A 52660-nucleotide genomic window follows, 5' to 3' on the forward strand; every position below is an offset into this window, starting at 1 on the left:
TCGTCACGGACTGCCTGACCGGTGTGCGCCGACATCGGTGCGGCCGGGGCCGCACCGTCGAGCAGCGCACCGACCGCCACCGCGCGGCGGGTCGATCGCGCCGACTAGGCGAAGCTGAACAGCGGCGGGAACACGAGGACCACGGTCCAGGCCCACGCGGCGTACACCGGCAGGTAGCCGGTCTGCCACCGCTCCAGCGCCGCGAACGGCGTGCGCCGACGGATGAAGGACAGCAGCAGCCACGCCGACCAGGCGAGGTTGACCAGCAGGATCACGTTCTCGCCGAGCGCCGCCGCCCGGTTCGGCGTACCGCCGTACTCGTCGGTGATGCGCCCGGTGATCTCCAGCAGCACCAGCACGTCGATGGCCAACGCACTGACCACGAGCGCGAGTTGGAGTTTGTCGAACGGGCCGGGCGGGGCCAGCGGGTCACGGGCCGAGAGTGAGTAGAGCAGCAGCCCCAGCACCACGACCAGCAGGAGGTCGAAGAGGAGCAGCGCCTCCCGCTCGACGTCGATGCCGTGGCTGGTCCAGACGACAGCGACCAGGAAGGCGAGCAGGGCGGCAGTGAAGAGCGGGGTGAACAGCCTGGTGAGGACCGGCGCGATGTTCTCGACGACACTCTGCTTGGCCTCGACGAGCCACCCGGCCACCACTACCGCGGCCGCGGCGCCACCGGGCAGCAGCCACTGTGAGATGAACGCCTCCGGGACGATCCCGATGGCAGCGAAGGTGTTGAACAGGAACGCGGCGAGCACACCGCCGCCGAGGGCCATCAGCACCAGGTAGATGAACCACTCGCCGGTGAACCGGATGAAGTCCATGCGTCGACGGGAGGAGCGCCAGTCGTCGGCGACATAGGCCAGGCCGACCACCAGCCATAGGGCGATGGGCAGGTGGATGCTGGTGACGACCACTGACTGCGAGTCGTCCGCCAGGGGGTAGGCGTTGGCGGCCACGGCGCCGAGGACGAAGAGCGCCGCCAGTGCCGCGATGACCGTCCGTCGGGCTCCCCGACGCCAGGCCAGGTACGCCGCCAGCCAGGGCAGCGCGAACAGTGTGAAGTTGCGCGCGTAGAACGAGCCGTTGTCGGCGAAGCTCAGCCCGAACAACGCCGGCACCTTCACGGACACCACGGCACCCGCCGCACAGCCGAGCATGACCCACAGGTCCCGGCGGGAGCGAGCGCTGCCGACCGGGTTGCCGGAGTCGCCGGTCAGCACCAACTGCTTCCACAGCCGTTCGGAATGTTCCCGGGCGAACTCGCGGGAGAGGTCGTCGAGGCTGCCCATCCGTTTCACGGCGACCAGGAACGCCTCGTCCGGGCTCAGGCCGGCGGCGACGAGTTCGTCGACGGAACCACGAAGGTGGTCTTCCAACTCGTCGGCGTCCACAGGTTGCATCTCCCGGCGACGCAGCACGTACTGACGCCACTGCTCGAACTGCGCTTCCAATCCCTGCGGCCCCTCGTGCGCCGTCATGCGAGGCCCTCCAACGGGCGCACCGTCTGCGGCGCGCGGTCGTGCCAGATCTCCTTGAGCGCGCCCACCACTGTGTCCCACTGCCGGCGCTGCTCGGCCAGCTCGGCCAGGCCCCGGTCGGTGATGCGGTAGTACTTGCGCTTCCGCTCACCGGCGACCGCCTGCCAGCTCGACTCCAGGTGACCGAGGCGCTCGAGCCGGTGCAGCAGCGGGTACAGCAGCCCTTCGGTCCAGTCCAGCTCACCCCCGGACAGCTCGTTGATCCGCCTGAGGATGGCGTAGCCGTAGCTCTCGCCCTCGGCCAGGATGCCGAGCACCATCGGCGTCGCCGAGGCGGCGACCAGATCCTTGGCGACCTTCACGGAACCTCCCGCCCCTAAACCTAGAAGTACGATGCATAGTACTGCTAGGTATGGGTCCCGGCGCAACGGCCGGGAGCGAGACGCCGGCCGAATCGCCGTCACGGGCAACTGTGGTGCCGCGATCGGGCAATTCCGGGTTAGCCTTGGCGCATATGGCTACCTTTCGCAGCGCCTCAGTGCTCCTTTCCTCAGACGGCACCAGGACCCCCGGCACCGCCGCGCTCTTCGCCGAGCCGGCCCGTAGGGGCGGGATTCCGCCCTGGGCAGGCGACTTCCGCCCCGCCAACAGCGCCGGCAACGGCCCCAAGAACGCAGTCGGCAAGACCTTCACCCTGGAGCTGCCCGACGGCAGCACCGGCAAGGTCGTCGTCCAGGGCCTCAAGAGCGGCAAGGGCGGCGTCGTGCTGGCGCTGATGGGCGAGGACGCCCCACCCTTCTGACCAGTCGCCCGCTCTCGTCGCCCGGGTGCCCAGGGTTGACCCTTTCCGGGTCGACCCAGGGCACCTGGCCAACCACGCCAGTCGCGCCCGACAAATCGCTGGGATGTCGATGGTCGTGTCGCGACAATGGCCGTTGTGCCGGAGGTCGAAGTCGTCGTCGCCCACCAGGAACGGGCGACAGTACGCGTCGGCGACGTGTTCCTGAAGATCGACACTGATCCGGGGCGCACCGACGTCGAGGTCGAGGCGATGGCGCTGGCGCCGGTCCCGACCCCCGAGGTTCTCTGGCGCAAGCCGCCAGTGCTCGCGCTCGCCGCCCTGCCCGGAACGGCGCTTGGCCGCCTCGGCGAGCCGTCGACCGCGTCGCCGGCGGCGTGGGCCGCGGCGGGTGCCGCCGCTCGGACGCTGCACGACGCGCCGCTACCGCCATGGCCCGGGCGAACCTGTTACGAGTTGACATCGCAACTCGACGCCGAATGCGAGTGGCTCGTCGCCAACGGCGTCCTCCCCACCGACCTGGTCACGCGCAACCGCCAGGTCGCCGAGGCGGCGCTCCGGCCGTGGACCCCGGTATTCACGCACGGCGACCTACAGATCACCCACGTGTTCGTCGACGGTGACCAGCTCACCGGCGTACTCGACTGGTCCGAGGCGTGCCGGGGCGACGCCCTCTTCGACCTCGCCACCTTGACGCTCGGCCACGAGGAGCACCTCGGCGACCTCCTCGCCGGTTACCGCACCGACGTCGACCTCGACGTGATCCGCGCGTGGTGGTCGCTGCGAAGCCTGCTGGCGATCCGCTGGCTCGTCGAGCATGGCTTCGACCCGTGGGCACCAGGCTGCGAGGTCGACGTGCTGAGATCGTCGACGCGCTGAGTTCCCGACTGTCACCAGCGTCAGTCCAGGGTGACCACCCAGCGGGCGCCCTCGCCCCGGGCCAACCGGTCGAACGCCGCCGGCGCCTCGTCCAACGGAACCGTCCCGCTGACCAGCACACCCAGATCCAGTGCGCCGTCGGCCAACTCGGCGGCCAGCACCGGCACCTCCCGGTCCGGATCGGACGAGCCGTACACCGAGGAGCGCAGCGTGCGCGCGGAGTGGAAGATGTCCAGCGCGCCGAGGCTGACCATGTCGTCCTTCGCGCCCATGCCGACCACCGTCACCGCTCCCCCGCGCCGGGTCAGCCGCCAGGCGGCGCGGATGGTGGCGGCCCGACCGACGCACTCGAAGGCGTGGTCGACGCCCCGGCTCTCGGTGCGCGCCCGCACCTCCTTGGAGAGCCGGTCGTCGGAGAGCAGGAAGTCGGTCGCCCCGGCGGCGAGCGCCAGATCCCGTTTCGCCTCGGCGACGTCGATGGCCAGGATCGTCGTGGCACCGGCCCGGCGGGCCGCGCTGAGCACGGCGAGCCCGACCCCACCGAGCCCGACGACAGCGACCGACTCACCGGGTGTCACCCGGGCGGTGTTCCGGACCGCGCCGACGCCGGTGAGCACCGCACAGCCGAGCAGTGCGGCCTGCTCGGGCGGCAGCCCGGCGGGGATCGGGATGACGGCACGCTCGGGTACCACCACCGCCTCGGCGAGCGCGCCGAGGCCGAGGGTCAGGTGCAGCGGGACCCCGTCGTCGGTCTCGCCGCGCGGCACTGTCGGGGCCGTGGTGTCGGCGCAGAGCCACGGCTCGCCGCGCCGACACCACCAGCAGGCCCGGCAGGCCGGCGCCCAGTTGAGCACCACCGGAGTGCCGACGGTCAGCTGACTGCCCGGCCCGACCTCGGCCACCACGCCGGTCGCCTCGTGCCCGAGCACCAGCGGGAACCTCGCGGCGAGGGTGCCGTTGACCATGGACAGGTCGGAGTGGCAGACACCGGCCGCCCTGATCGTCACCCGCACCTCGCCGGGGCCGGGCGCGGGCAGGCGTACCCGCTCGACCCGCAGTTCGGCGCCGGACCCGCGCGCGACCAGCGCGCGAACAATGACCGGCTCGGTGCTGCCGCCACCCGGCGCGGCCGGGGACAGCTCGGGGCGGCCCGGCGCGGCCGGGGACAGCTCGGGGTCGGTCATCGCTGGATCGCCTTCAGCTCGCAGAACTCGGCCAGCCCGTGTACGCCCAACTCCCGACCCAGGCCGGACTGCTTGTAACCGCCGAACGGGGCGAGCGGGTTGAACGGGGCGCCGTTGATGTCGACGGCGCCGGTACGCAGTCGCCGGGCAACCGCGAGCGCCGCGTCGGTGTCGGCGGACCAGACCGCGCCCGCCAGCCCGTATTTCGAGTTGTTGGCGATGGCGACCGCCTCGTCGGTGTCGGCGAACGGGATGACGGCGAGCACCGGGCCGAAGACCTCCTGCTGGGCGAGCGCGCTGTCGGGGTGCACGTCGGCGAAGACGGTCGGTGCGACGAAGTGCCCCCGGGTCGGCACCGGGGCCTCAGGCCCGCCCGCGACCAGCCGGGCGCCGTCGGCGAGGGCCCTGTCGATGTGGCCACGCACCCGCTCGGCCTGGGCGGCGGAGACCAGCGGGCCGAGCCGGGTCGCCGGGTCGAACGGGTCGCCGAGTCGGTAGCCGGCCACCGCCGTGGCGATCAGGTGCAGGGCTTCGTCGTATCGATCGTTGTGCACAAGCATCCGGGTCCAGGCGGTACAGGTCTGCCCGGAGTTGAGCAGGGCGTTGCCGACGCCCACCTTGACGGCGGTGGCCAGGTCCGCGTCGGGGAGGATCACGTTGGCGGATTTGCCGCCCAACTCCAGCGCGACCCGGGCGATCCGGTCGGCGGCGAGCCGCATGATTCGCGCGCCGGTGGCGGTGGAGCCGGTGAAGGAGACCAGGTCGACGTCGGGGTGCCCGGCGAGCGCCTCGCCGACCACCGGCCCGGTGCCGGGGACCAGGTTGAGCACGCCCGGCGGCAGGCCGGCTTCGGTGACCGCGTCGAAGAGCAGGTACGCGGTCAACGGGGTCAGCTCGCTGGGTTTGAGCACCACCGTGCAGCCGGCGGCCAGGGCGGGTGCCAGCTTCGCCATCACCTGGTGCAGTGGGTAGTTCCACGGGGTGATCGCGCCGACCACGCCGATCGGCTCGCGGACCACGAGGGAGTTGCCGATGCTCTCCTCGACCGGCGCGCGGGCGGCGAGCGCGACGTGGTCGCGCAGCACTGTCAGTGGCAGCCCGACCTGCACCCGGGTGGCGAGTTTGAGCGGCGAGCCCAGCTCCACGGCGATGGTGCGGGCGAGGTCGTCGGCGCGAGCGGTGAGCGCCGCGTGCAGCCGGTCGAGGTGGGCGGAGCGCTCGGCGGGGGTCGCGGCCGACCAGCCGGGAAACGCGGTCCGGGCCGCGGCCACGGCGCGATCCACGTCGGCCGGGGTGCCGGCCGGCACCTGCCCGATCAGCTCCCCGGTGCTCGGGTTCTCCACGTCGATGAGACCGGTGTCGGCGGGCGGCGTCCACTCCCCGCCGACGTGCAGGTGGCGCCGCAGGCGCAGGGGGTCGGGCAACAGCGACGGCGGGGCGGCGAGGTCCATGTCGTCCCTTCGAGGGTGGGCGATGGGCGATGGCGACGGGGGTCGCGACGGGCGATGAAACTAGCGCTGGGAGTTTGGACGCTACCCGTTGGACCCTGCGGACTCCACCGTCTCGACGGTGTGGGTGTACTCGGCGGCCAGACCGTGCAGCAGGGCGTCCAGGCCGAGGGCGAAAGCGCCCTCGTCCACGCTCTGCTGGTGTTCGGCGAGCCGGTGGGCCTGGCGCAGGTGTGGGTAGTGCGCCGCGTACAGCTCCGGGTCCTCGACGAAACCCCTGGCGAACGAGCCGAGCGCCGAGCCGGCCACGAAATACCGCAGCGCCGCGCCGATGTGGGTGGCGCGGGCCGGCGGCCAACCGGCCCGGACCAGACCGCCGTAGACCGCGTCGGCCATGGCCAGGGCGGCCGGTCGACGACCCGGCCCCTGCGCCAGGTACGGCACGATGTTCGGATGCGCGGTGAGCGCCCGACGGTACGACCAGGCCCAGTCCCGCAGCGCGGCGAGCCAGTCCCGGCTGGCGAAGCCGCTGGTGTCGACAGCACCGGTGACCGTGTCGGCGACCGCGTCGAGGATCTCGTCCTTGGTGGCGAAGTGGTTGTAGAGCGAGGGACCCTGCACGCCGAGCGCGGCCGCGAGTCGGCGGGTGGAGAGCGCGCCGAGCCCGTCGGCGTCGATCAGCGCGAGCGCCGTCTCGACGATCCGGTCGCGGGTGAGCAGAGGCCGTCGAGGTCGGGGCACGTCGGAACTCCTCGGTCTGCGGTGTCCCTCCCCGTGGGAACCACCTGTTCACGCACCCTATCCGGGACCGCCTGCGGGCAGGCGTCACCACGTCGGCCGGAGAAGGGGTCTGGACGAATGAAAACTTACACCGCTAGTTTATGAGGGACCGCCGCGGCCCGTGGCGGCGCACCACCACGCCGACCGAGGGGGAACCGTGGACTTCGCACTGTCCGACGAGGAACGCGCCGTCCGGGACACCGTGCGCGCGTTCATCACCCGCGAGGTGATGCCCCTGGAAGCGGAGGTGCTCCGCCGGGAACGGGCGCACCAGCCGGGCCTCGACCACTCCGAGGTGCGCGAACTGCAACTCAAGGCGCGCAAGTTCGGCTTCTGGGGCCTGGCCACCCCGGAGGAGTACGGCGGGATGAACCTGCCAGCCGTACTCCAGTCGTTGATCTGGACCGAGCTGGGCCGCACGTTCGTGCCGTTCCGCTTCGGCGGCGAGGCGGACAACATCCTGTTCCACGCCACCGAGGAGCAGAAGCGGGAGTTCCTCATCCCGACCATCGAGGGCGAGCGACGCTCCTGCTTCGCGATCACCGAGCCGGGCGCCGGATCCGACGCCGCCAACATCAGGCTGTCCGCCCGCCGTGACGGCGACGACTGGATCCTCGACGGTGAGAAGACCTTCATCACCGGCGGTCACGACGCCGACTTCGCCATCGTGGTGGCCGTGACCGACCGGGAGAAGGGCGCCCGCAACGGCGGCGCCACAGCGTTCCTGGTGGACCGGTCGATGGGCTGGCGCTCGGAGTTCATCCAGACGATGGGCGAGGGCGGGCCCGCGTCCCTCATCTTCGACGGCGTACGCGTGCCGCACCGCAACATCCTCGGTGAGATCGGGCAGGGCTTCACGCTCGGCATGGAGTGGATCGGCAAGGGGCGCTACACCATCCCGTCGCACGCCATCGGCATCGCCGAGCGGGTGTTGCAGATGGCCATCGAGTACGCGAACACCCGGGAGACCTTCGGCACGAAGATCGGCACCAACCAGGCCATCCAGTGGATGATCGCCGACTCCGAGACGGAGCTGGAGGCGGCCCGCTGGCTGGTGCTGCGCTCGGCGTGGACCGTCGACGCGGGCCTGGACCCCCGGCACGCCTCGTCCATGGGCAAGCTCTACGGCGCCGGCATGGTCAACAGGGTGGTCGACCGGGTGCTCCAGATCCACGGCGGCATGGGCTACACCCGAGAGCTGCCGATCGAACGCTGGTACCGGCAGGTCCGGCTCTACCGGATCTTCGAGGGCACCGACGAGATGCAACGGCTGATCATCTCGCGGGACCTGCTGCGCGGCTACACGAAGATCGGTGGCCACCTGGCCTGACATCGTGTCCGCCCCTGGTGAACAAAGTGGGCCCGCCGGCCATCTACCCCCATGACAGCTGCCACTCAGCCAAAGGGGGATGTTCCATGCACCTACGAATCAGGGCCGTGGCGACGGCGATCGTCGTCGCCACGGTCGGCGCCGTCGCCATCCCGGCCGCGCCGGCATCGGCCAACGTCAGCCAGGGGTACGTCATGGGCTCGGGCACCTGGACGGACGACTGGGGCGACGAGGGCCCGATCTCGGCGACGACCCGCTCGTACAACAACGTCGTCGCGATGTGGCAGTTGATCCTCTGGGCGGATGGTTACCTCGCCCGCTCGGGCGTCGACTGCCGGTTCGGGCCGGGGACGACCGCCGCCACGAAGAAGTGGCAGACCGCCCGGGGCCTCGTCGGTGACGGCGTCGTCGGCCCCCGGACGCTGGCCAGGGCGGCGACCCGACTCGCCGTGTACGAGGGCGAGGGCTGGTTCTACTACGACGGGGCCGGCACCAACATCCTTCACTTCGGCCGCCTCGCCGACGGCACGTGGGACATGAGCCTCGGGGTCGACCTGGAGTGGCGAACCCTCTCGTACACGGCGGCGACCTTCAGCGTCTGCTCCTGATGCCGCTGAGGACGGCCGGCTGCGCGCCGGCCGTCCTCGGCGACGGGTCAGCCGGTCAACGCCGTCAGCGCGGCGTCCACGTCGGCCTCGGTGGAGTAGATGTGGAACGAGGCCCGGACCCGTCCGGCGCGCACCGCCGCCCGGATGCCGGCCGCCGCGAGGCGCTGCTCCGCGTCCGGCACGTCCACGCTGACGATGGCGCTCTCCCCCGGTGCCCGGCCCAGCCCGGTCAGGAACCGGTTGGCCAACGCCACGTTGTGCGCCCCGATCGCCGGCACGCCGATCTCAGCGACCACCTCCAGGGCGGGTGCCGCACCGACCCAGCTGAACCAGGCCGGTGAGATGTCGAACCGCCGGGCGTCGTCGGCCAACCGCAGCGGCGGTCCGTAGTAGGAGGCGTGCGGGTCGCGGCCCGCGTACCAGCCGGCCGCGTCGGGACGCAGCCGCTCGCGCAGCCCGGGGGCCAGATAGGCGTACGCGGTCCCGCGCGGATTCATCAGCCACTTGTAGCCGCCCACCGCCACCGCGTCGGCCTGGCTGCCGTCGAACGGCAGCCAGCCGCACGCCTGGGTCGCGTCCACCGCCACCAGCGCGTCGTGGGCGCGGGCCGCGGCGACGATCTCGTCGTACGCCGCCACCGCCCCGTCGGCCGACTGCACCAGGCTGAACGCCACCAGGTCGGTGTCGGCGTCGATGGCGTCGACCAGCGACTCCAGCGGCACAGTGCGGACCGTGACGCCACGCTCCTGCTGAACCAGCCACGGGAAGAGATTCGAGGTGAACTCGACCTCGGGGACCACCACAGTGGCACCGGCGGGCAGCGCCGCCGCGACCGGCGCGAAGAGCTGGGACACCGCCGCGCCGACCGCCACGTCACCGACCGGCACCCCGATGAGGCCCGCGAAGGTGACACGAGCCCGGCTCGTCGACTCGCCCCAGCCCTCCCACGACGTACTACCAACCCGCCAGAGGGCGAGAGCCTCCTGCAACGCCGCCCACGCCGGCTCCGGCGGCAACCCGTAACTGGCGGTGTTCAACCAGCCAGGCTCCGGCTGCCAGAGCTTCTGCGCCTGCTCGATCTCCATGCCGTCGACGCTAGGCCGAACGACGCGCGACGGGCACTGCCAATCGGCGATCGGCGGCCTGTCAGATGCGGACGAAGTCCTGACCGAGCAACGCCCGCAGCCTGGTCAGCGCGCGGGCGTTCTGCATCTTGACCACCGACACGGAGACGTCGAGGGTGCTGGCGACCGCCTCGACGCTCTGATCCTCCCAGTGCCGGAGCACCACGATGGCCTGATCGCGGATCGGCAGGGTGGCCAACGCCTGGAGCAGGACGACGTGCAGCTCCGTGGTGTCGTCGGGCCGTTGCGGCGACCCCTCGGGCAGCTCGGCGAGCACGACCTCGGCGGTGCTGCGCCGCTTGTTCTGGTCGAAAACGGCGTTCATGAGGACCCGACGGCTGTACGCCTCGAGGTTCGCGGTGTGCCGGATCCGGCCCCAGTTCGCGTACATCTTCGCGAAGGTCGTCTGGGTCAGGTCCTGGGCGAGGTGCCAGTCGCGACACATCAGGTAGGCGGTACGCCGCAGCCTCGGTGCGGTGGCCTCGACGAAGGCGCTGAACTCCGCCTGCTGGGCGGTCTGCTCACGCCGTCGAACCGCGCCCCAGCGGGAAGCCGCCATCAGTCGACCGCCGACGCGCTCGTGCCGGCCGGGCAGTCGATGCCGATGATCTCGTCGACCCCGTCCAGGCGTTTGACGCGCTCAGCCAGCTCCGCGTACCTCGACCGCACGACGAGCGTGATCCGGAATGATTCCGGCAGTTGGCTGGACACGATGTTGTCGACAAGTTCGGGAGCGTCCGCGTACAGCTTCTTGAACTTCTCCAGCGCCTGTTCGCGGCTCTCATACGCCACTGTCCCGACCGCCGGATCCGCGTCCAGCGCGCGGTTGATCACGCCACGCTGCTGGGCGGTGATCTCGGGAGCAAGGTAGACCGCAGCGTCGGTCGCGGTCTCGTCAGCGGGCGCGTGGCATGCCCTGTTCACGAGCATGCCGAACGCTGCCGACACCGTTGGTGGCGGCGCCGATCGTTGCGGCGGTGTCGCCACGTTCACCGCCCCCACCGCCGCGACGGCGATCACGGCGGCGACACCTGTCGCCACCAGCCGTTGCCGCCGTCGACGCAGGCCGGTGCCGGCGGCCACCGCGTCACCGACCAGGTCGACCAGGGGCAGTGCCGGCTCGTCGGCGACGGCGCGGTCGAAGAGCACCCGTAGGTTCTGATCCATGTTTCCTCCCGTGGCCCCGGTGGGCTTCCACAGGTCATGACTGGTTGGGGCACCGGATCGGTCACATCGACGCCGGCGGCACCGGTGTCACGGCCGCCGTCGGCGCCCGACCGACTCGTCGGCAGCGGGCACTGGGATCCGGGCAAGGCTGTCGGCGAGGCCGGCGAGCCACCTGTCGACCTCCACCAGGTGCCGGACCGACCGATGGTCTGCCTCGCCGAGGAGCGGGCGGATCCGGTCCAACTGGTCGACACAGGTGGTCGGGACCGGCGCCCGCTCCGGTGTCCGGCCGTGGGCGACCTCGTCGGCGAGGGCGTCGTACGCCGACCGCAGGCGCCCGGTGGAGTCCCGCAGCAGCGCCGCCGCGCCGGGCCAACCGGCGAGGCAGCCGGGCGGGTTGCGGCGCAGCAGCGACTCCGCGCCGGGCACGACATGGTGCCCGGCGCTCAGCACGGCGTCCCAGTTCACCTGTTGACGGTGCGGATCGTGCCGCTCCGAGTGGTACTGGCAGTACGACGAGTCGATCAGGACCATCCGGTGCCGTACCCGGCTGAGGGCTCCCGCTGGTGGCGGAGCATCACCGAGCATCGACTGGACAGTCTGTTCGACGGCGTCCGCGCTGGCCGCCAGGTAGCGGGTGGCGTTGTGCCGCAGGTCGTGGCCCGCGCCGCGCGGCCAGATCGCCACCCCGGCGAGCACGCCGATCACCGCGCCGAGCAGCACGTCGACGAGGCGGGCCTCGGCGAGCCGCCACCCTTCCGGGCTGAGTTGGGCGAAGACGACTGTCAGCAGCACTGTGAACAGCGCCTGCTGCCACACCGGACCGAGCACGCGGCCGACGCCGAACGCCAGCAGCAGGGTGACAGGCAGGACGACCGCGTACACGATCGGCTCGTCGACGACGAGCATCACCCCGCCGCTGACGATCGCGCCGACGATGGTGCCCAGCACGGCCGGCCGCAGCGCCGTGCGGGTGTCGGCGGCGGACGTGCGCAGAACCGTGAGGGTGGCCAGCAGCACCCAGAAGCCGTGGGTCAGCTGCAACACCCCGGCGGCCACCCGGGCGATGGCGAGCGCCACGGCCAGCCGCAGCGAGCTGTGCAGGTGGGCCGAGCGCGGCGCCAGGTGGGAGCGGAACTGCCACCAGTACAGCATCCATGGGCTGCGCCGGGCGTAGGCGAACAGCTCCGAGGAGGCGTCGCCGCCGCCGAGGCGCGCCCCGGTCGCCACCCGGGAACCGACGACGAAGACCCGCACCTGGTCCGCGAGGGCCAGCGCTGTCGCGTCCCGGCACAACCGGGGTACGTCCGGCGCGTCGCGGACCTGGCCGGATCCCACCGGGTACGCCGCCTCGGCTCGTCCGACCGCCACGTCCAGGTCGGCCGGGGCAACCGGCGGGGCACCCGGCGACAGGCTCCGGCCGGCCGCGCGGGTGGTGTTCGCGCAGGAGCGCAGCAGACGCGCCGCCGCCAGGTCCGGGATCGGCTCCGGCGGGGCGTCCGCCGCCAGCCGGTCCGCCTCGGCGAGCACCTCCCGTAACGCGGCCGCGCAGATCCGCAACGCCCGATCCTGAGCGCCCGCCGCGGTCGGCGCCCACGCTGGAGGGCTTCGGTTCAGCTCGATCGCCGCCACCACGTCGTACGCCCGCTCGCGCCGCGCGTCCCGATCACCCACAGCCGTGTGCGGGTCGGTCAACCGCTCGGCGGCGACGTCGAGGAAGGCGGCGATGCCGTCCGCCGCCTCGGCCAGGCGCTGCCGGTAGGAGACCGGCACCGGGTCGGGCCAGAGAAACACCTCGGCCGCGGCGAGCAGCACGACGGCGAGGGTCACCCCACCGAGTCGCTGCGGCAGGGTGCCCGGCTGGTACGGCGGGAACGACGCCAGGATGTAGAAGAGCTGGAACGCGCTGGCCAACCCCACCAGGCGCGGGTTGCCGACCCCGGCGAACGCCACCACGAAACCGACGACCAGCATGCCACCGGCCGCCGCCCAGGTGCTCCAGGCCAACAGCGAGCCCACCGCGATCAGCGCCCACACCACCGGCAGCGACAGCACGAGGATCCGCGCACGTTGCGGCGCCGGACCGGGTAGCTGGGCGAACGACCCGGCGGCGATGGTGCCGAACAACGCGTACGTGGCGAGCGTCGAGCTGCCCGCGCCGTACCGGCAGCCGTAGAAGACGACTGACGCGACGAGCGTCAGCCGGGCCGCGCGTCGCAGGATGACGTCACCCGGGTCACGGCGGCGAAGCCGGCCAAGGAGGCTGGTTCCGAGCACGACCGCTCCCCCGGTTCGTCGCAGCACCCCTCCCCGGCCCACCATTCTCCACCGCACCCCGCCATCGGCGGCGGGTTTGCCGACGAATCACCGCCGGGAGCCGCCGAGCAGGCCGAGCCGGATGGCCCGGAACAGGGTCCCGGGGCGGCTCAGGGCGGCCGGGTGGTCGAGCATTGTGGTGACCCGACCCAGTCGGGCGTTGAGCACCGGGTCGGTCAGCGACGCCCGGAAGAGCAGGTCCCCGAACCACTTGGTGACCTTGTAACCGGGCGGGTACGGCCCGTCGACGTGCGGCAGCTCGATGTCGGCGGTGGTGGAGATCTGCCAGGCGGCGTCGACCACCACGCGGACCTGGTCGAAGTACGCGTGCGCGGGCCCGTCGTGCGGCTTCGGACCGGAGCGCAGGTACTTCGACAGGCAGGAGGCGTGCAGTGCCGCGGAGGTCATGCCCTGGCCGTACACCGGGTTGAAGGAGGCGACGGCGTCGCCGGCGGCGACCAACCCGGCGGGCAGACGGTCGAGCTTGTGGAAGTCACGGCGTCGGCTGTCCGCCTGGTGGTACGTGACCACCCCGCCGAGCATCTCCCCGTGTTCGGCGATGTCGCCGAACATCTGGGGATAGTGCTCCCGGCAACGGGCGGTGAAGTCGGCGACGTCGCGGCTGGGCCGGTCACCGTCGTAGCCGGCCACCAGCATGATCCAGCGGTCCCCCTCGACCGAGTTGATCCCACCGATCCGGGCGGTGCGCCCCTTGCCCGCCATGGTGTGGAACACCGCCACCCAGGCGTCGCTGACCTTCTCGTCGCGGGTGAAGAGCGCCGTGGCGTAGTTCAGCTTGATCGGCATGCGGTGCAACGGCGGGCGCGGCCACCCGTGTTCGGCCAGCCAGTCGCTCAACCGGCTGGACCGCCCCATCGCGTCGACCACCAGGTCCGCCGCCTCGACGACGGGCTCGGTGCCACCCTCGGGCACGTAGCGGGCGGCTTTGACCCGCCGCTGGTCGAAGAGCAGACCCTCCGCCCGGCCGTACACCATGCGGACGTTGTCGATGGCGAGGGTGCGTCGGCGGACCAGCGCCTCCAGGAACGGACGCGTGGTGATCAGCGCCGGCCCGGTGCCGGTCGCCGCGGGCGGCAGACCCAACATGCCGTTCACGAACACCTTCGCCGTGCCCGGGTCACGCGGTGGCGGCGGGGCGCCGAGCGTCAGCGCCTCGTCGGCGATGCCGGGAAACCAACGCTCCAACTGGACCTGACCGGCGGGCAGCAGCGCGTGCACCTGACTGCCCTGGGGCACGCCCGGCCGTGGACCGGCTTCGACATCGGACGGATCCCGTTCGACGATCAGCACTTCCTCGGCGTGGTCGCTCAACACCCGAGCCGCCAGCAACCCGGCCATGCTGCCACCGAGCACCACCGCCCGTCGCATGACCACTCTGGTCTCGGCGGGTGGTTCGGCCGTCGCTATCTCGGCGAAGAGCCGGGACGGAGAGGGGGGCATGCGATCACTCCTCGAACGGTCGGGAACCTCGGCATCCACGACCGTAACCACCTCAGCCCCTGCCGTCAGCGCTCAGTTGGCACGCCACTTCTGGTTGGCGTTGCCGCTGCACTGCCAGATCTGCAGCCGCGCACCGTTGTCGGGGTTCGAGTCGAGCACGTCGACGCACCTGTCCGCCCTGGTGTTCACCAGGTCGTACGCCTTGTTGAGGGTGAACCTCTGCGACGCCGCGCCGGAACACTCGGCGAGTTGGACGGCAGCGCCGTCCTCTGTGGAGTGGCCTGCGACATCCAGGCACTTGCCCATCGAACGGACGGTGCCGTCCGCCGGGAAGGTCCACAGCTGCTTCGCGGTCCGCCGACAGTCCCAGATCTGCAGCCGCACACCGGCGACGGCGTTGCCGTCCGGGATGTCGATGCAACGGTCACTGGCGAAACTGGAGATCTGCTTCCCGGCGGGCGTGCTGCCCGGCGTGGGGGACGGCGGCGGGGCAGCCGGTTGGTGCGTCGGATCCCCCGGGCCGGTCGTCGTGCCGCTGCCCGTCCCTGGCGACGGCGGCCCCACGCTCGCCGACGGTGGCGGTCCGGCGGGTCGGGACGGCGGGACACCGGCGACCGGCAGTCCCTGGAAACCATCGGTGATCAGCGCCAGGACGGCCGCGCTCGCGGACCATTCGGCGGCGGAGGTGGTCCAGTCGATCGAGTACGCGTGCCCGTTGTGGCCGACGAAGACACGGCTCAACGTGTGCATCGGCATGCCGTCCTCGTCGGTGTACGCCCACTCCCATTCGGCGGCCCGCAACTGGTAGCGCAACGCGCCGAGCCGCACCTGCCGGTAGTCGGCGTACCGCCCGCGTTGCGCCCCCTCCCGCTCCCGCAACTCGGCGACCAGGTCCGCTGGGATGGACCGGAGCTCGTCGACGACGAGCACGCGGCTGCCGTCCGGCTCCCGGAACGCGGCGCGCTCACCGTCGCGCCGCGCCTGCCAGCCGTCCGGCACCGGTACGAGGAAACGGGGATCGTCACGGTAGTAGCGCCAACCCGCGGGCGCCGGTGGCAGCACCCTGGACACCGGCGTCTCGGCGATCGGCGACGGGTTCACTGGCGGTGCCGCCACTCCGCCGTCACCCACGCCACCGAAAAGCCCGGCGTTCAGCAGGGACGCGGTGACCAGCAGGACGACCAGCAGCGCGGCGGCCCCGATCGACCCGATCAGCCGAGCCCGACGCTTGCGCCCCGACCCGGAACCCGGCGCGGCGGGGACGGCCGGCGCGGCGGGGGGACCGGGCTCGGCGGCGACGAACTCGGGCACGATCGTCGGACGGGGCCCATCGTCGGCGGTGGCGGTCGTGGCGGTGATCCGGGTCAACGGCCCGCCACCGGTGGTGCTCACCTCGGCGACTGGCACGTCCGGGGCGGTGGCCTCCCGCAGGAGACGATCCGCCTCATCGGCGCTGATCCGCTGATCCGGCTCACGGCGCAGCAGTCCTTCCAGGAGCGGGGTCAGCCGACCTGCTCGTTGTGCCGGCGGTGGCGGCTCGGTGGCGAGGGCTGCCAGCGTGGCGACCGGCGACGAGCGGTGGTACGGGGTGCGTCCCTCGACCGCCGCGTAGAGGGTGGCGCCGAGCGACCACAGGTCGGCCGCCGGTCCCACGTCGCCGTCGGTGGCCCGCTCGGGCGCGAGGAAAGCCGGCGAGCCGAGCACCATCCCGGTCTGGGTCATCCGTGGGTCGCCGGGGAGGGTGGCCAGACCGAAGTCGGTCAGCACCACCCGGCCGTCGTCGCCGAGCAGCACGTTGGCCGGCTTGACGTCCCGGTGCAGCACGCCAGCCCGGTGCGCGGCGCGCAGCGCACCCAGGATGCCGAGCCCGATCCGCGCGGCGCGGTCCGCCGGCATCGACCCTTCGGCTTCGAGCACCTGTTGCAGGGACCGGGACGGCACGAGTTCCATCACGATCCAGGGGTCGCCGCCCGCGTGCAGCACGTCGAAGACGCGTACCACATTGGGGTGGCCCAGGCGGGCGACGGCCCGCGCCTCGCGCATGGACCGTTCGCGCATCTCGCGGCGTTCGTCGTCACGCAGGCCGGGCGGCGCCACCAACTCCTTGATGGCGACGTCGCGCTGGAGCATCTCGTCGCGGGCCTGCCACACGCGGCCCATCCCGCCCTGGCCGAGCGGACGGACCAGCCGATAGCGGTCGGCAATCAATTGTCGAGAGGCGTCTGGCACGAAAGGAAGGTACCCGCCGAGGTTTACGTGCCCAATTTCTGTGGGGGCTGGAAAAGCGGTAGTCGGATATGTCACACGCAAGATCGACTGCTGACCGATCGTTCATTGAGACATAACTCCACTATCGGCACGAGCACTGTCGCCCACCGCAACGTTACCGACGCGTATATCGGTAACCTGCTATTAATATCGAATGAATTCGAATTCCGCCGAACGCCGGAGCGTCCGGACCACGGCCGGGTGGGGCTTGCTGTGCCTGACGGTGGTCCTGGCCGCCTGCACACCGCCAGGTGACCCACGCCGGCACGCCACGCCGCCGGCCAACCCCGCGGCGCCGACGACCGGCACAAGCACTGGTGGGCCGCCGTGCACACCATCTGTCGACACGCTGGCAGCACCGCCGACGGGCTACCGGTTGGTGGGCGAAGACGTGGCGGTGCCCGACGCCCCCGTGATGTCGGCGGAAGATTCCGGGGAGACCGAGCCGGCGGCACGACTGTTCGCCAAATGGGGGCTCATCGTCCGCGCCGGCACAGTCGTCGACCTGCGGGTGGCGCCGGGCTGGCAGGACAGGGCCCGGCTCGGCTGGGGCGGCACCGGCACGCGCGCGGCGGCCGTCACAGTGCACGCCTGCACACCCGAGGGTGGGCAGGCCCAGTGGAGGGCCTTCGTCGGCGGCACCTGGGTCGCGCAGGCCGCCTGCGTACCGCTCATCGTGACGTCGAACGGCCAGAACGACAGCGTCGACCTCGGCATCGGCGTCCCCTGCGACAAGGCCGCCACGTCCTAGCCCCACACGCTCGGGCGGCCCGGGTGGACGGCTGGGTCTAGCGCCTACACCGCCCAGGAACCGGCTGTTCGCCGGGATCGTCGTCCGCCCCCCAACGGTGGTCGAGCTGCGGCTGTCCCTGCTCCTCGTGGCCGCGATCGCCGAGGTCTTCCTCCTCACCAATCGACCCGATGAACGGTGGTACGTCGGCAGAGCCTTCTCCGAATCCATCAAGTCGCTCACGTGGTGATTCACCATCGCGGCTGACCCATTTCCCCGCATCCGGAGCGACTCCGACAGCGCCGAGGAATTCACCAACCGACTGTTGGGCCCGGCCCGAGACATGTCGGCCGCCTCGTTGGCGGCCCCGGCGGTGGCTGGGCCACAGACCACGCAAGGAATGCGGAGACTGCGGGCCGCCTCCCTCGATGAGCGCCGTGCCGCGTACCTGACCGGCCGTCTCGAGGCCCAACGGGCCTGGTACGCCCAACGATCGCTGTCGAATCGGGCGCAGGCGACCCGATGGTCGGTCGTGGTGGAGATAGTGGCAGTGGCAGTGGCAGTGGCAGTGGCAGTGGCGGTGGCGGTGTCGAGGGCCGCCGGGCTGACCGACTTCGACCTGCTCGGAGTGGCCGCCGCAGCGGTCGCGGCCGGCGCAGCCTGGACGCAGACACGGCAACACGGTGCGGTGGCCACCGCCCCCTGATCAACTCGATTTTCAGGACGTCGCGGTGTCCCGGTGGCTCGGATGCCCCGACTTTCAGGAAGCGGAGTGGATCACCGCCGGAGGGGGTCGCGGCGTTGCGCCGCCGCGACCCCGGTCCACGCCGTGACTCGGGCCGTGACTCCCGACGGGGCTCCGGCCCGTGACTCAGGCCATGACTCGGGCCGGGGCTCCGGCCCGTGATTCAGGCCATGACTCCGGCCGAGGCTCAGGCCGGGGCTCAGGCCGGGGCTCAGGCCGGGGCTCAGGCCGGGGCTCAGGCCGGGGCTCAGGCCGGGGCTCAGACCGTGGCTCAGACCGGGGCTCAGACCGTGGCTCAGACCGGGGCTCAGACCGTGGCTCAGACCGTGGCTCAGACCGTGGCTCAGGCCGGGGCTCAGGCCGGGGCTCAGGCCGTGGCTCCGGCCGGCGTGGCCTCCTTCTCGTCGGGGCGGGACGCCGCCTCGTCGTCGTGCTCGTCGACCATCGTGGCCTCGTCGAACGGGTCATTGCCGCTCAGCACACCTGCCGCCCGCTCCCTGTCGAACTCGCCGGTCCAGGTTCCCACCAGTACGGTCGCCACCGCGTTGCCGGCGAAGTTGGTCAGCGCCCGCGCCTCCGACATGAACCGGTCGATGCCGACGATCAGTCCGACCCCGTCGACGAGGTCCGGCCGGTGCGACTGGAGGCCGCCGGCCAGCGTGGCCAGCCCGGCGCCGGTGACCCCGGCGGCGCCCTTCGACGCGATGATCATGAACAGCAGCAGCGAGATCTGCTCGCCGACGGCCAGCGGCTTGCCCAACGCGTCGGCGATGAACAGCGACGCCATGGTCAGGTAGATCGCCGTACCGTCCAGGTTGAACGAGTAGCCGGTCGGCACCGTGATGCCGACGACCGGCTTGCTCACACCGAAGTGCTCCATCTTGGCGATCAGCCGCGGCAGCGCCGACTCCGACGACGAGGTCGACAGGATCAGCAGGAACTCACGGCCCAGGTAACGCAGCAACGAGAAGATCGAGATCCGGGCCACGAACCACAGCAGCGCGCCCAGGAACACCAGCACGAAGATCAGACAGGTGGCGTAGAAGCCCACCATGATCTGGGCGAGGCTCTTGAGGGCGTCCACGCCGGTCGCGCCGACCACGGCGGCCATCGCGCCGAACGCACCGATCGGCGCCAGCCACATGATCATGGCGAGAACCTTGAAGACGACCCGCTGGATGACGGTGATGGCGCTGAGTACCGGCTCACCCCGCCGACCCATGGCCTGCACGGCGAAGCCGACCAGCAGGGCGACCAGCAGCGTCTGGAGCACCTTGCCCTCGGTGAGCGAGGAGAGCAGCGTCGTCGGGATGATCCCGAGCAGGAAGTCAGCGGTACCGGCGGCCTCGTCACCGGCGGCGGCCTTGCCGGAGCCGGCGAGGTCCGGGCCGAGGTTCAGGCCGGAGCCGGGGTGGATGACGTTGCCGACGACCAGGCCGATGGCGAGCGCGACTGTCGACATGGTCAGGAAGTAGCCGAGGGCCAGGCCGCCGACCTTGCCCACCTTCGCGGCCTGACGGACGGAGCCGACGCCGAGCACGATGGTGCAGAAGATGACCGGGCTGATCATCATCTTGATCAGGTTGACGAAGCCGGTGCCGATCGGCTTGAGTTCCTTGCCGAAATCGGGGGCGACCAGGCCGACCACGATGCCGGCGACGACGGCCACGATGACGGCCAGATACAGGTAACGGGTACGGTCCCGGCGGACCGCCGGTGCCGGGGTGGTGGCGGATGCGGTGGTGTCCATGTCGACAATGTGAAGCGCGTCTCACCCGTTGACAGCCTTGCGGTCATTCTGTTCACCGCGGTGGCGCGAACGGTGGCGCGACGAGGAGGTGGTGGAGGTGGCCCGACGCCAGTGGAGCATCGCGGGGCAACTCTTCGCACTCCAGGCGATGGTGGTGACGCTGCTCGTGCTGGCTGGGGCGGCGGGCGCCGTCTGGCTGGCCCGCAGCGACTCCCGTCAGGCCGCACAGGACGAGGTGCTCGCCGTGGCGCAGACAGTGGCCGGCTCCCCCGACGTCCGCGTGGCCCTCACCACCGTCGACCCCGCGCGGGTCCTGCAGCCGTACGCCGAATCGACCCGGCAGGCAACGGGCACCGACTTCGTGGTGGTGATGGCCCCCGACCGCACCCGTTTCTCGCACCCGACCCCGGACCGGATCGGCGAGCCGTTCGTCGGTGAGATCGGGCCCGCTCTGGCGGGCCGCGCGTTCACCACCACAAACGTCGGGACGCTCGGCGAGTCGGTACGCGCTGTCGTTCCGGTCTACGACGAGCGGCGACGCCTCGTCGGTCTGGTCTCGGTGGGCATCACCACCCGTGAGATCGACAAGAAGCTGCTCGGCCAGTTGCCTGTGCTGTTCGGTGTGGTCACGCCGGCTCTGGCGCTCGCCGCGACCGGCTCCTGGCTGCTCAGCCGCCGGCTCCGCCGCCAGACGCACGGTCTGGGGCCGGCCCAGATGACGCGGATGTACGAGTACTACGACGCCGTTCTGCACTCGGTACGGGAGGGTCTCGTCGTGCTGACCACCGATCGTCGGGTGGCGCTCGTGAACGACGAGGGCCGCCGGCTGTTGGGGCTCGACGCGGACGCGCCGGTGATCGACCAGCCGGTGGCCGGGATCGACCTGCCGCCCGCGGCGGCCGAACTGATCGACTCCGGCCGCGACGCCCGCGACGAGCCGATCGTCGCCGGTGACCGGGTGCTCGTCGCCAACCAGCGGACCACCCGCTTCGAAGGTGCGGTGCTCGGCACCGTGCTGACCCTGCGCGACCAGACCGAGCTGCGCACCCTGGCCAGCGAGCTGGATTCGGTGCGCGCGTTGACCGAGGCGTTGCAGGCGCAGACCCACGAGTCGGCCAACCGGCTGCACACGGTGCTGACCCTGGTGGAGCTGGGCCGCGCCGACGAGGCCGTCCGGCTCGGCACCCGGGACCTGGCCCTCGCCCAACAGCTGACCGACCGGGTGGTCGGCGCGGTGACCGAGCCGGCGTTGGCCGCGCTGCTGCTCGGCAAGTCCGCACAGGCCGGCGAGCGCGGGGTGGATCTGGTCATCGAGCCGGACTGCCGCCTCGACGACAGTCCACTGCCGACCGGTGACCTGCTCACAGTGGTCGGCAATCTGGTCGACAACGCCCTGGAGGCGGTGGCCGGTACGCCGGCGCCGCGCCGGGTGCGGGTCTTCGTCGGCGCGACCGACGACGAGCTGGTGGTCCGGGTGGCCGACAACGGCCCCGGGCTGGCACCGGAGCGGGTCGCCGACGCGTTCCGGCGCGGTTGGTCCACCAAGAGCACCGGTCGGGGCCTCGGTCTGGCGCTGGTCGGGCAGGTGGTACGCCGGCACGGTGGCAGCGCCGAGGTGTGTCGCTCCGACGACGGCGGCAGCCTGTTCACCGTCCGGCTGCCGAGCAGAATCGAGCGGTCATGACCGCCATCCGGGTGTTGGTCGTCGAGGACGAGCCGCTGCTGGCCGAGGCGCACAGCGCGTACACCGAACGGGTTCCCGGTTTCGTGGTGGTCGGGGTGGCGCACACCGCGCGGGCGGCGATGGCGGCCCTGCGCGCGGGCGGCGGCGGCGACGTGGACCTCGTGCTCCTTGATTTTCGGCTGCCGGACCTGCACGGCCTGGACGTCTGCCGGGCGTTACGCGCGGCCGGCAGCAGCGTCGACGTGCTCGCGGTGACGTCCGCTCGGGACCTGGCGGTGGTACGCACCGCGGTGTCCCTCGGCGTGACGCACTACCTGCTCAAGCCGTTCACGTTCGCCGCGTTCCGCGACAAGCTGGAGCGCTACGCCGACTACCGGGCCCAGGCGCTCGCCGACGGCGAGGTCGCCGCCCAGCACGAGGTGGACCAGATGTTCGCCACTCTGCGCGGCGCCGCCGGGCACAGCCTGCCCAAGGGGCTCGACGCGCAGACCCTCGATCGGGTACGCGCCGCGCTCACCGACGGCACCCGCGCCGGGGTCGGGCTGTCCGCGACCGAGGTGAGCGCGCTGACCGGCATCTCCCGGGTAACGGCCCGCCGCTACCTGGAGTACCTGGTCACTGTCGACCGGGCCGCCCGCACCCCCCGCTACGGCACCCCCGGCCGCCCCGAGGTCGAATACCGCCCCCGCTGAACGCCCCCCCACCGCGTCGATCTTGCAGTTACTGCTGGGACCTTTGGGGGTAACAGCGACATTTCTCCGACAGCAAGTGCAAGATCGACGGGGATGGGGCGAACTCGGTGGCGGGGTGAAGATCCGTTGTTAGACTTGGCGCGTTGGGTTAGCGGTACGACCAGGGAGACCAGACATGGCGGGTGACGACGACATCTCCGGGTGAGACCGGACGTGTTCGGCCATCGGTTCGGCGCGCGTAGGCGCAGCCGCCGAGGCCATGCCGTCGTTCCACCGGTTCCCGTTGTCGTCGGGCGGCTGAGGCGCGCCCACCCCACCCTTTTGAGGTCACTCGCATGTCTGATGCCTTCATTGTCTGCTCGAACCTGTCCTTCTCCTGGCCGGACGACACCCCGGTCTTCTCGGAGCTGTCCTTCACCGTCCCGGGCGGGCGCACCGGCCTTGTCGCGCCCAACGGCGCCGGCAAGAGCACACTGCTGCGGCTGATCGCCGGGGAGCTGCGGCCCAGCGGCGGCAGCGTCACCGTCGACGGTGTGCTCGGTTACCTCCCGCAGACGCTGCCGCTGGTCGGCGACCTGAGCGTGGCGCAGGTGCTGGGCGTCGCCGAGCGGATCGCGGCGCTGCACGCCATCGAGGCCGGCGACGCCAGCGAGGAACACTTCGCCACCATCGGCGATGACTGGGACATCGAGGAGCGCACCCGCTCGGAGCTGGACCGGCTCGGCCTGGGTGAGCTGTCGCTCGACCGCCGGCTGCACACCCTCAGCGGCGGCCAGGTGGTCTCCCTCGGCCTGGCGGCGCAACTGCTGCGCCGCCCGGACGTGCTGCTGCTCGACGAGCCGACGAACAACCTGGACCTGGAGGCCCGGCACAAGCTCTACGACGTCCTCAGCGAGTGGTCCGGGTGCCTGCTGCTGGTCAGCCACGACCGGGAACTGCTGGACCGGATGGACCGCATCGCCGAGCTGGACCAGGGCGAGATCCGCTGGTACGGGGGCAACTTCACCGCGTACACCGAGGCGGTGCACGCGGCGCGGGAGGTGGCCGAGAGCAACCTGCGCAACGCCGAGCAGGAGGTCAAACGGGAGAAGCGGGAGATGCAGCAGGCTCGGGAACGGGCCGACCGGCGAGCCAGCAACGCCTCCAAGAATCTGAAGAACGCCGGCCTGGCCCGGATCGTCGCCGGTGGGCTCAAGCGCAGCGCGCAGGAGTCGGCGGGCAAGGCGCAGGAGACGCACTCGTCCCGGCTCGGTCAGGCCAAGGCCCGACTCGACGAGGCCGGCCGGGCGGTACGCGACGAGGACCGCATCGTCGTGGACCTGCCCGACACCACAGTCCCGGGCGGGCGCACCGTCTTCTCCGGCCAGGGCATGCGGGCCCACTTCGACGACCGGGAGCTGTTCGGCGGCGACGGCGCCGACCTGGTGATCCGGGGGCCGGAGCGGATCGCCCTGACCGGGGCTAACGGCGTCGGCAAGTCGACGCTGCTGCGCCTGGTCAACGGTGACCTGCAACCGTCCGGCGGTGAGCTGAAGCGCGGCGACGGGCGGATCGCGTACCTGTCGCAGCGGCTGGACCTGCTGGACCTCGACCGCACTGTGGCGGAGAACTTCGCCGCGTACGCGCCGAGCCTGCCGGACGCCAAGCGGATGAACCTGCTCGCCCGGTTCCTGTTCCGGGGTGCCCGGGTGAACCTGCCGGTCGGGGTGCTCTCCGGCGGTGAACGGCTGCGCGCCACCCTCGCCTGTGTGCTCTGCGCCGAGCCGGCGCCGCAACTGCTGCTGCTCGACGAGCCGACGAACAACCTGGACCTGGTCAGCGTGGGTCAGTTGGAGAGCGCGCTGTCGGCGTACCAGGGGGCGTTCGTGGTGGTCAGCCACGACGAACGGTTCCTCGCCGAGATCGGCGTGCAGCGTTGGTTGCGGTTGGCTGACGGCAAGCTGCGCGAGATCAGCGCCCCCGAGCGGGTCTGAGCCCGGCGGTCCGGCCGGCGCAGGCCGGCCGGACCGATGCGGTCTCAGCTCACGTTGGCCGGGCCGAGGACGCTCTTCAGGTCACCCATCAGCGCGGTCGTGGCCGCCACCCGGAACGGACCCAGCCGCAGGGTGGTGGTGCGCCCGCCGTTCTGGAGTTTGACGTGCACCTCGGTGTCACCGGGGTGCAGCACGAGGGTTTCCTTGAGTTTCTCCACCAGCGGTGGTGTGCAGCGGTGCACAGGGATGGTGAGGGTGACCGGCTTGTTCGTGGCGCTGGTGCTGACGTCCGGCATCGACATGTCCATCGCCATGATCCGTGGGGTGTCGTCGCGGCGGTCCACCCGCCCCTTGACCACCACGATGGCGTCCTCGGCGATGTACTGCCCGATCACCTCGTAGGTGTTGGGGAAGAACAGCGTCTCCACCCCACCGGCCAGGTCCTCCAGGGTGGCCGACGCCCAGGCACGGCCCTGCTTGGTGACCCGACGCTGCACTCCGGAGAGGATGCCGGCGAGGGTGATGACCGCCCCGTCGGGCACCCCGCCCTCCTCGGCCAGGGAGGCGATCGTGGTGTCGGCCGCCGCGTTGAGGATGTGCTCCAGACCGAACAGCGGGTGGTCGGAGACGTACAGGCCGAGCATCTCCCGCTCGAAGGCCAGCTTGTCGCGCTTGTCCCACTCGCTGTCGCCGATGGTCGGCATCACTGTGGTGCTGCCGGTGTCGGCGTCACCGAAGCCGGCGCCGAACAGGTCGTACTGGCCGACGGCCTCCTTGCGCTTGACATCCGCGTACGCGTCGATGGCGTCGGCGTGCACCGCGAGCAGGCCCTTGCGGGGGTGGTCGAGGGAGTCGAAAGCACCCGCCTTGATCAGCGATTCGATTGTCTTCTTGTTGCAGACGACAGCGTCCACCTTGGACAGGAAGTCGTAGAAGTCGGCGTACTCGCCCTCCTCCTCCCGGCAGCGCATGATCGAGGCGACCACGTTCGCCCCGACGTTGCGGACGGCGGCGAGGCCGAAGCGGATGTCCTTGCCGACCGGGGTGAACGGCCCGGCCGAGGTGTTCACGTCCGGCGGCAGCACCTGGATGCGCATCCGGCGGCACTCGGCCAGGTAGAGCGCCATCTTGTCCTTGTCGTCGCCGACGCTGGTCAGCAGCCCGGCCATGTACTCGGCCGGGTAGTGCGCCTTCAGGTACGCGGTCCAGTAGGAGACCAGGCCGTACGCGGCGGAGTGCGCCTTGTTGAAGGCGTAGCCGGCGAACGGCACCAGGACGTCCCACACCGCCTGGATCGCCTCGTCGGAGTAGCCGCGCTCACGGCAGCCGTCCCGGAACGGGATGAACTCCTTGTCGAGGATCTCCTTCTTCTTCTTACCCATGGCCCGGCGCAGCAGGTCCGCCTGACCGAGGGTGTAGCCGGCGAGGATCTGCGCGGCGCGCTGCACCTGCTCCTGGTAGACGATCAGGCCGTGGGTGGGCTCCAGGATCTCCCGCAGCGGCTCCTCCAGCTCCGGGTGGATCGGCGTGATCTCCTGGAGCTTGTTCTTGCGCAGCGCATAGTTGGTGTGCGAGTCGACGCCCATCGGGCCGGGCCGGTACAGGGCCAGGACGGCCGAGATGTCCTCGAAGTTGTCCGGCTTCATCAACCGCAGCAGCGACCGCATCGGCCCACCGTCGAGCTGGAACACGCCCAGGGTGTCACCGCGGGCCAGCAGCTCGTACGCGGCCTTGTCGTCCAGCGGCAGGCCCAGCAGGTCGAGCTTCCGGCCGTGGTTCAGCTCGATGTTCTTGACCGCGTCGTCGATGATCGTCAGGTTGCGCAGGCCGAGGAAGTCCATCTTCAGCAGCCCGAGCGACTCGCAGGTCGGGTAGTCGAACTGCGTGATGATCGCGCCGTCGGCGTCGCGGCGCATCAGCGGGATGTGCTCGATGATCGGCTCGGCGGACATGATGACGCCGGCGGCGTGCACACCGGTCTGGCGGATCAGCCCCTCGATGCCCTTGGCCGTGTCGATCACCTTGCGGACGTCCGGGTCGGAGTCGTACAGGCCGCGGATCTCGCCCGCCTCGGCGTAGCGGGGGTGCTTGTTGTCGAAGATGCCGGTGAGCGGGATGTCCTTGCCCATCACCGCCGGTGGCATGGCCTTGGTGATCCGGTCGCCGACCGCGTACGGGAAGCCGAGGACCCGGGCGGAGTCCTTGATCGCGGCCTTCGCCTTGATCGTGCCGAAGGTGGCGATCTGGGCGACCTTGTCCTCGCCCCACTTGTCGGTGACGTACTTGATCACCTCACCGCGTCGACGCTCGTCGAAGTCGATGTCGACATCCGGCATCGAGACCCGCTCGGGGTTGAGGAACCGCTCGAAGATAAGGCCGTGCTGGATCGGGTCCAGGTCGGTGATGCCCAACGCGTACGCGACGAGCGACCCGGCGGCCGAACCACGGCCCGGACCCACAGCGATGCCCTGGTTCTTCGCCCACTGGATGAAGTCGGCGACCACCAGGAAGTAGGACGGGAAGCCCATCTGGTTGATGACGCCCAGCTCGTACTCGGCCTGGACGACGTGCCCCTCGGGGATGCCGTTCGGATAGCGGCGGGCCAGGCCGGCGAAGGTCTCCTTGCGGAACCAGGACTCCTCGGTCTCCCCCTCGGGCACCGGGAAGCGCGGCATCAGGTTGTGGAACTCGAACATGCCCTTCGGGTCGACCTTCTCGGCGACCAGCAGTGTGTTGCGGCAGCCCTCCTGCCACAGCTCGGACGAGTCCACAGCGCGCATCTGGTCGGCGCTCTTGATGAAGTAGCCGCCGCCCTCGAACCGGAACCGGTTCGGGTCGTCGATGTTGCTGCCGGTCTGCACGCAGAGCAGCACGTCGTGGGCGGTGGCCTGCGCCTCGTGGGTGTAGTGCGAGTCGTTGGTGACCACCGGCGGGATGTCCAGTTTGCGGGCGATCTCGGTCAGCCCCTCGCGGACCCGGCTCTCGATGGAGAGGCCGTGATCCATGATCTCCAGGAAGTAGTTGTCCTTGCCGAAGATGTCCTGGTAGCTGGCGGCGACCTTGAGTGCCTCGTCGAACTGGCCCAGCCGCAGCCGGGTCTGGACCGCGCCGGACGGGCAGCCGGTGGTCGCCATGATCCCCTCGGCGTGCTCGGCGATCAGCTCCATGTCCATCCGGGGCCACTTGACGTAGTGCCCCTCCATGGAGGCGCGCGAGTTGAGGGTGAACAGGTTCTTCAGGCCCTGCGCGTTCTTCGCCCACATGGTCTTGTGGGTGATCGCGCCGTTACCGGAGATGTCGTCGCTCTTCTGCTCCGGGCGACCCCACTTCACCCGCGCCTTGTGGTAGCGCGACTCCGGCGCCACGTACGCCTCGACGCCCAGGATCGGGGTGATCCCGGCGGCCATCGCCTGGTTGTAGAAGTCGTTCGCGCCGTGCATGTTGCCGTGGTCGGTGATCGCCACGGCGGACATGCCGAGCCGGTTGGCCTCGGCGAACAGGTCCTTGAGGCGGGCCGCTCCGTCGAGCATCGAGTATTCCGTGTGCACGTGCAGATGCGCGAACGAATCGGCCATGCCTGGCGCCCCCCGGCGGTGTGGATCTTGTTGGTCGGAGCCGACCGGGACCTACCCTACCGAGGTGATCTCGGCGGCTCCACCGTCCGCGCCGACGGTCGTGGCCCTCGTCTCCTGATCCTCCCCGCGTGCGCCTAGGCTCAGCGGCATGGCGAGGTACTACGACGTACACCCGGAGAACCCGCAGCCCCGGATCATCGGGCAGGTCGCCGACCTGATCCGCGGTGGTGGGCTGGTCGCCTACCCGACGGACTCCTGCTACGCGCTCGGCATCCAACTGGGCAACCAGGACGGGCTGGACCGGATCCGCCAGATCCGCCACCTCGACGACCGGCACCACTTCACGCTGGTCTGCCGGGACTTCGCGCAGCTCGGCCAGTTCGTCCAGATCAGCAACTCGGTCTTCCGGCTGGTGAAGGCGTCCACCCCGGGCAGCTACACGTTCATCCTGCCGGCCACCCGTGAGGTGCCCCGCCGGATGCTGCACCCGAAGAAGCGGACCGTCGGCGTGCGGGTGCCCCGGCACACCGTCACCCAGGCGCTGCTGGCCGAGCTGGCCGAGCCACTGGTGTCCAGCACCCTGGTCCTGCCCGGCGACGAGGAGCCGATGACCCAGGGCTGGGAGATCAAGGAACGGCTCGACCACCAGCTCGACGCGGTGCTCGACGCCGGTGACTGCGGTAAGGAGCCGACGACCGTGATCGACCTGTCGGGGCCCGAGCCGGAGATCCTGCGCCGGGGCGCCGGGGACGTGTCCCGCTTCGAGTGACGCGTCGGGTGCCGGACCGTACCGGGGCGCGGCGGCCACACCGGTCGTACGCTCAGGGATCGGCACCGGCGAGCATTGGACATCCGGCATGCCCGACGCGGACGACATCGACGCCCTGGCCCGGTCCGCCGCGCACGGTGACCCGGCCGCGCTGACCGCCCTGCTGGTCGCGGTACGCCCGGAGGTGTTGCGGCTGTGCGCACGGTTCCTGCCCAACCGGGAGGACGCCGAGGAGGCCTGCCAGGACACCCTGCTGGCGCTGGCCAACGGAATCACCCGCTTCGAGGGGCGCTCCTCGTTCCGCACCTGGCTGCACCGGCTGGCCGCCAACCGGGCCCGCTCCACGTACCGCACGCTGCGCCGCCGCTGCCGGTTGGAGGCCGGCGGCGTACCGGTGCCCGACCAGGCCGACCCCCGACGGACCAGCGTGGTCGCCGGCACCCGCCTCGACCTGCTCGACGCCTTCGACGCGGTCCGCCCCGACCTCGCCGAGGTGATCGCCCTGCGCGACGTCCTCGGGCTGAGCTACCCCGAGATCGCGGCGCTACTCGACGTGCCGGTGGGCACTGTGAAGTCCCGGCTGCACCTGGCCCGGCGGCAGGTGCGACAACGACTCGGCACGGGATGAGCCCCGCCGCGCGAGGCCGCTCGATCCGCCGGCTCCTCGCCGGTGGCGTCGTCCTCGTGTCCGCCGTGTCGGTAGCGGCCTGCGGCGCCGACCCGGTAGCGCCGCTGCCCGTACAGCCACCAGTGGAGTCCCGACCGTCGCCGACCCCCTCGGCGATCCCGGCGCCCACCGCATCGCCGTCCCGACCGCCGCCGACCAGCGGACGTCCGATCGCGGCACCGCCCGCACCGACCACTGCCCGGGGTACGCCGCACCGCCCGGCCACCACGTCGACGGCGCCGACCACGAGCTGCCAGGGCGCCGTGCGCTACGACCTGCCGCTGGCCGAGACCGAGCTTGAGCTGCTGCGGTCGCTCTGTTTCGCCACCGGCGCGGTGCTGCGGATCCAGGGCATCGGCCCCGGCCTGGTCACCGTCGACCGCCCGGAGCTGGTCTCGCAGCACTACGAGGCCGGCGTGGTGGACATCCGGTTCGTCCGCCCCGGCACCGTCGACGTCAGGATCCCGAAGGAGGCTCGGGAACACACGATCACGGTGGTGGTCCGCTAGTCAGAGCATCGCCGGCGACGGGGCGGGACGGTGCCGCGCCCGGAGGAACTCGACGGCCGCGACCCCCAGCAGCACCAGAGCGGCGGCGACGCCCAGAGCCAGCCCGGGCAGGTGCACCGAGAGCGGCGCCAGGGCGATCGTCGCGCCGACACCGACGACGTGCGACAGCGGCACCCGCCCGTACACCTCGTGTTCCAGGACCGCCCGACCGATGAGGAAGAGCCCCGCGCCACCCAGGACGAGCGCGGCCATGGGTGCGGCGGGCCGCTCCCACGGCTGGGCGATGATCCGTTCCACGCCGGCGGCCGTTCCCACCACTCCGGCCACCATCAACCAGTGGGCGTACGGGTTGGTCTGCACCAGCCGAGTCCGGTGGGGTGATGCCTCGATGGCGGCGCGGAGCGTCGCGCCCGCTCCCTGGGCGTAGCTCCACCAGAGCACCGCCGCTGTCAGGAACGCGGTGGCGAAGGCGGCGATCCGATCGGGGGTGAAGGGCTGGTGGCTCAGGCTGAGGACGCTGACCAGGACGAGTTCACCCAGGGTGAGGATGTAGATCTGTTGGTACCGCTCGGCGAGGTGCTCCGGCGCGACCCGGTACTGCGGCAGGGGCGCCCGACCGGGGATGGGGAAACGGAACCCGAACGCGACGTAGTCCACACCCAGCGCGACGAGCCACACGGCGAGGCGCCACTCGGGGTCGGCCACCAGGCCGCCGACCACCCACAGGGTCCCTGACCCGAGGTTCCAGACCAGGGCGCGAAGGGAGCGTTCCTGCCCCTGCCGACCACGCAGGGATCGGATGAGCACCAGCCCTCGGCCCAGGTTTATCGCGGCCCAGGTGCCACCGAAGATCAGTCCGTGCTCGTGGAACGCCGTCGGCAGCGCGGCGGACATCAGCATGATGCCGAACATGATGCCGAGGATCAGCTGGGGAATCGGTCGCTTTCGTGGGCTGTACGTGTCGGTGATCAACGTGGTGGTCACCCAGACCGCCCACAGTGTCGACAGTGCGAGCAGAGCCTGGGCGATGCCGGTCCAGGTCTGCTCGGCCGCCATCGACTGCGACGTCAGGGTCAGGCTGGCGATGAAGGCGAGATCGAAGAACAGCTCCAGCAGGTCCGCGCGCTGCGGTCCGGTCGCCGTACGGGTCAGCTGTCGACGCGCACCGTCCGTCATCGGTGCCCGCTCGATCCGTCGCCGCTGACGACGGACCGCCCGCCCGCGTAGGCAGCGCGGACCGCAGCCCGACAACACTTCTGCGCCACGCTGCCAGCCTTCCATCCGAGGGCCCGGCACCGGGCACGTTCGTCCGCACCACGGCGGCCCCGCTACCGCACCCGCACGCCGTCGAGCAATGCGTCCACGAAGTCGGGCCCGCCGTCCACCGGTGGCACGACCTGCACGTACACCAGAGCGCCGTGGCCCGGATGCCGCCCCGCCGACTCGACGATCCGCGGCCGGCCCCGGTCGCAGCGGTACGCCACAACCGTCCACTCGACGCCCGCCCGGCGGGTGGTGCGCGCCGGCGCGGACGCGCAGTCCCCGTGTGTGCGCTCGGCCAGGAACCCGGCAGGCGTGGTGCGCGCCGCCGTGCTGGCCGAGACGCCGACGAACGCGCCGGGCACCCCGGGGTCGGCGGCCCAGCGGCGGGGTTGCGGCGACATCACCAGCGCCGGTTCCGCTTCGCCGTCGGCGTCGTACTGACCGGCCCAGGTCGCCCCGGTGGCCGACCAGCCGTCCGGCAACGTCACGGTGAGCGGTCCGGCGGTGTACGTGTCCCGTTCGGCCCCGGTGTGGCCCGGCTCGGGGCCCACCACCGCGACGGCCGCGACGGCCGCCCCGGCCAACAGCATCCGGTACGGGTGACGGGCCACCGGAGCGGATGACGGCGGCTGCCGTACGGCGGTGGCCCGGTCGAGCGCGGCGTGCAGCGCGGCGGCGTCCGGATAGCGGCCGGCCGGCCGGTGGGCGGTGGCCCGGACGAGCACCGCGGCCACCCGCGCCGGCACGCCGTCGCGCAGTCGCAGGGCGCCGACCGATCTGGGCGGGTCGGACCCGGGCTCGGCGGCGAGCAGCCGGATCCCGAGCCGACCGAGCCCGTACACGTCAGCGCGCGTGTCGATCACCGCGCCCGGGTCGTCCTGCTCCGGTGCCATGTAGCCGGGGGTACCGGCCCGGGCGGTGAGGCCGGAGGCGGCGGCGAGCGCCTTGGCGAGACCGAGGTCGGCGATGAGCACCCGCTCGGCGCCGGAGGCCACCCCGGTGGAATGGAACAGAATGTTGCCGGGGGTGAGGTCGCGGTGCACGACGCCGTGCCGGTGCAGCACGCTCACGCCCGCGCAGACCTCACCGAGCAGGCGCAACGCCGCCGGCACGGAGATCTCACCAAGAGCCAGCCGGTCGCGCAGGCTGCCGCCGTCCGCCCAGGCCAGCACGGCGTACGGCCGCCCGTCGGGCAATTCACCGACGGCATGCACCCGGACCAACCGCTCGTGCTCCAGCCGGCGCAGCAGACGGGCCTCGTCGCGGAAGCGTTCCCGGACGCGGAGGTCGTGGCTCCAGTTCTCGGCCAGCACCTTGATTGCCACGTGTCCGTCGAGCATCGGGTCGTAGCCCAGCCAGACGGTCGCGAACGATCCGACGCCCAGCAGCCGCTCGATGGCGTAGGGCCCGATCCGTTGCGGAGCCGTCACCGCGTCACCCCCGGCCAGCACGGGCGGTCGGCGTCTCTCTGAACAGTAGACCGGGCCGGTCGGAAAGCCGACGAACCGTTGGGCCGGGCGCGGTGACTAACAGGGCAGAGACCCATCACCGAAGGAGCGCACCATGAACCGACCCACGATCCTTCTCACCACCGCCGCGCTGGCGCTCGGCACACTCGTCCCGCTGGTCGACGCCGGTCCGGCCTGGGCAGCCCCGGTGCTCGGTGGCGGCGCGCCAGCCTCGGCGCGTGCCCCGATGGCCGCCGCCACGCTCGCCGGGCACAGTCACCCGCAGGTGCTCGGCGTCGGCGGCGCCGGGGCGTACCGGATGGGTGCCAGCCTGGCCGTGCTCACCGCTGACGGGCACATCGACTGGACCGCGCCGAGCTGCGGCGGGGTGGTGCACGCCGGCGCGACCGGTTCCTGGGCCGGCGTGCTCATCCTGGCCTTCCGCGACGGTCGGCTGGTGGAGGTCGGTACGGCCACCGCGCCGCCGCAGTCCCCCGCCGGCGCCACTGTCGGCATGTCCTTCGACGAGCTGGAGGCGATCTACGGCCGGCGGGGTTCGCTGATCCGCAACGACGCGGGGGACGCCGAGGCGTACCTGGTCCGGGTCGGGTCGCGGGTGGAGCTGTTCACCGGGCACCCGATCCGGCCGGGGGTGGGCTACTTCCAGGTCGGGCTGGCCAGCTTCGTCGAGCGGAACTTCCGGCAGGGCGCGTCCTGCTGATCTGGCCCAGGTGCGGGGCGTCCGGTGTCCACCGGGCGCCCCGCAGCTCGTGTCGACCCGAACGGAGGGTGGGCAGACACGATGATGTCGGGATGGACAACACTGTGTGCCACACAGTATGGTGTGACGCATGGTTAGCGAGGACGTTCTACGGACGCACCTGCAGGAGTTGCGTCGAGGCACCGTCGTGGTGGCCAGCCTGGTCGCGCTACGCCGACCGGACTACGGCTACGCACTGCTGCAACGGCTCAGCGACCACGGCTTCCCGGTCGACGCCAACACCCTCTACCCGCTGCTGCGCCGCCTGGAGGACCAGGGGCTGCTGACCAGCGAGTGGAACACCGAAGAGAGCCGACCCCGCAAGTTCTACCGGACCAGCGACGAGGGCGAGTCGATGCTGAACCGGCTCCTCGACGACCTCGCCGCCGTGCAGACCTCCATCACCGGGCTGATCCAAGGAGTGGACCGATGAACACCCTGACCGACCGCTACCTCGCCGCCACCCTGCGCTCGGTGCCCACCCAGCGCCGCGACGAGATCGCCAGCGAGCTACGCGCCTCGATCGAGGACATGGTCGAGGACCGGACCGGCGGCGGCCAGGACGCCACCGCCGCCGAGCGGGAGGTCCTCACCGAGCTGGGCAACCCGGATCTGCTGGCCGCCCGGTACGCCGACCGCCGGCTGCAGCTCATCGGCCCCACCTACTACCTGGTCTGGCTGCGGCTGCTGAAACTGCTGCTCAGCTTCATCCCGGCGCTCGTCGGCACGATCGTCGCGATCGTCGACGTGGCAGACGGCAAGGGCTTCGGAGCCATCGGGCCAGCCATTGTCGTTGCCATGCAGGTGGCCGTGCAGATCGCCTTCTGGCTAACCCTGACCTTCGCCCTCATCGACCGGTCCCAGACCACGGCCGGCCTGCCCGAATGGACAGTCGACCAACTGCCCGACGTCCCCGCACACCGAGGCGTCTCCCTCGCCGACACCATCGCGTCGGTGGCCATGCTGGTGCTGACCATCGGGTACCTGCCCTTCCAGCACTACCAGTCGTGGGTGCACGAGACCGACGGTAGGAACATCCCGATCCTCGATCCGGCGCTGTGGTCGTTCTGGCTGCCGGCGCTGATGGTGGTACTGCTGGCCACCGCGGTGTTCGAGATCGTCAAGTACCGGATCGGGCACTGGAGCTGGCGGTTGTTCGGGGTGAAGGCCCTGCTCAGCCTGGCGTTCTCGCTGCCGCTGACCTGGCTGGCGCTCTCCGACCGGCTGCTCAACCCGGCCCTGGGCGACCGACTGAGCTGGCTGGCGGACGGTGACAACCGGAACACCCTCGGGGCCGCCATCGCGGTGGGCACGGCCGTGATCCTGGTCTGGGACCTGATCGACACCAGCACCAAGACCCGCCGTCGGACGGCGTGAGCTGAAGCGACACCCCACCCGACGGTCCGGCGCGAACCTCGCGCCGGGCCGTCGCCCGGCCGCCGGGCCCGGTCACGTAGCGCCTCCCGACGAGCGACAGTGCTGGGCGGCGTGGCATCGTTCCTGGATGACCGTGGCACAGCGTGACGAATGGCGTCGCCCGGGTCCGACGCCGGAGCAGCGCCGCAACGACCTCTGGATCGGCCTCGGGGTGACCGCGCTGGCGCTGGTGAGCCTCACCCTGGCCCGCAGCACCGGCGCGTTCCTGCTGGGCCCACCGCCGTCCGGGCCGGAGCAGCTGTTCTGGACCGTCGCGGTGACCCTCCCGCTGATCTGGCGACGACGCTGGCCGACCGCGACCGTGCTGGTCGTCGCGGTGGCGTTCATCGCCGCGCAGGCGCGCTCGGCCCCGGAGAGCCAGTTCTCCTCCTGGGCCCTGTTCTGCGCCCTCTACACCGTCGGCGCCTGGGGGCAGGACCGCCAACTGTCCCGCCGGCTGCGGATCGGCGTGATCGCCACGATGTTCGCCTGGCTCGGGATCTACTACGCGGTGATGATCGACCACATTCCGGCGGATTCCTTCGCCGACGCGGTCGGACCGGTGCCGCCGGTGCTCGCCGCGATGGTCAATGGCGTGCTGCTCAACGTGCTGGTCTTCGGTTTCGCGTACTTCTTCGGCGAGACCGCGTGGGTGGCCGCGCGCCGCGAGCACGAGCTGCGCGCGCAGGCCGAGGACCTGCGCCGGTCGCAGGCCGAGGCCCGGGAACGGGCGGTGCTCGGCGAACGGGTCCGGATCGCCCGCGAGCTGCACGACGTGGTCGCCCACCACGTTTCGGTGATGGGCGTGCAGGCATCCGCCTGCCGCCGGGTGTTCGACCGCGACCCGGGTAAGGCCCGCACGGCGCTGACCGCCATCGAGCAGAGCGCCCGCACCGCCGTCGACGAGCTGCGTCGGATGCTCGGCGTGCTGCGGACCTCCGCCGGCACCGACGCCGCGACGCCGCCGGCCGGCGGCGTCGAACGGATCGACGAGCTCATCGAGCGGGCTCGGGCCGCCGGGCTGACGGCCACCCTCGGGGTGTACGGCGACCCTGTCGCGTTGCCCGAATCGGTGTCCCAGACGGCCTACCGGGTGACGCAGGAGGCGGTGACCAACACCCTGAAGCACGCCGAGGCGGCCCTGCTCGACGTGCGGGTCCGGTACCTGGCCCGGGAGGTGGAGGTCGACGTGACCGACGACGGGCGGGGCGGCGGGCGGGGCGACACCGTCGGATTGGGCCTGATCGGCATGCGCGAACGGGTCACCGCCCACGACGGCGACCTGGAGGCCGGGCCACGGGCCGGCGGCGGCTGGCGGGTACGTGCCCGCTTTCCCCTGGCGGCGTCGGCGGACCGACCGGTGGGCCCACAGCGGGAGCCGAGCGACAGACAGCAGGCGGCAGCCGTCGCGGAGCCGTCGGCATGAGCGCGGCAGCCCAGCAGGCACCCGGCGCCGGTCCGGCGGTCCGGGTGCTGCTCGCCGACGACCAGCACCTCGTCCGTACCGGCTTCCGGGTCATCCTGGAGGTGGAGGACGACATCGAGGTGGTCGGTGAGGCCGCCGACGGCGAACGGGCCGTCACCATGACCCGAGCCACCCGCCCCGACGTCGTACTCATGGATGTGGAGATGCCCGGGATGGACGGCCTGGAGGCCACCCGGCAGATCGTCGCCGACGGCCCCGGGGCGCCCGCGGTGCTGATCCTCACCACCTTCGACCGCGACGACTACCTGTTCGCCGCGCTACGGGCCGGGGCCAGCGGCTTCCTGCTCAAGAACGGCACGCCGGAGGAGCTGATCGAGGCGATCAGGGTGCTGGCCAGGGGCGACGGCCTGCTGGCCCCGGAAATCACCCGCCGGGTCATCTCCTCCTTCGCCCGACCCGGCGACCCGTCGGGAACCGCCCACCGGGGTCCGGCCGCCGAGGCCGCGCTGGCCGAGCTGACCCCACGCGAACGGGAGGTGCTGATGCTGCTCGCCGCCGGGTCGAGCAACGCGGAGATCGCCTCCGCCATCCACCTGGGCGAGGCGACTGTGAAGACGCACGTGAGTCGGGTGCTGGCCAAGCTCGGCCTGCGCGACCGGGTGCAGGCCGTGGTGTTCGCCTACGAGAACGGTGTGGTCCGCCCCGGCGGGTGATGGCGTCCGCCGCGAGGTGGACCGCCCGCTCACCCGCCGGGCGGACGGCGCGGCGGCGTCATCGATCTAGCGTGAGTGCGTGACCAGAACGCTTCGCCTCGACGGCGTCGACCGCAGCTTCGGCGACCGTCAGGTGCTCAGGAACGTGTCCTTCGAAGTGTCCGCCGGCCGGATGACCGGTTTCGTGGGCGCCAACGGCGCCGGCAAGACCACCACCATGCGGATCATCCTGGGTGTGCTCGCCCCCGACGCCGGCGAGGTGAGCTGGGGTGGCGCCACGCTGACCCGGCAGGACCGTCGGCGTTTCGGCTACATGCCTGAGGAGCGGGGCCTCTACCCCAAGATGACCACCCGCGAGCAGGTGGCCTACCTGGGCCGGCTGCACGGGCTGGACGCCGCCGCGGCACGACGGTCCACCGACGCGCTGCTGGACCGGGTCGGGCTCGGCGAGCGCGGCGACGACCTGCTGGAGACGCTGTCGTTGGGCAACCAGCAGCGCGCCCAGATCGCCGCCGCGCTGGTGCACGACCCCGAGGTGCTGGTGCTCGACGAGCCGTTCTCCGGCCTCGACCCGCTGGCCGTGGAGACCGTCGTGGCAGTGCTGCGGGAACGGGCTTCGGCCGGCGCGCCGGTGCTGTTCTCCAGTCACCAGCTCGACGTCGTGGAACGCCTCTGCGACGACCTGGTGATCATCGGGGACGGGGTGATCCGGGCCGCCGGCAGCCGGCAGCAACTGCGCGACTCGTACACGGTGCCCCGCTTCGAGCTGGTGGTGGAACACGACGCCGGCTGGGTACGCGACCACCCCGGGGTGACAGTGGTCGAGTTGGACGGCGCGCGGGTGGTCTTCGACCTGCCGGCCGGCACCGACGAACAGCCAGTGCTGCGGGCCGCCCTCGCGCGCGGCCCGGTCCGCGCCTTCCGCCCGGTCAGCCCCTCGCTCACCGAGATCTTCCGAGAGGTCACCCAGTGAACGTCACCCAGGCCACCCGGCTGGTCGCCGAACGCGAGATCCGCGTCAAGCTCCGCGACCGCACCTTCCTGTTCGGCACGCTGTTCTTCCTGTTGATCGCCGCGGCCGGCACCATCCTGCCGCCGCTGTTCGCCGGCGGACCGTCCACAGTGGCGGTGACCGAGAGCCTGGCCGCGCCGCTGCGCGCCGCCGGGCTGGAAGTCCGGGTCGTCTCCGATGACCGGGCCGCCGAACAGGCCGTCCGCGACGACGACGCGGACGCCGCGGTGGTCACCGGACCGGCCGTCCTGGCCATGGACGACGCCCCCGACGACGTGGTGAGGGCCCTGAGCACCCAGCCGACCGTCCGCCTGCTCGACCCGGACGCGGTCGACCCGGTGGTGGCGTTCCTGGTGCCGTTCGTCTTCGCGTTCGTCTTCTTCATCACCTCGCAGACGTTCGGTGTGCAGATCGCGCAGAGCGTCATCGAGGAGAAGCAGACCCGGATCGTGGAGATCCTGGTCGCCGCCGTGCCGGTCCGGGCCCTGCTGGCCGGGAAGGTGGTGGCCGGGGCCATCCTGGCGTTCGCGCAGATCGCCCTGATCGCGCTGGTGGCGGTGCTCGGGCTGCAGATCGGCGACAGCGGAGGTCTGCTCAGCCTGCTCGCCCCGGCGATCGGCTGGTTCGTGCCGTTCTTCCTGATCGGGTTCGTGCTGCTCGCCGCCATGTGGGCCGCGGCCGGCGCGCTGGCCAACAGGCAGGAGGACATCGCCGCGGTGTCGACGCCGGTGCAGCTCGCCGTCATGCTGCCGTTCTTCGCGGTGATCTTTCTGAACGACAACGCCACAGCGATGCGGGTGCTGTCCTACCTGCCGTTCTCGTCGCCCACGGCCATGCCGCTGCGGCTCTTCACCGGCGACGCGGCCGGCTGGGAGCCGATCGTCTCACTGGTCCTCCTGGTGCTCGCCGCCGGCGCGTTCCTCCTCGCCGGGGCCCGGGTGTACGAGGGGTCGCTCCTGCGCACCAACGGCCGGACCTCGCTGCGTACCGCCTGGCGGGAGCGGGAGACCATCGGCTGAGCCAGCGGTCCGCCCGCACGGGCGTCGGTGTCCTGACCGGATGCCGGCGCCCGCTGCCGTACGGCACTGTTCCGGGCGCTGTTCGGTGGCCCTGAACAGCGCGAACACTCCTACGTTGAGCCGATCCTCACGGCAACGACCTGGTCGTCGCCGGTTTTCCGGACCGGAAAGGCTCTCGATGTCCCCACCGATCAACGCACGGCAAATCCGCCGTCTGCTCAGCGCCGTGCTCGCTGTCGCCCTCGCCGGCACCCTCACCGCCCTCGTCCGCCCCGCACCGGCCACCGCCGCCCCGGGCGACCTCATCCTCAACGGCACGTTCGACAACGGCAGCACCCAGCCCTGGTGGACCCGGCTCGCCTCGACCAGCACCACTGTCAACGCCGGGCAACTGCGCGTCCGCACCAGCGCCACAGTGGGCAAGCCCGTCTGGGAGGACCTCGTCGGTCACTTCGAGTTCGGGGTGACGGCAGCGCAGCCGTACCGGTTGCAGTTCGACGCCGCGGCCGACGTCAACCGTTCCCTGCGCGTCTCGGTCTCCCGGGCGGACACGCCCTTCACCTCCGCCGTCGACCAGAGCGTCACGCTGACGTCCTCGATGAGCCGGTACACCTTCGACTTCGTGTCCCCGTTCGGCGACCCGAAGGCGGTGCTGCTGTTCCACTTCGGTGGCCAGGCCGCCACGACGGTCCGGTTGGACAACGTGTCGCTCACCCCGCTGGCGGTGAACCCGGCCACCGACCCGATCCTGTACTGGAACGGTGTCCTGCTGGCCACCTACAAGGCGCTGGACCTGCCACCCACCTCCTCGTCCCGCGAAGCCGCCATCCTGCACGCGTCGATGCACGACGCCGCCGTCTCGGTCACCGGGGTCGGCAACCCCTACCGGGTACGAGTGCCGGTCAGCTACCCGGGCACCATGGACAACGTCGTCGCGCCGTCACTGCACGCGGCCATCGACCGCGCCGCGTACGACGTGCTGACCGCCCTGTACGGCGGTCAGGGCCAGTCCTACGCACAGGCCCTCGCCACCGCTGTCGCGCTCCGGCCGTCCGGGGTGAACGCCGCCGAGGTCGCCCGTGGTGACACCGTCGGTGCGGCGGCGGCCGCCGCCAACCTCCGGGCCCGCGCCAACGACGGCTTCGACAACAACGCGGCCTATCCGGTGCAGGAGAACGTGCCCGGCGCGTGGCGGCCGACAAACGGCAAGGCTGCGGTCGGCCCGAACTGGGGACTGGTCACCCCGTTCGCGCTCACCTCTGGCCGGCAGTTCCGGCCCGGCCTGCCAGCCGGCGCCACCGGGTACGCCGACCTGCTCAGCAAGCAGGAGTACCGCACCCAGGTGCAGGAGATCCGCGACTACGGCGGTCAGACGTCGACGCTGCGGACCCCCGAGCAGACGCAGATCGCGTTCTTCTGGGCCAACGACCTGGGCGGCACGTACAAGCCACCGGGTCAACTCTTCTCGCACACCCGGATCGTGTCGGAGCAGCGTCAGCTCGGCATCCTGGCCAACGCCCGGCTCTTCGGGCTGGTGGCCCTCGCCCTCGCCGACGCCGCCATCGCCGCCTGGGACGCCAAGTACCAGACGCCCATCGACCTGTGGCGCCCGGTGACGGCGATCGAGGCGACGGAGGGCCCCGGCTGGCAGCCGCTGTCGAAGACCCGCGAGGGGGTGCCGTACACACCGCCCTTCCCGGCCTACATCTCCGGGCACGCCACCTTCGCGGGGGCCTGGTCCGCCGTGATGAAGAGGTTCTTCGGCACCGATGCGATCGCCTTCGACGCCACCACTGACGATCCGCACGCCGTGGGCGTGGTGCGGCACATGACCGGCTTCGACGATGCCGCCGAGGAGAACGCCCTGAGCCGGATCTACCTCGGCGTGCACTATCGGTTCGACGCGGACGCCGGGCTCGCCACCGGCCGTTCCGTTGGCGCGTACGTCTTCGCCAACCGCCTGCGACAGTGAATCGTCAGTCGGGATAACGGGGGGCTCCCCGTCCGGTCCGTGGACCGGGCGGGGAGCGTCACGCGTCACCGCAACGCCGCGCAGCTCCAGTGGCCGAAGTCGCCGGTACGAGACCAGACCTCCCGAGCCGTCCTGATGTTCCACGCAACGTCCAGCGACGTCTGACGGTCGACGCCGAACCGGGACACCTCCGTGTCGCTGAACTGGAACAACCCCCAGCGCCGCGATCCGTCCTCGACGACCTCCACCCGGTACGGGTCCAAGCCGGACAGGCAGCGCGCCAACTGCACCGCACCGGCCGGGTCCTCCGGGAACGTCCGCCGCAGATGTTTGCCGATCCGGTCCTCCGACCAGCTCGCGGGAACCTTGCGATCACCCGCCAACTCGTCGAACAACCGCTCGTCCGCTGTGCCACTGACCGGCAGGCCGCCAAACGCCTGGAACACCATCACCCGGCTGGTGGTGTCCGGGCCGAACCAGCCGTCGACCGGCACTGTGAGTCCGCCGGCCACCAGGTGCTGCTGGAGGTTCAGCACGCAGGGGCCGTACATGCCCTGGCGCAGCACCTCCGGGCAGCCAGCGGCCGGGGAGCCGTCCATCGCGGCGGGGACGAGAGGTCGCAGCGTCACTGTCGCCCCGACCGTCAGGACGCCGAGCAGTGCCAGCAGCGCCAGCCGAAGCCAGCGGCGGGCCGGCCAGGGCGCCTCGGGTCGCGGCGGAACCGAGCCGACGCTCGGGCGGATGTCCGCAGCGGCGGTGGTGGAGGGGCCGGCGGGGGTCCGTTCCGCGTCACTCTCCCCTCGATAGCGCTCGCCGAGACGAGCCTCGAGGTCCCGCCGTGTCGCCAGCCACCTGTCGACCTGGACCGCCGGGGTGCCGCAGGCGGCCAGCAGCGCTACCACTGTGCGTTCCCGGGGCAGCGTCGTCCGCCCCAGCATCGTCGCGAGGGTGCTCGGCGGCAGCCAGTGTCCGGCCGCCGAGGCCCGTCGGGCGAGCTCCCGGTAGGTCAGACCGGAACGCCGCCGCACCTCCCTGAGCAACGCCACGTACTCCCCCGCCGTGGCCGCCTGCGGCACCGGATCCCGGACAGCGTCATCCATCGAATCTCCCCGTGTCGTTCGTGTGGTCGAGCCCGAACCCGTACCGGCGCGAGCACGTCGGCCGTACACCGGTCAGCGGCGCGGCCATCGAGAAAGACGCTAGGTAACCCGGTCGGCCAGGACAATGCCCGGCGCGCCGCGCTGGGCTGTCCGGGCAGCTCAGGGCAGCATGTCCGGATCCTGTCCGACCATGTCGGACAGTCGTCGGGACCCGACTTGCCTCCGCGCCCACAGTGTTTGGACAATCGGGCGATGACCACGGGGGAGCTACGCCCGGACGACGCGTCCGACCCGGCCGAATTCGTCGAGATGCTGCGCCAGCTCAAGGACCGGTCGGGGCTCACCTACCGGCAACTGGAGCAGCGTGCCGCGTCGACAGGCGACGTGCTGGCCCGCAGCACCGCTGCGGACATCCTGCGCCGATCCACACTGCCGCGCCCGGAGGTGGTGGCCGCGTTCGTGCGGGCGTGCGGCGCGGGAGATCAGGTCGAGACGTGGCTGGCCGCCCGGCACCGCCTCACGGCAGGTCAGTTGGCCCCGCCGCCCCCGGCAACGGACCCACCACCGCTCGACGCGGTCACGACAGTGGCCCCGGAGCACTCCGGCCCGGCCCGCCCACGCTGGTTCGCGCGGCCCGCGCCGCTGGCGCTGCTCGTCGTCGCCCTGCTGGCCACGCTCGGCGTGGGCTTCTGGATCGAGCGACGCGACGACGAGCAGGGAAAGGCCGCGCACACCACCGATCCGACCGCGTCGGCGGGAAACGGTGCCCGATTGCCGAGCGGGGGGCCCAGTCAGATCCGCCCCGTCCGCAGCCCGCACCTCTGCCTCACCGAGGGCCGCGATCGCACCGGCCAGTACACCAAGGAGATAGCGGTCCAGCGGCCCTGCACAGAGGCCACCCCACCGGACACCTCGCTGGAACCGGTGGCCGACGGAATGTTCTTCATCCAGTGGGTCCACCCGGTGCTCGGGAAGGGTTGCCTCACCATCCGCGACGAGGACCCCGGCCGGAACCTGCTCGAACCCTGGGACGAGAAGGACTGCAGCGCGAACAGGCCGAAGCAGGTGTTCCACTTCGAACCGACCGGCGCGACGCCCGACTCGTACCGCATCCGGCCCGACCGTAGCGAGTTGTGCGTCGGCCTGCGCGACGACGACAGCGACGGGGCGGACGCGGCGCTGGTCGAGCCGTGCACCGGCGGCCTGGATCAGGTGTTCCTGGTCAACGCGCTGCCCGGGAACTGACGTCGGCGCCGCTCAGCGGGCGGGTGGCACCTGATCCCAGCCGGCGGGCAGCGGGGGCGCCGTCCAGTCAGGGTCGGGCTGCCAGGTGGCCCACGACGGGTCCCACCAGCGCTCACCGCCATCGAGCAGGGCGGCGATCCGGTCACCCTCGGCCTGGATGGCGTCCGCCATGCCCGGGTAGCGCCCCTCGACGAGGCGCTGGGCGAACATCTCCACGTCCTTCCAGACGTACCGGTCGGCGTCCGCGGCCCACCACAGGTCCAGCTCGTGGTCCAGGGTGTCCACACCGATCGGGGTACGCCGCACCGGGTCCTGGAGGTTGAAGTACCAGCCGGCGAAGTCGCGCCCCGGCCCGGTCCAGAACACGTCGATCGAGTGCGCCTCACCGGGGCGTTGCAGCATCAGCTTGCCGTGCCCGGACCAGGAGCGGTGCCCGTTGACCTCCCACGGGTGCCGCCCGCAGGGGAAGACGCCAGTGTCCGGGAAGCCGAACTCGGCCCCCGGTGGGAGGTAGAGGGCGAGCAGGTCGGGCGAATCCTCGACGCAGATCGTCGGGCAGCCGAACCAGACCTCACCCCGCAACACCTCACGCCGCACCACAGTGTCCCCAGCCGCAAACCGCTCCACCCCGCACCCCCTCCTCACTCGCCGCCACAGCCCCGCCCCCCGGCCGCGATCTTGCACTTTCTGTTGAGGATATGCCCCGCGATGAGCCGGTCTGTCGGGTCAGAAAGTGCAAGATCGCGGCGGGGTGAGGCGGGGCGGGGGCGGTGCGGGGTCAGGCGTCGACCGCCGCCATCACGTCGTCGCTGACGTCGAAGTTGGCGTAGACGTTCTGGACGTCGTCACAGTCCTCAAGGACGTCGATCAGTTTGAAGATCTTGCGGGCGCCCTCTTCGTCCAGCGGCACGTTGACGCTGGGGATCAGGGAGGACTCGGCCGACTCGTACTCGATGCCGGCGTCCTGCAACGCCGTGCGCACCGGGATCAGGTCGGTCGGCTCGGAGACCACCTCGTACGCCTCGCCGATGTCGTTGACCTCTTCGGCGCCGGCGTCCAGGACGGCCAGCATCACGTCGTCCTCGCTGGTGCCCTCCTTGGGGACGATCACCACGCCCTTGCGGGAGAACATGTACGACACCGAGCCGGCGTCGGCGAGCGAGCCACCGTTGCGGGTCAGCGCGGTCCGTACCTCGGTCGCCGCGCGGTTGCGGTTGTCGGTGAGGCACTCGATGAGCATGGCGACGCCGCTCGGGCCGTACCCCTCATACATGATCGTCTGCCAGTCGGCGCCGCCGGCCTCCAGGCCGGAGCCGCGCTTGACGGCGCGATCGATGTTGTCGTTCGGCACCGAACTCTTCTTCGCCTTCTGGATGGCGTCGAAGAGCGTCGGGTTACCGGAGGGGTCACCGCCGCCGGTCCGCGCGGCCACCTCGACGTTCTTGATCAGCTTGGCGAACATCTTGCCGCGCTTGGCGTCGATGACGGCCTTCTTGTGCTTGGTCGTCGCCCACTTTGAGTGGCCGGACATCTTCTACCTCCGTTGCTACCCGCCGTCTGCATCGACCGCACCGCTCACGCCCTGCTCCCGCCGGCGCACGCGGAGGTGCCGGTCAGCTCTGGTGGAAGCAGTGGCGGGCAGATGGCCCTGCCGAATCTCCGCAATCCTACCGACGTCCCCCCGGTCCCTGTCATGCACCGCGCACGGCACTACCGCCCGGCCCCGACGGACCAGGGCAGACGGGACAAAAATCCCCGGACGAAGCCACCACCGCGGCGAGCATCATGGACAGCCCGGCGCGGTCGGCCGCCGTTCAGCACACGGCGCGGACCAGGTCCACGAAGTACGCGTGGACCCGCACGTCGCCGGTGAGCTCCGGGTGGAACGAGGTGGCCACCAGGTTGCCCTGTCGCACCGCCACGATCCGGTCGGCGGCCGGACCGTCGGACACCACCCCGATGACCTCGACGCCGGCACCGACCCGCTCGACCCACGGCGCGCGGATGAACACCGCGTGGAACGGCTCGCCCGGCACCCCGACGACGGTCACCGGGGCCTCGAACGAGTCGACCTGCCGGCCGAAGGCGTTGCGCCGCACGGTCATGTCGATGCCGGCGAAACCCCGCTGATCGGGTCGACCGTCGAGCACCTCGGTCGCCAACATGATCATTCCGGCGCAGGAGCCGTAGACCGGCATGCCGTCGGCGATCCGCTTGTCGATCGGCTCGCGCATCTCGAAGATGTCGGCGAGCTTGCTCATCGTGGTGGACTCGCCGCCCGGGATGACCAGGCCGTCGACCACGTCCAGCTCCGCCGGACGGCGGACCGGGCGGGCGTCCGCGCCCGCCGCGGCCAGCGCCGCCACGTGCTCGCGAACGTCGCCCTGGAGCGCGAGCACACCGATCACGGGTGCCGTCATTGTCGCACCGTTCCCCTCCGCGTCCGCCGTCCGGAAAGAGCGCTCACCAACCGCGCTCGGCCAGGCGGTGCGGCTGCGGGATCTCGTCGACGTTGATGCCGACCATCGCCTCGCCGAGGCCCCGGGACACCTTGGCCAGCACGTCCGGGTCGTCGTGGAAGGTGGTCGCCTTGACGATCGCGGCGGCCCGCTGAGCCGGGTTGCCCGCCTTGAAGATGCCGGAACCGACGAAGACGCCCTCCGCGCCGAGCTGCATCATCATCGCCGCGTCGGCCGGCGTGGCGATCCCGCCCGCGGTGAACAGCACCACCGGCAGCTTGCCGCTCTCGGCGACCTCCTTGACCAGCTCGTACGGGGCCTGCAACTCCTTGGCCGCGACGTACAGCTCGTCGGTCGGCAGCGAGGCCAACCGACGGATCTCCTGACGGATCTTGCGCATGTGGGTGGTGGCGTTGGAGACGTCACCGGTGCCCGCCTCGCCCTTGGAGCGGATCATCGCCGCGCCCTCGGTGATCCGGCGCAGCGCCTCGCCCAGGTTGGTCGCGCCACAGACGAAGGGCACTGTGAACGCCCACTTGTCGATGTGGTTCGCGTAGTCGGCAGGGGTCAGCACCTCCGACTCGTCGACGTAGTCCACGCCGAGCGACTGGAGGATCTGCGCCTCGACGAAGTGGCCGATGCGGGCCTTGGCCATCACCGGGATGGAGACCGCCTCGATGATCCCGTCGATCATGTCGGGGTCGCTCATCCGGGACACTCCGCCCTGCGCGCGGATGTCGGCGGGCACCCGCTCCAGGGCCATCACCGCGACGGCGCCGGCGTCCTCAGCGATCTTGGCCTGCTCGGCGTTGACGACATCCATGATCACGCCGCCCTTGAGCATCTCGGCCATGCCACGCTTCACGCGGGCGGTGCCGACGACGGGGGCGGTACCGGTGTTCGACGCGGTGTTTTCGGGCACGGGTCATCGCTCCTTGGACATGCTCTGGGGGTGGCAGCGAAATGCTACGCGCGGTTCAACACCGCGCCGACAGCCAATCAGACCCCCGGTGGCCTGCACTGTGGCAGTGGTCACCAGCCCGCCCGGACCGTCCGGGAGCAGGCGGCGACCCTCGGAGCTCAGGCGGCGGGGACGTCCGCCGGCACGACGAGGGTCGGGTCGTCGATGTCGAAGTAGCGCGGCCACTCCCGGCCCCGCCCCATCCGCAACAGGCGCACCAGCGGCCGGCTGCGCGCCGAGCGGGCGTCGCGGACCAGATCGGTGTGCACCTGCCGGGACAACGCGAGCCGACGACTCGCGGCGATGACCGCCGCACAGTCCGGGTCGCCCGAATCCAACTGGACGCCGCGCAACTGCCGGGTGAGGTCGTTCTCCGCGGCCTCCCGCTCGTCCGGGCTGGCGTCCAGGGCGATCCGGGCCGCCGCGTACAGCTCGACGCCGAAGCGCCGCTCAGCCAGGACCGCGGCCGCCGCCGCGCGGCGCAACAGGTGGGCGTCGAGGGCCCGGGCCGCCAGCTCCGCGCGGCCCTGTAGTCGCTCGACCCGGCCGGCGGTCCAGATGAGGTACGCCGCGACCAGCCCCACGACCACGATCGCGGCCACCACCCACCACATGTGCGGCATCGTAGTGCTGCTCCGTTTCGTCCGATTGGGCGCGGCCGAACCGGTCCCGCCGGTCACCACCGCACCATCCGTCACACCGGCTCAGCCCAGCCCCACCCATTCCTGGTCGATGACCCGCCCGTCGGTTGCCTCGATCGCCGCTGCGTATACCTCCAGAACGCGGCGGGCAACCACCGGCCAGTCGAAATTCGCCACCACCTGATCGCCGCAGGCGCTCAGCGTGGCCCGCCCGGCCGGGTCGTCCAGCAGCTCGGCCAGCACGGCACGCAGCCCCACCGGATCGCCGGTGGGGAAGAGCCGACCGGCCCGCCCACCGTCGAGCACCCGCCGGAAGGCGTCCAGATCACTGGCGACGACAGTCGTACCCGCGGCGAGGGCCTCGGTGAGGATCATGCCGAACGACTCACCACCGGTGTTCGGTGCGACGTAGAGGTGCACACTGCGCAGCATGCGCGCCTTGTCCGCTTCGCTGACCAGGCCGAGGAACGTGATCCGCTCGTGCAGTTCGGCCGGGAACTGGTCGTACAGGTCGTCGGGGTCACCCGGGCCGGCGACGAGCAACCGCAGACCGGGCCGGGTGGCGGCCAACGCCACGAACGCGTCGCGCAGCACCGGGAAGCCCTTGCGTGCCTCGGTGAACCGGCCCAGGAAGCCGAGCGTGCCGCCGGTGCCGGCCGCGCACTCCCCCGGCCAGCCCGGCAACGGCTCGGCGTCGGCGAACTTGGCCACCGCCACCCCGTTGGGGATCTCCACCGCCCCGCCGTCCATGTGCTCGACCTGCACCTTGCGGGCCAGCGCGCTCACAGCGATCCGGGCCGTGATCCGCTCCAACACGATCTGGAGCACACCCTGCGCGGCGGCGAGGACCCGCGAACGGGTCATCGCGGTGTGGAACGTGGCCACCACCGGGCCACGGGCGGAGAGCACGGCCAGCAGCGACAGGCTCAGCGTGAGCGGCTCGTGCACGTGCAGCACGTCGAAGTCACCGTTGGTGATCCACCGCCGTACCCGGGCGGTCGACACCGGGCCGAACGCGATCCGGGCCACCGAACCGTTGTACGGCAGCGGAACTGCCCGCCCGGCGGACACCACGTACTCCGGCAGCGGCGAATCCTCGTCGGCCGGCGCGAGCACGCTCACCTCGTGGCCCAGCGCGATCAGCGCCTCGGCGAGGTCCATGACGTGGTTCTGCACCCCGCCGGGCACGTCGAAGGAGTACGGGCACACGATGCCGATCCGCATCTGTCAGCCCACCTCCTCAGGCCGGGCCGGAGGCCGACGAGGGCAGCGCCGCGCCCGCCCCCGACCTCGCCTGGTCCAGCCACATCCGCTGCAACATGTGCCAGTCTTCCGGATGCCGGGCGATACCCGCGGCCAGACGGTCGGCGATCAGCTGGGTCAGCGACCGGACCCGCTGGTCCAGTGGCCCCGCCTCGGGGCCGGGCACCGGCAGCGGGCCAGCCAGCGACGCACAGGCGGCGTCCGGTTCGTACCACATCGAGGCCACGTAGAGCGGCGCGCCGGTGTGCAACGCGAGCAGCGCCGGCCCGGCGGGCATCCGGGTCTTCGCGCCGAAGAAGTCCACCTCCACCCCCCGGGCGGAGAGATCACGGTCGGCCAGCAACGGCACCACCGCGCCGGCCCGAAGCCGGTCCAGCAGCACGTCGAACGCCGGACGCGGCCCACCGTGGGTCGGCAGGATCTCCATGCCCAGCTCAGCGCGGAAGGCCATGAAACGCCGGTACACGCCCTCCGGCTTGAGCCGTTCCATGACAGTGGTGATCGGCCAACCGGTGGCCGCCACCCAGGCGCCCGCGGCGTCCCAGTTGCCGGCGTGCGGCAGGGCCACCACCGCGCCCCGGCCGGCGGCCACGTCAGCGGCGAGCAGCTCGGCGCCGTCGAGCCGGAAATTGGACAGGATCTGCGACCGGCTCAACCCGGGCAGCCGGAACGCCTCCATCCAGTACCTGGCGTACGAGCGCAACCCGCGCTTGACGAGATCGTCCAGCTCGGCCTCGGACAGCTCCGGGCCGACCACCCGACGCAGGTTCGCGCGCAGTCGGGCCGTACCCCCGTTGGGGCGGCGATGGGCGCGGTCCGCGCCCGCCTGGAACGCCGCCGCCACCACCGGCCGGGGTAGCGCGCGGACCACCCGCCACCCGGCGATGTAGCCCAGCTCGGTGAGGTTCACGCGACTCGGCCGCCGGTCGTCAGACGCCGGGGCACCGGCACGGCACTCATGCCTGGCCGTCCGGCTGGAGCTGCTGGGCCTGGCGGTAGACGTGCGCCATCCGCTGCCCCACCGTGAAGATCGACACGGCGGCGAGCAGCCAGAGCGCGATCTCCAGGGCCGGATCGACGCCGACACCGGTGAGGATGCCGCCGACCCCGACGATCAGCAGTCGTTCGGTGCGCTCGGCGATGCCCACGTTGCAGGTCATGCCGAGCCCTTCGGCGCGGGCCTTGACGTAGGAGACGAGGCCTCCGACGGCCAGGCAGACCAACGCTGCGGCCACCCCGGAGTGGTCGCCCTGCGTGGCCAGCCAGTACGCGACAGCGCCGAAGACGGCGCTGTCGGCTACCCGGTCCATGCTTGAGTCGAGGAACGCGCCGAACCTGGTGGAGCCGCCGCTCATCCGGGCCATCGTCCCGTCGAGCAGGTCGGTGAGCGCGAACAGGGTGACAATCAACGCGCCCGCGACCAGGTGGCCGCGGGCACCGAAGCCGAGCGCGCCGACGAGCACACCAACGGTGCCCGCGACGGTGACGGCATTGGGGGTGACGCCCGCGCGCAGCAGGGCGCGGGCAATCGGCTCGACGACGCGGGTCATCCCCGCGCGGGCCGACACTTGGAAGATCTTCGCCATGGCGGTCCCCACGATAACGGTCCGCCCAGCTCCGGCGATACGGACGGTACCGCCGACCCGCCCGGGGGAGGCTTGTGCCTACCCGGCAACGGGTGTGAGATCGGGTCGGGAGGTGAGCCAGCTCACCCGTCCACCCGTCCCGTTCCCGCTGTGCAGCAGACCACCGGAGGATATCGCCGCGCACTCGCCCCGGGCCGCTACCCGTCGCGCGGCGGTCGCCACCACCACCGGCTGAGGGAGGTGCGCCCCATGGCGCAGAAGAGTCACGACAAAGGTTCCACCGGCGGCACGCCAGTGGTGACCGAGCCCGAGCGGGTTCGCAACGTGGTGCTCGTCGGGCATTCCGGGGCGGGCAAGACCACACTGGTCGAGGCCCTGCTCGCGGCGACCGGCACGATCGGCCGCGCCGGCACCGTCGTCGACGGCACCACCGTCGGCGACCACGACCCCGCCGCCGTACGCCAGCAGCGCTCGGTCAGCCTGTCCTGCGCGCCACTGCTGCACAACGGCATCAAGGTCAACCTGCTGGACACCCCCGGGTACGCCGACTTCATCGGCGAGCTGCGCGCCGGGCTGCGAGCCGCCGACGCCGCGCTCTTCGTGGTCTCCGCGGCGGGCGGCATGGACGCGGCCACCGTCGCGCTGTGGGAGGAGTGCGCCGCTGTCGACATGCCCCGCGCTGTCGCGGTGGCCCGACTGGACCAACCCCGCGCCGACGTCGACGAGACGGTGGCGCTCTGCCAGCGCCTCTTCGGTGACAACGTGATGCCCCTCTACCTGCCGATGCTCGGCGACGACGGGGTCTCCACCGAAGGGCTGCTGGGCCTGATCACCCGTCGGGTCTTCGACTACAGCGCCGGGCTCCCCGCCGACGTCCGCGACCCGGACCCGGAGCACCAGCGGGCCATCGACGAGTCCCGCGACGAGCTGATCGAGGGGATCATCGCCGAGAGCGAGGACGAGACCCTCATGGACCGCTACCTCGACGGTGAGGAGATCAGCACCGAGGTGCTCATCGACGACCTGGAGAAGGCAGTCGCCCGGGGGCACTTCTACCCCGTGGTGCCGGTCTGCGCCCAGACCGGCGTCGGGCTGGATGTGCTGCTGGAGGTGCTGACCGCCGCGTTCCCGTCGCCGCTGGAACACGAGCTGCCGGCGGTGACCGGCGTGGACGGCTCGCCGCGTCCGCCGCTGAACTGCGACCCGGCCGGGCCACTGGTCGCCGAGGTCGTCAAGACCACAGTCGACCGCCACGTCGGTCGGGTCTCGCTGGTCCGGGTCTTCTCCGGCACGCTGCGCCCCGACCAGACGGTGCACGTCTGCGGGCACGGCATGGCCGAACGCGGGCACCCCGACCACGACGCCGACGAGCGGGTCGGGCACATCTACACCCCGCTGGGCGCCACACTGCGTGAGGTGTCGCTCTGCGTCGCCGGTGACATCTGCGCGATCACCAAGTCGGGCAGCGCCGAGACGGGCGACACCATCTCGACCACTGACGACCCGCTGCTGATCGCCCCCTGGGAGATGCCGGAGCCGCTGCTGCCGGTGGCGATCGCCGCCCGCAGCCGCGCCGACGAGGATGCCCTGGCCCGCAACCTCGCCCGTCTGGTCGCCGGCGACCCCACGCTGCGGCTGGACCGCAACCAGGAGACCCACCAACTGGTGCTCTGGTGCATGGGTGAGGCGCACGCGGACGTGGTGCTCGACCGGCTGCGCGCCGGCGGTGTCGAACTGGACACCGAGCCGGTCAAGGTGTCGCTGCGCGAGACCCTGACAGTGCCCGCGAAGGGACACGGCCGCCACGTCAAGCAATCCGGCGGCCACGGCCAGTACGCGGTCTGCGACATCGAGGTCGAGCCGCTACCCCGCGGCAGTGGCTTCGAGTTCGTCGACCGGGTGGTCGGCGGTGCGGTGCCGCACAACTACATCCCGTCCGTGGAGAAGGGCGTCCGCGCCCAACTGGAGCGCGGGCTGGTCGCCGGGCACCCCGTGGTGGACCTGCGGGTGACCCTGGTCGACGGCAAGTCGCACAGCGTCGACTCCTCCGACGCGGCCTTCCAGACCGCTGGCGCGCTGGCGCTGCGCGACGCCGCCGAGCGCGGCCAGCCGGCCCTGCTGGAGCCGATCGACGAGGTCACCATCAGGGTTCCGGACGGCTCGGTGGGCACCGTGCTGGGCGACCTGTCCGGCCGACGCGGCCGGGTGCTCGGCACCGAACCGGACCAGGACACCGAGGGCCGCACCCTCGTCCGCGCCGAAGTGCCGGCCACCGAACTGCTTCGGTACGCCGTCGAGCTGCGCTCCATGACGGCCGGCACCGGCACCTTCCGCCGTCACTTCGTCCGCCACGACCCCATGCCCGCCCACCTGGCCGACCAGACCCGCAAGGAACAACTCCCCTAACCCCCAACCCAACCCCGCCCCGCCCCGCCCC

General features: G+C 71.5%; 45 protein-coding genes and 1 pseudogene. 22 read left to right on the plus strand and 24 right to left on the minus strand.

Annotated elements, in window-relative coordinates:
• Positions 1 to 104: 104 nt before the first annotated feature.
• Positions 105 to 1481, minus strand: coding sequence for a permease prefix domain 1-containing protein (locus MED01_RS23675; RefSeq protein WP_238670764.1), 1377 nt, complete (start codon positions 1479 to 1481; stop codon positions 105 to 107).
• Positions 1478 to 1843: a PadR family transcriptional regulator gene (locus tag MED01_RS23680; RefSeq protein WP_238670765.1), complete on the minus strand. Its 366-nt coding sequence runs from the start codon at positions 1841 to 1843 to the stop codon at positions 1478 to 1480. The genes MED01_RS23675 and MED01_RS23680 overlap by 4 nt, the downstream gene beginning before the upstream one ends.
• Before the next feature lie 152 nt (positions 1844 to 1995).
• Here MED01_RS23680 and MED01_RS23685 point away from each other — a divergent pair, with 152 nt between their 5' ends.
• Together MED01_RS23685 and MED01_RS23690 are read left to right on the plus strand one after the other, a co-directional pair.
• Positions 1996 to 2283, plus strand: coding sequence for a hypothetical protein (locus tag MED01_RS23685; protein WP_030488337.1), 288 nt, complete (start codon positions 1996 to 1998; stop codon positions 2281 to 2283).
• Positions 2284 to 2409: 126 nt separating this feature from the next.
• Positions 2410 to 3159 carry a phosphotransferase gene (locus MED01_RS23690; RefSeq protein WP_238670766.1) on the plus strand — a complete coding sequence of 250 codons (750 nt, stop codon included), beginning with the start codon at positions 2410 to 2412 and terminating at the stop codon, positions 3157 to 3159.
• Between the two features lie 20 nt (positions 3160 to 3179).
• Here the strand turns inward: MED01_RS23690 and MED01_RS23695 are convergent, their stop codons facing one another.
• The 3 genes from MED01_RS23695 to MED01_RS23705 form a co-directional block, all read right to left on the minus strand.
• Positions 3180 to 4343 (minus strand): alcohol dehydrogenase catalytic domain-containing protein, encoded by a 1164-nt coding sequence (locus MED01_RS23695; RefSeq protein ID WP_238670767.1) that lies wholly within the window; start codon positions 4341 to 4343, stop codon positions 3180 to 3182.
• The gene (locus MED01_RS23700) at positions 4340 to 5794 is read right to left on the minus strand and encodes an aldehyde dehydrogenase family protein (protein ID WP_238670768.1); all 1455 of its coding nucleotides are present in this window, start codon (positions 5792 to 5794) and stop codon (positions 4340 to 4342) included. Before MED01_RS23700 ends, MED01_RS23695 begins: the two co-directional genes overlap by 4 nt.
• 81 nt (positions 5795 to 5875) lie before the next feature.
• Entirely contained in the window at positions 5876 to 6532 is a 657-nt protein-coding gene (locus MED01_RS23705) for a TetR/AcrR family transcriptional regulator (protein ID WP_238670769.1), read from the minus strand.
• A 196-nt stretch (positions 6533 to 6728) separates the two neighbouring features.
• Between MED01_RS23705 and MED01_RS23710 the strand changes: the two genes are divergently transcribed.
• Together MED01_RS23710 and MED01_RS23715 are read left to right on the plus strand one after the other, a co-directional pair.
• Positions 6729 to 7901 (plus strand): acyl-CoA dehydrogenase family protein, encoded by a 1173-nt coding sequence (locus MED01_RS23710; RefSeq protein WP_238670770.1) that lies wholly within the window; start codon positions 6729 to 6731, stop codon positions 7899 to 7901.
• 86 nt (positions 7902 to 7987) lie between these two features.
• Positions 7988 to 8509 carry a peptidoglycan-binding domain-containing protein gene (locus tag MED01_RS23715; RefSeq protein WP_238670771.1) on the plus strand — a complete coding sequence of 174 codons (522 nt, stop codon included), beginning with the start codon at positions 7988 to 7990 and terminating at the stop codon, positions 8507 to 8509.
• Positions 8510 to 8556: 47 nt separating this feature from the next.
• On the opposite strand, the gene MED01_RS23720 is transcribed toward MED01_RS23715, so the two are convergent.
• From MED01_RS23720 to MED01_RS36460, 6 genes are all read right to left on the minus strand, one after another.
• Positions 8557 to 9594 carry an aminotransferase class V-fold PLP-dependent enzyme gene (locus MED01_RS23720; protein ID WP_238670772.1) on the minus strand — a complete coding sequence of 346 codons (1038 nt, stop codon included), beginning with the start codon at positions 9592 to 9594 and terminating at the stop codon, positions 8557 to 8559.
• A 61-nt stretch (positions 9595 to 9655) separates the two neighbouring features.
• Positions 9656 to 10192, minus strand: coding sequence for a SigE family RNA polymerase sigma factor (locus MED01_RS23725; protein ID WP_238670773.1), 537 nt, complete (start codon positions 10190 to 10192; stop codon positions 9656 to 9658).
• Entirely contained in the window at positions 10192 to 10800 is a 609-nt protein-coding gene (locus tag MED01_RS23730; RefSeq protein ID WP_238670774.1) for a permease-like cell division protein FtsX, read from the minus strand. The genes MED01_RS23725 and MED01_RS23730 overlap by 1 nt, the downstream gene beginning before the upstream one ends.
• A gap of 87 nt (positions 10801 to 10887) precedes the next feature.
• Positions 10888 to 13077, minus strand: coding sequence for an FUSC family protein (locus MED01_RS23735; protein ID WP_238670775.1), 2190 nt, complete (start codon positions 13075 to 13077; stop codon positions 10888 to 10890).
• Positions 13078 to 13164: 87 nt separating this feature from the next.
• Complete coding sequence (locus MED01_RS23740; RefSeq protein ID WP_238670776.1) at positions 13165 to 14577, minus strand: FAD-dependent oxidoreductase; 1413 nt, start codon at positions 14575 to 14577, stop codon at positions 13165 to 13167.
• 72 nt (positions 14578 to 14649) lie between these two features.
• On the minus strand, positions 14650 to 16806 hold the full coding sequence (locus MED01_RS36460) for a protein kinase domain-containing protein (protein ID WP_443677142.1): 2157 nt from the start codon (positions 16804 to 16806) through the stop codon (positions 14650 to 14652).
• 193 nt (positions 16807 to 16999) lie between these two features.
• Here MED01_RS36460 and MED01_RS23755 point away from each other — a divergent pair, with 193 nt between their 5' ends.
• Positions 17000 to 17596, plus strand: a complete 597-nt coding sequence (locus MED01_RS23755; RefSeq protein WP_238670777.1) for a hypothetical protein — start codon at positions 17000 to 17002, stop codon at positions 17594 to 17596.
• Between the two features lie 97 nt (positions 17597 to 17693).
• Positions 17694 to 18281 (plus strand): annotated as a pseudogene (locus tag MED01_RS36170) (DUF4231 domain-containing protein).
• Between the two features lie 406 nt (positions 18282 to 18687).
• Here the strand turns inward: MED01_RS36170 and MED01_RS23765 are convergent.
• On the minus strand, positions 18688 to 20070 hold the full coding sequence (locus MED01_RS23765; RefSeq protein WP_238670779.1) for a cation:dicarboxylate symporter family transporter: 1383 nt from the start codon (positions 20068 to 20070) through the stop codon (positions 18688 to 18690).
• 97 nt (positions 20071 to 20167) lie between these two features.
• On the opposite strand from MED01_RS23765, the gene MED01_RS23770 reads away from it, so the two are divergent.
• The 3 genes from MED01_RS23770 to abc-f all read left to right on the plus strand — a co-directional run bounded on the left by MED01_RS23770 (position 20168) and on the right by abc-f (position 24419).
• Positions 20168 to 21754 (plus strand): ATP-binding protein, encoded by a 1587-nt coding sequence (locus MED01_RS23770; protein ID WP_238670780.1) that lies wholly within the window; start codon positions 20168 to 20170, stop codon positions 21752 to 21754.
• Positions 21751 to 22446 carry a response regulator gene (locus MED01_RS23775; protein WP_238670781.1) on the plus strand — a complete coding sequence of 232 codons (696 nt, stop codon included), beginning with the start codon at positions 21751 to 21753 and terminating at the stop codon, positions 22444 to 22446. Before MED01_RS23770 ends, MED01_RS23775 begins: the two co-directional genes overlap by 4 nt.
• A 335-nt stretch (positions 22447 to 22781) precedes the next feature.
• Positions 22782 to 24419 carry a ribosomal protection-like ABC-F family protein gene (gene abc-f, locus MED01_RS23780; RefSeq protein ID WP_238670782.1) on the plus strand — a complete coding sequence of 546 codons (1638 nt, stop codon included), beginning with the start codon at positions 22782 to 22784 and terminating at the stop codon, positions 24417 to 24419.
• Positions 24420 to 24463: 44 nt separating this feature from the next.
• On the opposite strand, the gene dnaE is transcribed toward abc-f, so the two are convergent.
• Entirely contained in the window at positions 24464 to 27994 is a 3531-nt protein-coding gene (gene dnaE, locus MED01_RS23785; RefSeq protein ID WP_238670783.1) for a DNA polymerase III subunit alpha, read from the minus strand.
• Positions 27995 to 28142: 148 nt separating this feature from the next.
• Here dnaE and MED01_RS23790 point away from each other — a divergent pair, with 148 nt between their 5' ends.
• The 3 genes from MED01_RS23790 (at position 28143) to MED01_RS23800 (ending at position 29939) form a co-directional block, all read left to right on the plus strand.
• A complete protein-coding gene (locus MED01_RS23790) occupies positions 28143 to 28763 on the plus strand; it encodes an L-threonylcarbamoyladenylate synthase (protein WP_238670784.1) in 621 nt (206 codons plus the stop codon).
• A gap of 88 nt (positions 28764 to 28851) precedes the next feature.
• Entirely contained in the window at positions 28852 to 29391 is a 540-nt protein-coding gene (locus MED01_RS23795; protein WP_238670785.1) for an RNA polymerase sigma factor, read from the plus strand.
• On the plus strand, positions 29388 to 29939 hold the full coding sequence (locus tag MED01_RS23800) for a hypothetical protein (protein WP_238670786.1): 552 nt from the start codon (positions 29388 to 29390) through the stop codon (positions 29937 to 29939). The genes MED01_RS23795 and MED01_RS23800 overlap by 4 nt, the downstream gene beginning before the upstream one ends.
• Here MED01_RS23800 and MED01_RS23805 read toward each other — a convergent pair whose 3' ends face one another.
• Both MED01_RS23805 and MED01_RS23810 read right to left on the minus strand, forming a co-directional pair.
• Positions 29940 to 31115, minus strand: coding sequence for a low temperature requirement protein A (locus MED01_RS23805; RefSeq protein ID WP_238670787.1), 1176 nt, complete (start codon positions 31113 to 31115; stop codon positions 29940 to 29942).
• Between the two features lie 152 nt (positions 31116 to 31267).
• Positions 31268 to 32632, minus strand: a complete 1365-nt coding sequence (locus tag MED01_RS23810) for a serine/threonine-protein kinase (RefSeq protein WP_238670788.1) — start codon at positions 32630 to 32632, stop codon at positions 31268 to 31270.
• 133 nt (positions 32633 to 32765) lie between these two features.
• Here MED01_RS23810 and MED01_RS23815 point away from each other — a divergent pair, with 133 nt between their 5' ends.
• The 8 genes from MED01_RS23815 to MED01_RS23850 all read left to right on the plus strand — a co-directional run bounded on the left by MED01_RS23815 (position 32766) and on the right by MED01_RS23850 (position 40968).
• Complete coding sequence (locus MED01_RS23815; protein WP_238670789.1) at positions 32766 to 33371, plus strand: hypothetical protein; 606 nt, start codon at positions 32766 to 32768, stop codon at positions 33369 to 33371.
• A gap of 130 nt (positions 33372 to 33501) precedes the next feature.
• Positions 33502 to 33843: a PadR family transcriptional regulator gene (locus MED01_RS23820; protein WP_091401756.1), complete on the plus strand. Its 342-nt coding sequence runs from the start codon at positions 33502 to 33504 to the stop codon at positions 33841 to 33843.
• Positions 33840 to 34787, plus strand: coding sequence for a permease prefix domain 1-containing protein (locus MED01_RS23825; RefSeq protein WP_238670790.1), 948 nt, complete (start codon positions 33840 to 33842; stop codon positions 34785 to 34787). The genes MED01_RS23820 and MED01_RS23825 overlap by 4 nt, the downstream gene beginning before the upstream one ends.
• Before the next feature lie 127 nt (positions 34788 to 34914).
• Positions 34915 to 36252: a sensor histidine kinase gene (locus tag MED01_RS23830; protein WP_238670791.1), complete on the plus strand. Its 1338-nt coding sequence runs from the start codon at positions 34915 to 34917 to the stop codon at positions 36250 to 36252.
• A complete protein-coding gene (locus MED01_RS23835; protein ID WP_238670792.1) occupies positions 36249 to 36965 on the plus strand; it encodes a response regulator in 717 nt (238 codons plus the stop codon). The genes MED01_RS23830 and MED01_RS23835 overlap by 4 nt, the downstream gene beginning before the upstream one ends.
• 79 nt (positions 36966 to 37044) lie before the next feature.
• The gene (locus MED01_RS23840; protein WP_238670793.1) at positions 37045 to 37938 is read left to right on the plus strand and encodes an ABC transporter ATP-binding protein; all 894 of its coding nucleotides are present in this window, start codon (positions 37045 to 37047) and stop codon (positions 37936 to 37938) included.
• A complete protein-coding gene (locus MED01_RS23845; RefSeq protein ID WP_238670794.1) occupies positions 37935 to 38996 on the plus strand; it encodes an ABC transporter permease in 1062 nt (353 codons plus the stop codon). Before MED01_RS23840 ends, MED01_RS23845 begins: the two co-directional genes overlap by 4 nt.
• A 178-nt stretch (positions 38997 to 39174) precedes the next feature.
• Complete coding sequence (locus MED01_RS23850; protein ID WP_238670795.1) at positions 39175 to 40968, plus strand: carbohydrate binding domain-containing protein; 1794 nt, start codon at positions 39175 to 39177, stop codon at positions 40966 to 40968.
• Between the two features lie 65 nt (positions 40969 to 41033).
• On the opposite strand, the gene MED01_RS23855 is transcribed toward MED01_RS23850, so the two are convergent.
• A complete protein-coding gene (locus tag MED01_RS23855) occupies positions 41034 to 42068 on the minus strand; it encodes a peptidoglycan-binding protein (protein ID WP_238670796.1) in 1035 nt (344 codons plus the stop codon).
• Between the two features lie 252 nt (positions 42069 to 42320).
• Here MED01_RS23855 and MED01_RS23860 point away from each other — a divergent pair, with 252 nt between their 5' ends.
• Positions 42321 to 43313 (plus strand): helix-turn-helix domain-containing protein, encoded by a 993-nt coding sequence (locus MED01_RS23860; RefSeq protein WP_238670797.1) that lies wholly within the window; start codon positions 42321 to 42323, stop codon positions 43311 to 43313.
• A 12-nt stretch (positions 43314 to 43325) separates the two neighbouring features.
• Here the strand turns inward: MED01_RS23860 and MED01_RS23865 are convergent, their stop codons facing one another.
• The 8 genes from MED01_RS23865 to pgsA all read right to left on the minus strand — a co-directional run bounded on the left by MED01_RS23865 (position 43326) and on the right by pgsA (position 50223).
• A complete protein-coding gene (locus MED01_RS23865) occupies positions 43326 to 43940 on the minus strand; it encodes a ribonuclease FAU-1 family protein (RefSeq protein WP_238670798.1) in 615 nt (204 codons plus the stop codon).
• Positions 43941 to 44091: 151 nt separating this feature from the next.
• Positions 44092 to 44844, minus strand: coding sequence for a YebC/PmpR family DNA-binding transcriptional regulator (locus tag MED01_RS23870; RefSeq protein WP_124771632.1), 753 nt, complete (start codon positions 44842 to 44844; stop codon positions 44092 to 44094).
• A gap of 283 nt (positions 44845 to 45127) precedes the next feature.
• Positions 45128 to 45733 carry a pyridoxal 5'-phosphate synthase glutaminase subunit PdxT gene (gene pdxT, locus MED01_RS23875; protein ID WP_238670799.1) on the minus strand — a complete coding sequence of 202 codons (606 nt, stop codon included), beginning with the start codon at positions 45731 to 45733 and terminating at the stop codon, positions 45128 to 45130.
• A gap of 43 nt (positions 45734 to 45776) precedes the next feature.
• Positions 45777 to 46694, minus strand: a complete 918-nt coding sequence (pdxS, locus tag MED01_RS23880) for a pyridoxal 5'-phosphate synthase lyase subunit PdxS (RefSeq protein ID WP_091401733.1) — start codon at positions 46692 to 46694, stop codon at positions 45777 to 45779.
• A 158-nt stretch (positions 46695 to 46852) separates the two neighbouring features.
• Complete coding sequence (locus MED01_RS23885) at positions 46853 to 47356, minus strand: hypothetical protein (protein WP_238670800.1); 504 nt, start codon at positions 47354 to 47356, stop codon at positions 46853 to 46855.
• 81 nt (positions 47357 to 47437) lie between these two features.
• Positions 47438 to 48598, minus strand: a complete 1161-nt coding sequence (locus tag MED01_RS23890) for a glycosyltransferase family 4 protein (RefSeq protein WP_238670801.1) — start codon at positions 48596 to 48598, stop codon at positions 47438 to 47440.
• Between the two features lie 16 nt (positions 48599 to 48614).
• Entirely contained in the window at positions 48615 to 49547 is a 933-nt protein-coding gene (locus tag MED01_RS23895) for a phosphatidylinositol mannoside acyltransferase (protein WP_238670802.1), read from the minus strand.
• 46 nt (positions 49548 to 49593) lie between these two features.
• Entirely contained in the window at positions 49594 to 50223 is a 630-nt protein-coding gene (gene pgsA / locus MED01_RS23900; protein ID WP_238670803.1) for a phosphatidylinositol phosphate synthase, read from the minus strand.
• Positions 50224 to 50472: 249 nt separating this feature from the next.
• On the opposite strand from pgsA, the gene MED01_RS23905 reads away from it, so the two are divergent.
• Positions 50473 to 52629 (plus strand): elongation factor G-like protein EF-G2, encoded by a 2157-nt coding sequence (locus MED01_RS23905; RefSeq protein WP_238670804.1) that lies wholly within the window; start codon positions 50473 to 50475, stop codon positions 52627 to 52629.
• Positions 52630 to 52660: the final 31 nt, after the last annotated feature.

Origin of the sequence: Micromonospora alfalfae (assembly GCF_022230925.1) — a bacterium.
Classification (GTDB): domain Bacteria; phylum Actinomycetota; class Actinomycetes; order Mycobacteriales; family Micromonosporaceae; genus Micromonospora; species Micromonospora alfalfae.

Bases quoted from the DNA above. Each gene is read 5' to 3' on its own strand.
- MED01_RS23675 (WP_238670764.1), bottom strand. From the start codon at position 1,481: ATGACGGCGCACGAGGGGCCGCAGGGATTGGAAGCGCAGTTCGAGCAG.
- MED01_RS23685 (WP_030488337.1), top strand. From the start codon at position 1,996: ATGGCTACCTTTCGCAGCGCCTCAGTGCTCCTTTCCTCAGACGGCACC.
- MED01_RS23690 (WP_238670766.1), top strand. From the start codon at position 2,410: ATGGCCGTTGTGCCGGAGGTCGAAGTCGTCGTCGCCCACCAGGAACGG.
- MED01_RS23695 (WP_238670767.1), bottom strand. From the start codon at position 4,343: ATGACCGACCCCGAGCTGTCCCCGGCCGCGCCGGGCCGCCCCGAGCTG.
- MED01_RS23700 (WP_238670768.1), bottom strand. From the start codon at position 5,794: ATGGACCTCGCCGCCCCGCCGTCGCTGTTGCCCGACCCCCTGCGCCTG.
- MED01_RS23715 (WP_238670771.1), top strand. From the start codon at position 7,988: ATGCACCTACGAATCAGGGCCGTGGCGACGGCGATCGTCGTCGCCACG.
- MED01_RS23720 (WP_238670772.1), bottom strand. From the start codon at position 9,594: ATGGAGATCGAGCAGGCGCAGAAGCTCTGGCAGCCGGAGCCTGGCTGG.
- MED01_RS23725 (WP_238670773.1), bottom strand. From the start codon at position 10,192: ATGGCGGCTTCCCGCTGGGGCGCGGTTCGACGGCGTGAGCAGACCGCC.
- MED01_RS23730 (WP_238670774.1), bottom strand. From the start codon at position 10,800: ATGGATCAGAACCTACGGGTGCTCTTCGACCGCGCCGTCGCCGACGAG.
- MED01_RS23740 (WP_238670776.1), bottom strand. From the start codon at position 14,577: ATGCCCCCCTCTCCGTCCCGGCTCTTCGCCGAGATAGCGACGGCCGAA.
- MED01_RS23755 (WP_238670777.1), top strand. From the start codon at position 17,000: ATGAATTCGAATTCCGCCGAACGCCGGAGCGTCCGGACCACGGCCGGG.
- MED01_RS23765 (WP_238670779.1), bottom strand. From the start codon at position 20,070: ATGGACACCACCGCATCCGCCACCACCCCGGCACCGGCGGTCCGCCGG.
- MED01_RS23775 (WP_238670781.1), top strand. From the start codon at position 21,751: ATGACCGCCATCCGGGTGTTGGTCGTCGAGGACGAGCCGCTGCTGGCC.
- abc-f (WP_238670782.1), top strand. From the start codon at position 22,782: ATGTCTGATGCCTTCATTGTCTGCTCGAACCTGTCCTTCTCCTGGCCG.
- dnaE (WP_238670783.1), bottom strand. From the start codon at position 27,994: ATGGCCGATTCGTTCGCGCATCTGCACGTGCACACGGAATACTCGATG.
- MED01_RS23790 (WP_238670784.1), top strand. From the start codon at position 28,143: ATGGCGAGGTACTACGACGTACACCCGGAGAACCCGCAGCCCCGGATC.
- MED01_RS23795 (WP_238670785.1), top strand. From the start codon at position 28,852: ATGCCCGACGCGGACGACATCGACGCCCTGGCCCGGTCCGCCGCGCAC.
- MED01_RS23800 (WP_238670786.1), top strand. From the start codon at position 29,388: ATGAGCCCCGCCGCGCGAGGCCGCTCGATCCGCCGGCTCCTCGCCGGT.
- MED01_RS23805 (WP_238670787.1), bottom strand. From the start codon at position 31,115: ATGACGGACGGTGCGCGTCGACAGCTGACCCGTACGGCGACCGGACCG.
- MED01_RS23815 (WP_238670789.1), top strand. From the start codon at position 32,766: ATGAACCGACCCACGATCCTTCTCACCACCGCCGCGCTGGCGCTCGGC.
- MED01_RS23820 (WP_091401756.1), top strand. From the start codon at position 33,502: ATGGTTAGCGAGGACGTTCTACGGACGCACCTGCAGGAGTTGCGTCGA.
- MED01_RS23825 (WP_238670790.1), top strand. From the start codon at position 33,840: ATGAACACCCTGACCGACCGCTACCTCGCCGCCACCCTGCGCTCGGTG.
- MED01_RS23830 (WP_238670791.1), top strand. From the start codon at position 34,915: ATGACCGTGGCACAGCGTGACGAATGGCGTCGCCCGGGTCCGACGCCG.
- MED01_RS23835 (WP_238670792.1), top strand. From the start codon at position 36,249: ATGAGCGCGGCAGCCCAGCAGGCACCCGGCGCCGGTCCGGCGGTCCGG.
- MED01_RS23850 (WP_238670795.1), top strand. From the start codon at position 39,175: ATGTCCCCACCGATCAACGCACGGCAAATCCGCCGTCTGCTCAGCGCC.
- MED01_RS23855 (WP_238670796.1), bottom strand. From the start codon at position 42,068: ATGGATGACGCTGTCCGGGATCCGGTGCCGCAGGCGGCCACGGCGGGG.
- MED01_RS23860 (WP_238670797.1), top strand. From the start codon at position 42,321: ATGACCACGGGGGAGCTACGCCCGGACGACGCGTCCGACCCGGCCGAA.
- MED01_RS23870 (WP_124771632.1), bottom strand. From the start codon at position 44,844: ATGTCCGGCCACTCAAAGTGGGCGACGACCAAGCACAAGAAGGCCGTC.
- pdxT (WP_238670799.1), bottom strand. From the start codon at position 45,733: ATGACGGCACCCGTGATCGGTGTGCTCGCGCTCCAGGGCGACGTTCGC.
- MED01_RS23885 (WP_238670800.1), bottom strand. From the start codon at position 47,356: ATGCCGCACATGTGGTGGGTGGTGGCCGCGATCGTGGTCGTGGGGCTG.
- MED01_RS23890 (WP_238670801.1), bottom strand. From the start codon at position 48,598: ATGCGGATCGGCATCGTGTGCCCGTACTCCTTCGACGTGCCCGGCGGG.
- pgsA (WP_238670803.1), bottom strand. From the start codon at position 50,223: ATGGCGAAGATCTTCCAAGTGTCGGCCCGCGCGGGGATGACCCGCGTC.
- MED01_RS23905 (WP_238670804.1), top strand. From the start codon at position 50,473: ATGGCGCAGAAGAGTCACGACAAAGGTTCCACCGGCGGCACGCCAGTG.